Below are 57,671 nucleotides of genomic sequence, written 5' to 3' on the forward strand. Positions count from 1 at the left end.
AGACAAGCATTGCGAGAATGCCTTAAAGCTTGCCCAATTTCTGGAAGAACATCCCAAAGTGAATTGGGTGAAGTATCCCTTTTTAAAATCGCACCCCCAATACGAAATTGCCAAAAAGCAAATGAAGGCCGGAGGGTGTGTGGTTGCCTTTGAGGTGGATGGTGGGGTAGAAGCCGGACGTAAGTTTTTTGACGCTATTAAAGTGCTTTCCCTTTCTGCTAATTTAGGGGATGCCAGAAGTATTGTTACTCACCCTGCCTCTACCACCCACAGTAAACTGTCTACGGAAGGTAGATTGGCTACTGGGATTACAGACGGAATGGTGAGGGTTTCGGTTGGTTTGGAGCATATAGATGATATTATTGCCGATATAGCGCAGGCCTTAGAAAGCTAATTGGTTCCCTAAAAATTGGGGAATGCAGTAGGGTGATAACCTAAGTATTTGGTTGTTTGTCGCTCCCATGCAAGGTCTAGGATAGCGATTAGGTGGTTCCTTATTTTGTGGGAGTTCTGGGAGTGGATAACAAAAAGCCATAACTTGCCTAAGCCAGAGGTGTTAGCGTATTTGGCAGTTGTAGTCTTAAAAATAGGTGGTTTCCTCAATTTTTAATTTTGTGTATCTTCGCTGCATGCTATCCAAAAAAACTAAATACGGTCTAAAGGCCTTAACCTTTCTAGCGGCTCAGGAGGGGCGACAGCCAGTACAAATATCAGAGATTGCGAAACAAGAGAATATTTCGCGTAAATTTCTGGAGAGTATTCTGCTCACCTTAAGGAAGTCTGGTGTGCTTGGTTCTAAAAAAGGAAAGGGTGGTGGATATTATCTAATTAAAGATCCCAAGGATATTCCTATGACCCTTGTAATGCGGGTATTGGAGGGGCCTATTGCCATGGTGCCTTGTGTTAGCCTTAATTTTTATGAGAAATGTGCCGACTGCCCAGATGAGGCAAGTTGTTCCGTGCATATGCTAATGCTACAGGTGAGGGATAGTGCCCTGGAAGTATATAAGAATAATACCTTGGCCGATCTTGTGCCGTAAAAATAAATCCCCTATACGTTAATTTGTTGTGCTTCAATTGATTTAATCCCTTTCTAAAGGTGTCAAATCCACAATTTGCCTAGCTTATTTTTATTAATCTACTAAAACTATAGGGTAATTAGAAATCTTTTTTTGTAATTAGTATGTGCATTTGCAAAATAATTTTACTTTTGCTTACTCTATTAAGTCGATAGGATAATAAGAAGTAATTGAATTTTCACATGATTGTTGATCAACTAGTAACCAATAATAAGTCCGATTCCCCAAGTTATAAGGAAGATAGGAAATCGGAAAACCCAAAGCGAAGCGTTGTGAAATCCATCAGCTGGAGGTTTATAGGGACCTTGGATACGGTATTGATATCATGGGTTGTAACTGGCACGCTTACAGTTGCATTTTCCATTGGGGTAGTAGAATTGTTTACGAAGATGATATTGTACTTTTTTCACGAAAGAATTTGGGATAGGATTCAATGGGGAAAGTAACAGAGTGAAAAAAATAAGGATTAAAAACTAGAGGGTATGGCATTTACAGAGGAGCAACTATACAATTTAAATCAGCAATTTAAAGGAATACCGCCGGCTGAGATTATTTCATGGGCTATACAATATGCAGAAAGGCCTGTGGTAACCACCAATTTTAGACCTTATGAGGTGGCTATTCTCAATGCAATTACGGAGGTAGACGCTAGTATCCCGGTTATCTGGTGCGATACAGGTTATAACACGCCACAAACCTATAAGCATGCGGAGGAATTGATAGAGCGATTGGATTTGAATATTAAATTATATGTTCCTCGGCAAACATCGGCGCATAGAGATGCCGTAATGGGGATTCCGGGTATAGATGATCCTAGGCATGCGCTTTTTACAGAGCAAGTAAAGCTAGAGCCTTTTAAAAGAGCTATGAAAGAGCATAAGGCCGATGTATGGTTTACTAACCTAAGAAAAGGGCAGACCGCGCATAGAGATTCTTTGGATATTCTTAGTCTAAGCAAGGACGGGGTCTTAAAAGTAAGTCCCTTCTATCACTATAGCGATAGTCAGCTAGATACTTATTTGCAATCCAAGAATCTTCCCAATGAGCATAAATACTTCGATCCTACTAAGGTTTTGGAGCATAGGGAATGCGGATTGCATACATAAAAAACAAATTATTAACGATTGATGAATCCTTTGTTTTTAGGGTAAAATATCAAACAAACAATAGTATTTTGAGCACAATAGAATCGGAAATAGACACAGTATTAAGCGTAGAGCACTCTGAGGTGCTAGGCGCTCTTAGAAACAACGACTTGGAAAATGAGGCAATCTACATTTTTAGGGAAGTGGCGGCACAGTTTGAAAGGCCGGTACTTCTTTTCTCCGGGGGGAAAGACTCCATCACGCTAGTAAGATTAGCGCAAAAGGCCTTTTTTCCTGCTAAGATCCCCTTTCCACTTTTGCATATAGATACCGGGCACAATTTTCCCGAAACTATTGCTTTTAGGGATAAGCTGGTAAAGGAACTTGGTGTGGAGTTAATTGTTAGGAATGTTCAAGATTCCATAGATCAAGGAAAAGTGGTGGAAGAGTCTGGTAAGTATGCCAGTAGAAATACCTTGCAGACTACTACCTTATTGGATGCCATCGAGGAATTCAAATTTGATGCCTGTATTGGCGGGGCCAGAAGGGACGAGGAAAAAGCACGAGCCAAAGAACGTGTGTTTTCGGTTCGTGACGATTTTGGCCAATGGGACGAAAAGAACCAACGCCCAGAAGTTTTCGATATGCTGAACGGTCAAATAGAACTGGGCCAGAATGTTAGGGTATTCCCTATTAGTAACTGGACGGAGTTGGATGTGTGGAGCTATATCCAAAAGGAGAACATTGAAATTCCTTCCATCTACTTTGCCCATAAGCGAAAAATATTTCTGCGCGATGGCTTTATCTGGTCTGCCGAAGACGATGTAGTCTTTAGGGCCGAAGATGAGGTGGTAGAAGAAAGGATGGTCCGTTTTAGAACGGTGGGGGATATGAGCTGTACTGCAGCTGTACTCTCGGAGGCCGATACCATCGAAAAAGTGGTGGGCGAAATAAGGGAATCTAAGATTTCTGAAAGAGGAGCCCGTATAGATGATAAGCGTTCCGAGGCAGCCATGGAAAAGCGAAAACAGCAGGGATACTTTTAAAACCTCATTACTCACTACTTATACTCAATACTCACTACTTAATACTCACTACTATATAATGGAAGTACTAAAAATAGCAACAGCAGGAAGCGTAGATGATGGGAAAAGCACCCTCATTGGTCGCTTGTTGTACGATACAAAATCCCTTACCGATGACAAGTTGGAAGCCATCGAAAAAACTAGTAAACAAAAAGGATACGATTACTTGGATTTCTCTTTGGTAACCGATGGTTTGGTTGCGGAAAGGGAGCAGGGAATTACCATAGATGTAGCACATATCTACTTTTCTACCCCTAATAAAAGTTATATCATCGCAGATACCCCTGGGCACGTGGAATATACCAGGAACATGGTTACTGGTGCTTCTACCTCACAGGCAGCCATTATTTTGATCGATGCCAGAAAAGGAGTGATAGAGCAAACCAATAGACACTTCTTTATCAATAACCTACTTAGGATTAAAGATGTGATCGTGGCAGTGAATAAAATGGATTTGGTCGATTTTTCGGAGGCGCGTTACCAAGAGATCAAATCGGATTTTGAAGAACTGATGGGAAAACGTGATTACCAGGATCAGAAGATTACCTTCATTCCAGTTAGCGCCCTAAAAGGGGATAATGTGGTAAATCGTTCCGAAAATATGACTTGGTATAAAGGACAGACCTTGTTAGAGCATTTTGAAGCCTTGGACAAAGAGGATGTCTACAATGTGGGAACGCCTAGATTTCCTGTGCAATACGTAATTAGACCAAAGACAGAGGAGTTCCACGATTTTAGAGGGTTTGCAGGAAAGGTCTATGGAGGGGAATTGAGCGTAGGCGACGAAGTAGTAGTGCTGCCGTCTATGACCAAATCTAGAATTAAGGAGATTTATTTCTATGACAAGAAATATCAAACGGCCACTAGAAGGTCTTCCGTAACCATCACCTTAGAGGATGAGGTGAATGTAAGTAGAGGGGATATGTTGGTGAAGGTAGGCGATTTGCCTACGGTGAATAAAGAGTTTACCGCTACTATTTCTTGGATGGATTCCCAAAATTTGAACTTGGGTAATAAATATGTGCTTCAACACGGCGTTAACAAGGTATTGGCCAAAGTGGAAAACATCCATCACAAAATAGAACCAGATTATTCTGGCGTGGATGAGAGTGTTAATAGTTTAGCAATGAACGATATTGCTTTGGTAACCTTTAGGTTGAACAAGCCTATTTTTTACGATACGTTTAAGGAGCATCGGACCAATGGTTCCTTTATCCTGATAGACAATCAGACCAATAATACGGCCGGAGTAGGATTTATTGAGTAAAACTCCTTCCTAACTCCCCAACAACCAAGTTGTTGTCGCAATAATCTATTAAGACTATAGGACAACTGTATTAATAAGAGTGAAGTTATTTTTTTTGAATAGATAAATTAAGGATCATGCAAAGTTTTAGGACAGAATTGGAAAATCCGGTAGTTGAAAAGGACATTATAGACTTAGCCGATAAAATCCATGAATTTAATGGAGGTAAGCTAGACGAGGAGAAGTTCCGCAGTCTGCGTTTGGCTAGGGGGATTTATGGACAGCGACAGCCAGGGGTCCAAATGATAAGGATCAAATTACCCTATGGAAAAGTCACGTCCCAGCAGCTTAGGAGGATCTGTGAGGTTTCTGAGGAATATTCCACTGGCCGATTGCATATCACCACCCGTCAGGATATTCAAATTCACTATGTAGATATTAATCGGACCCCGGAATTATGGGCCCAGTTAGAAAGAGATGCCATTACAATCCGTGAAGCCTGTGGTAATACGGTACGTAATATTACCGCGAGTGAGACAGCGGGCATAGATGTAAACGAACCTTTTGATGTTTCTCCTTATGCCCATGCTTTATTCCAATATTTTTTAAGGAACCCTATTAGTCAGGAAATGGGGAGGAAGTTTAAGGTTTCTTTTTCAGCTTCGGATACAGACACCGGGCTCTCCTATATGCACGATCTTGGCTTCATTGCCAAAGTGAAGGATGGGGTAAAAGGATTTAAAGTGATGTTGGGGGGAGGATTGGGCTCCCAGCCTAGACTTGCCGATGAAATGTATTCCTTTTTGCCAGCTAACCAGATTGTTCCTCTAATGGAAGGAGTGGTGCGGGTTTTTGATCGCTATGGAGAACGAAAGAGTAGGGCCAAGGCCAGAATGAAATTCCTTATAAAGGATCTTGGTTTGGATGGGTTTAGGGAATTATTGGAGGAAGAGCAATTGGCAATTCCTTTTCAGACCTATGAAATTGATGCCGATTCCTATCCTGAAGTTACTGTTTCCCAATTGGAACCTCCTACGGTAGTTCTTGAAGACCAGCGCAATTTTGAACTTTGGAAGTCCACCAATTTGGTGCCTCAAAAGCAAGAGGGCTACGTGGCAATCGGGGTAAAGGTATTGTTGGGCGACTTTTATATTGATAAGGCAAGGCAGTTGGCAGATTTGGTAGAGAAGTACGCGGCAGGGGAAATTAGATTAACCCTGCGCCAAAACATCCTGATTCCCTATGTGCGAGAATCCCTAGTTCCCTTTTTCTATCAAGAATTGAAAAAACTTGGTTTTGCAGAGATTGGATACAATACGGCAGTAGATATCACAGCTTGTCCAGGAACAGATACCTGTAACCTTGGAATTGCAAGTAGTACGGGAATAGCCGATAAATTGGAAGAGGTAATAAAGGCAGAATACCCGCATTACGTCAATAACCCAGATGTGGTTATAAAAATAAGTGGATGTATGAACGCTTGTGGACAGCACAATATGGCCAATATCGGTTTCCAAGGGATGTCCGTTAGAACCAAGGATAAATTAGTGGCCCCAGCCCTACAGGTGTTGTTAGGTGGAGGAAACTTAGGCAATGGAAATGGGCGTTATGCAGATAAAGTGATAAAGATTCCAAGTAAACGCGGACCCGAGGCCCTGCGATCCATTTTGGACGATTATGATAAAAACGGGAATGGAAAGTCCTTTGTAGATTACTATGAGGAAAAGGGTCAAATGTATTTTTATGACTACTTAAAGCCCTTATCCGATGTGACAAACTTGGTTCCTTCAGATTTTATTGATTGGGGGAATTCCGAAAAATATGAGAAGGCCATTGGAGTGGGGGAATGTGCAGGAGTGGTTATCGATTTGGTGGCGACCCTTTTATTTGACAGTGAGGAGAAATTGGAAACCTCTAAACTAACCCTGGAAGAAGGAAAGTGGGCAGCTAGTATCTATCATTCCTATTCGTCCATGGTAAATACCGCAAAAGCGCTTTTAACCGCTGAAAAAACCAAAGTAAATACCCATATCGGTATTATCAGGGATTTTGACAAGCTTTTTGTGGAGACAGGGAAGTTTAAACTGGAAGAAGGATTTGAGAAATCTGTTCTTCAATTGAAAGAAAATGCGCCCACAGAGGCTTTTGCTAAATCGTATTTGAAAAAAGCTGAAGATTTTCTGAGCGCAGTAGAAACGTATAGACAATTGGAACTGGCAACAACCTAAGAGCATGAGAAGTAACAATAAAAAATTGGAAGCGGTAAACGCCCCATTCCACCCCAAAACCAAGGTGGTTGGAAAGCTAACGGTAATTGGGGCAGGTCCTGGAGATGTAGAGCTCATTACGCTTAAGGCCGTCAATGTGCTTAAGACCGCCAATGTGGTGCTCTATGACGCCCTAGTGGATACTTCCTTATTGGAATACGCCCCTCATGCCGAACATATTTTTGTGGGTAAGAGAAAGGGATGCTATGCCTACCAACAAGATCAAATTAACGACCTTATTGTAAGTAGGGGCTTAACACACGGCCATGTAGTGCGACTAAAAGGGGGAGATCCCTTTGTTTTTGGAAGAGGTGCCGAAGAAATGGAATACGCGGCAAGTAAAGGTTTAAAGGTTGCTATGGTTCCAGGAATCTCTTCCTCCTTGGCCGTACCGGCTTCCCAACACATTCCAGTGACCAAGAGAGGGGTCTCGGAAAGTTTCTGGGTTATCACCGGAACCACTAAGGATCATAAACTATCTTCCGATGTAGCCCTGGCTGCTAAGTCGAGCGCCACCGTGGTAATCCTGATGGGGATGAGCAAACTTTCGGAAATAGTGGAATTGTTTTCCAAAGAAGGTAAAGGAGAGCTCCCCATCGCCATCATCCAAAATGGAACCTGTAAAAATGAAAAGATAGGGATTGGAACTATAGGCACTATCCAAGAGGTAGTGGCAGAAAAGGAATTGAGCAATCCCGCGATCATTCTTATAGGCGAGGTGGTAAACCATCGTTCTCAGGTGAAGGAGCATATCCAAAATATTATAAGCAATTCCCAACATCAACAGGCCTTTTCGCAAGAAGAGGTGATTATATAACCAGATATAAAAGAAGGAGCATGATTAAAACAGATATTCTAATAATAGGAGCCGGACCAACAGGACTATTCACCGTTTTTGAAGCGGGATTGTTAAAACTAAAAACGCATCTTATAGACGCATTGCCCCAACCAGGAGGACAGTGTTCAGAAATATACCCGAAGAAACCAATTTATGATATCCCTGCATTTCCCGAAATCTTGGCAGGTGATCTGGTTAAAAATCTAATGCAGCAAATTGAGCCTTTTGAGCCAGGGTTTACCCTTGCAGAACGGGCAGAGACCTTGGAGAAATTAGAAGATGGTAGCTTTATTGTTACCACCAATAAAGGGACCAAGCACCATGCACCGGTAGTGGTTATTGCCGGAGGATTGGGATCCTTTGAGCCTAGAAAGCCCTTGATTCCCAATTTGGTGGACTTTGAAGATAAAGGGGTAGCATATATGATTAAGGACCCAGAAGTATATCGGGATAAGAAAGTAGTGATTTCCGGAGGGGGGGATTCTGCCTTGGATTGGGCTATTTTCTTAGCGGATGTTGCTTCGGAAGTTTCCTTGGTGCATAGGCGAAACGAATTTAGGGGAGCATTGGATTCGGTACAAAAAGCCTCCGAGTTGGCCGCAGCAGGCAAAATAAAATTGTTTACGGAAGCTGAGGTGGCCCGCCTTTACGGGGACGAGCATTTAGAGGCAGTAGTGATAAAACACAACAAGGAGGGGAAGGGTGAAACCTATGTGGAGACCGATTTCTTTATTCCCTTGTTCGGATTATCCCCTAAACTAGGACCTATTGGCAATTGGGGATTAGAGATAGAAAAGAATGCCATTAAGGTGAATAATGCCTATGACTATCAGACCAATATTCCAGGGGTATATGCCATTGGGGATGTAAATACCTACCCTGGTAAACTTAAGTTGATTCTATCTGGATTTCACGAAGCGGCCGTAATGTGCCAAAGTGCCTATCAACTAATTAACCCTGGAAAGCGTTATGTGATGAAATATACTACCGTAGGGGGAGTAACAGGCTTTGACGGAAGTAAGAAGGAAGCCAAAAAAGAAGTGGTGCAGAGTATCATGGCCTAGGGGTAGATCGCCCAAAGCGCAGTCAGGCCTTAAAATGTTCCCTATTCTGAAGGAATGTTTATGGATGGCTGCTATTATAATTATGAATTTGAATTGGCTGAAAAATACCTGTTGGAGTAAAGAAATCCAACAGGTATTTGTGCTTTTGGAGAACGCCCGTCAGGTCAAAAAAAACAGGGCATTCCTTGCTTTTGCAGTTAGTGTTGCGTTACTTTGCACTTTGTTCATTATCAATTTGAATACGTTATCAAGAAAGGCGGAGGGACTAGACCCAATGAAGCCTTAGCAACCCTTTGTCTCTTTCCCAATCTTATAGGAAGTATAAAGAAGGTGCTACGTTCTAATCCGTACGTAAAACAGCAGTATTGTTTTAAAATTCGGAATAGATAACAGAAAGAAAGGCCCTAGCCCCAATCGCTCCCTCACTTGATTACGAAATACTTAAATGCAATGGTTAAACACGGTATAATCCGGGTGTGTAGACCGTTGAAGAAGAATTGATTATTTCTGGTACAACCAGAACTAGTATTTATTTAAAGGTGAAAGCCATTTGGGCTGATTTTATTTATAAAGGAGATGAAGAATATTCAGGAGATATTAAAAGAACGGATTATGGTGTTGGATGGTGCTATGGGTACCATGATACAGCGCCATAAGTTTACGGAGGAGGATTTTAGAGGAGAGCGTTTTAAGGATTGGCCCAGCCCATTGCAGGGGAACAATGACCTTTTATCTCTTACCCAGCCCGATACCATAGCGGATATTCACCGCCAGTATTTTGCGGCCGGGGCCGATATTGTGGAAACCAATACCTTTTCTAGTACCACTATCGGAATGGCAGATTATGGGATGCAAGAGTTGGTGTACGACCTTAATTATGAATCGGCCAAACTGGCCAAGGAGGTAGCTGCCGAGTTTAATGCGAAAGAACCGCATAAGCCAAGATTTGTGGCAGGGAGTATTGGACCTACTACCAAAACCGCAAGTATGTCTCCAGATGTAAATGACCCTGGCTTTAGGGCAATTTCCTTCGATCAGTTGCGAGCGGCCTATAAACAACAGGTGGAAGCCTTGTTAGACGGTGGCTGCGATATTTTATTGGTGGAAACTGTTTTTGATACCTTAAATGCCAAAGCAGCCTTGTTTGCCATAGAAGAAGTTAAGGAAGAACGGAATTTGGGCGTCCCCATTATGGTCAGCGGTACCATTACCGATGCTTCTGGACGCACGCTCTCCGGACAAACGGCAGAAGCGTTTTTAATTTCTATAAGTCATATTCCCATGTTATCGGTGGGACTCAATTGTGCCTTGGGAGCCAGTCAGTTGGTGCCACACTTGGAAGTGCTATGCGCCAAATCCGAGCATGCCGTATCTGCCCACCCCAACGCAGGATTGCCTAATGCGTTTGGAGAATACGATGAAACCCCAGAACAGATGGCTTCCCAGATAAAAGAATACGCCGAGAAGAAATTAGTGAATATTGTTGGTGGATGTTGTGGAACTACCCCAGAGCATATTAAGGCCATGGTAGACATAGTAAAGGATTACAGTCCTAGGCAAATACAAACGTTGATACCAATAAGTTAATGATACCCACCAAAGAGACTCTTCTTGAGGCTGGGCGGCGCATCGCCCCTTTTGTCCATAGAACACCGGTGTTCACCTCCCGATTGTTAAATGATATTTCCGGGACGCAGCTGTTTTTTAAAAGCGAGAACCTGCAGAAAATGGGAGCCTTTAAAATGAGGGGTGCCATTAATGCCATTCAGCAATTAACGGAGCAGGAGAGGAAAGCAGGGGTAGTGACCCATTCTTCCGGGAATTTCGGTCAGGCACTGGCCTTGGCAGCCAAGAACTTAGGGGTAACTGCCTATATAGTAATGCCAAGTAGTACCCCGGCAGTAAAAATTGAGGCCGTAAAATCCTATGGGGGGAAGGTGGTAATTTCCGAACCCACCTTGGCAGCCAGGGAACGGGAGGCTCAGAAAATAGTAGCTGAAAAAAAAGCGGTATTTATACACCCTTCTAACAACTTGAATGTGTTAGTAGGACAGGGTACCGCAGCCATGGAATTATTGGAAGATTATCCAGATCTAGAGTATATAATAACCCCAGTAGGGGGTGGCGGACTTATTGCTGGGACTGCGCTTGTTGCCCATTATTTTGGTAAGGAGTGTAGGGTAATTGGCGGGGAGCCCTTTGCGGTAGATGATGCCTATCGCTCCCTAAAAAGCGGGAAGATAGAGGTGAATACCACCACCAATACCATTGCAGACGGATTAAAAACGCATTTGGGAGATATTAACTTTCCCATTATCAAAGCCTTGGTTTCAGAGATTATACGGGTGGAGGAGCAAGAGATAAAACAGGCGATGAAATTAATCTGGGAACGGATGAAAATTGTCATAGAACCTTCCAGTGCTGTTCCCTTTGCCGCATTGCTGCGGGAAAAGGAAGAGTTTAAAAATAAACGAATTGGCATTATCCTCTCTGGGGGAAATGTGGATTTATCAAATATATCATTTTAAGATCGGTAAAAACGATCTATAAAAATCATTATAAAAATATACATGGGCTATACTGAGCAGAAAAATGGGGATAGGTATTTAAAGCTCTCTGGATTGGAGCCGTTGGTGGTTACTCCAGAAAGTAATTTTGTGAACGTAGGCGAACGTACCAATGTGGCTGGTTCCAAAAGATTTCTCAGGTTAATTAAGGAAGAGAAATTTGAGGAGGCCTTGGATATTGCCCGAGAACAGGTAGAGGCAGGAGCGCAGATCTTGGACGTAAATATGGACGATGGTCTCTTGGATGGAGTAAAGGCCATGGTGCAGTTTTTAAACTTGATTGTTTCCGAACCTGATATTGCTAGGGTCCCTATTATGATTGATAGTTCTAAATGGGAGATTATAGAAGCTGGACTCCAAGTGGTACAAGGGAAATGTGTGGTGAACTCCATCAGTCTTAAAGAAGGCGAGGAAGAGTTTATTGAACACGCTAAATTAATTAGACGCTATGGAGCCGCCGTTATTGTGATGGCTTTTGATGAGGTGGGGCAGGCCGATACGTATGAGCGACGTATAGAAATATCTAAACGATCCTATGATATACTGGTAGACCAGGTAGGGTTTCCGCCAGAGGATATTATTTTTGACCTGAACGTTTTTCCCGTAGCTACGGGGATGGATGAGCATAAGTTGAATGCCTTAGATTTTATTCGGGCTACCGCCTGGGTGAAGGAGAATTTGCCTTATTGTAGCGTAAGTGGTGGAGTAAGTAACGTTTCCTTTAGTTTTAGGGGGAATAATCCCGTGCGGGAGGCCATGCACTCGGTCTTTCTATACCACGCCATAAAAGCGGGTATGAATATGGGTATCGTTAACCCCAGTATGTTGGAGGTATATGACGATATCCCCAAAGACCTTTTAGAGCATGTAGAAGATGTAATTCTCAATAGACGTGAGGATGCTACAGAGCGCTTGTTAGATTTTGCTGAATCTGTAGTAGGGAAAGCGAAAGAAAATAAAGTAGATCTGTCTTGGAGGGAAGAACCCCTGCAAAACCGTATCACCAGAGCCCTAGTAAAAGGGATAGATCAATATGTTGTAGAAGATGTAGAAGAGGCCAGGCTTAGTGTAGCGGCACCCATTCAAGTGATTGAAGGTCATTTAATGACGGGAATGAACGTGGTGGGAGATCTTTTTCAAAGCGGGAAGATGTTTTTGCCACAGGTGGTAAAATCGGCCCGAGTTATGAAGAAAGCAGTTGCCTACCTATTGCCGTTTATTGAAGAGGAAAAATTGAAGAACCCCTTGCCCGAAGGGGAAGAATCCGCTGCCGGAAAAATATTGATGGCTACGGTGAAAGGCGATGTGCACGATATTGGAAAAAATATTGTGAGTGTGGTCTTGGCCTGTAACAACTATGAGATTGTAGACTTGGGGGTAATGGTACCACCAGAGAAGATAATTAATGTTGCCAAGGAAGAAAAAGTAGATATCATTGGCTTAAGTGGCCTTATTACGCCTTCCTTGGACGAAATGGTGTTCCTTGCCAAGGAGATGGAGCGACAAAACTTTACGGTTCCCTTGTTAATTGGGGGGGCAACTACTAGTAAGGCCCATACGGCGGTGAAGATAGATCCCCAGTACAAGAATGCGGTGGTGCACGTAAACGATGCCTCGCGAGCCGTGACCGTAGTGGGGGATTTGTTGCAGAAAGAAAGTGCTTCCAACTACAAGGAGAGTATAAAAATGGATTATGCCGAATTTAGGGAGAGTTTCCTGAAAAGGGGCCGACGCAGGGAGTATATAAAACTGGAAGATGCCCGGGCAAATAAATATCAGGTAGATTGGGAAAAATCCCAAATTATAAAGCCTAATAAGTTAGGCATACAACTTATAGAGAATATGGACCTAAGGGAATTGGTGCCTTTTATAGATTGGTCCCCTTTCTTTAGAAGTTGGGAGTTGCACGGAAGGTATCCCAATATTTTGGAGGATGAGGTGGTTGGCCAACAGGCCAAGGAGCTGTTTGCCGATGCCAAGGTAATGTTGAAAAAGATCCTGGACGAAAACCTGTTTCAGGCTAAGGGTATTTTTGGACTCTTCCCTGCAAATACCGTGAACGATGACGATATAGAACTTACCCATAATGGGGAGAAGACCTATTTTAGGACTCTTAGGCAACAGTCTAAAAAATATAAGGATAGACCTAATTTGGCCCTTGCCGATTTTATAGCGCCCAAAGATAGTGGGATAACAGATTACGTAGGCTGCTTTTGTGTCTCCGCTGGTTTTGGTTCCGATGAACTGGCTAATAGTTATCGGGATAATTTGGACGATTACAACAGTATATTGGTAAAGGCGCTGGCCGACCGATTTGCGGAGGCGTTTGCCGAATATTTACACTTGGAAGTGAGAAAGGTGCATTGGGGCTATGCTTCCGAAGAAGCCTTGGATAATGAAGAATTAATTAAAGAAGAGTACAAGGGAATTAGACCGGCACCCGGTTATCCTGCCTGTCCAGATCATTTGGAGAAACTTACCATTTGGGAACTGTTGCAGGTGGAAGAAAAAATTGGGGTGCAATTAACGGATAGTTTGGCTATGTGGCCGGCAGCCAGTGTTAGTGGCTATTATTTCGGGAATGAAGAGGCCCGATATTTTGGACTCGGAAAAATCAAGGAAGATCAGGTAGCCGATTTTGCAGCGCGGAAAGATATTCCTCTGGAAGAGGCTAGTAAATGGTTAGCGCCCAATATCGCAGATGATTAATTGGTTGATTTGGAGATGTGTTGATTTGGAAATTTGCTAATGCATTGATAATGTAACAATGTAGCAATTGGTTAATGTAACAATGGGTTGTTAATTTCGAAATGTATTGATTTGGAAATGTATTGATTTGGAGATTTGCCGATTTGGAGATTTGCTAATGCATTGATAATGTAAAAATGTAGCAATTGGTTAGTGTGTCAATGTACCATTGTAGCGATGTACTAATGTAACAATGTGCCAATGTACCAAAGTAGCAATGAACCAAAGTAGCAATGAACCAATGTAGCAATGAACCAATGTAGCGATGGGTTGATTTGGAGATTTGTTGATTTGGAAATGTGTCAATGTATTGATAATGTGAAAATGTAGCAATTGGTTAGTGTGTCAATGTACCATTGTAGCGATGTACTAATGTAACAATGTGCCAAAGTAGCAATGAACCAATGTAGCGATGGGCTAATAATATGCTATAGATTTCATTAGATGATTTATTACCGCGTTAGGGATAGGAACGATATCTTTTTTAGGGCTTGTTCCTAAAAAAATTTAGTGGATAGCCCGGCCCTTTAGGGAAACGCCATAATCCATCATCGGACTGCAAGCATAGTAAGCAAGACTACTTGTGGGATAATGGGAATAAGGGAATGTTGAATTTTTAAAATAAGGGCCCTCTGTTGGGAGGGCAATGGGAAAGACCATGAAAGTAACAGAGCATTTGGAAAACGCAAAGGGGAAAACTTTGTTTTCGTTTGAGATTGTCCCGCCAGTGAAAGGGAAGAATATTCAGGAGTTGTACAACAACGTGGATCCGTTGATGGAATTTAATCCGCCTTTTATAGATGTTACCACCTCAAGGGAAGAGTTTGTGTACATAGAAAAAGACGGGTTGTACGATAAAAAATTGACGCGTATGCGGCCTGGGACGGTAGGGATATGCGCTGCGCTACAACATAAATACGGGGTAGATACAGTTCCCCATGTGCTATGTGGCGGCTTTACCAAGGAGGAAACGGAGTATTTACTGGTAGATTGCCATTATTTGGGTATACACAATGTGATGGCTTTAAGGGGTGATGCCCGAAAAGGGGAACAATATTTTACGCCTACGCCAGGCGGACATTCTTATGCCACGGAATTGGTAGCGCAGATTCAAAACCTTAATTCCGGAAAATATTTACACGATACCGCAGAAAGTGAAAATTGTGGCGATTTCTGTATTGGGGTGGCGGGTTATCCAGAGAAACACATGGAAGCTCCTTCCTTGGAATCGGACCTTAGAAGGTTAAAGGAAAAGGTAGATGCCGGTGCCGATTATGTGGTAACCCAAATGTTTTTCGACAATAGTCGCTACTTCCAGTTTGTAGAGGCCGCAAGGGAAATGGGTATAGAAGTGCCCATTATTCCAGGGATAAAGCCCATAGCGGTAAAGCGTCATATGCATATACTACCCCAGGTATTTAAAATAGACCTACCGCAAGATTTGGTAGATGCTGTAGACGGTTGTACTAATAATGCGGCGGTAAGACAGGTGGGGATAGAATGGGCTATTCAACAATCTAAGGAGCTAAAAGAGGCCGGGGTGCCCGTATTACACTATTACTCCATGGGGAAATCGGATAATATAAAAGCCATTGCCGAAGCCTTGTTCTAGGCGTATAGCAACCTTTAAAATCCACCAGCTAATCGTTGCTGGATCTTGATAAAACTATTGCTAATAGCCCCCGGGATGGTCCTGGGGGTTTTTGTAGCAACACTTAAACCCCTCTTCCGTAATTGGGTCTTTTGGAAGAGGGAGGCTTCTACTTATAGAAGCTGTTTTTAGATCTAAGGATTCCCAAATTTGTCCTTTTTAAATTTTCCCTACATTTGCTCTTAATGAAACGATGTCTATTTCTATTATGCTGTCTATGGACGGCATTTTGTTTTTCACAGGACGGGAAACAGAGTGCGAGTTATACCTTGGACATCAACCAGTTTTATGGTTCGGTGCTCTTGCACAATAATTATATTTCTCACCTAATAAGTTCACACCCGGGCGGACTAATAGCGAGTTTTAACCGCAAGACCTATGGGGAAAAGGAATGGCATCAACGCTTTAATTATCCGGATACTGGCCTCTCCTTTGTTTATCAGAACATGAACAACAGCACCCTAGGGGAGAATTTTGGACTGTATGCGCATTATAATTTTTATTTCTTAAATAGAAATCTCCAATTTAGGCTGGGGCAGGGGGTAGCTTACAATACCCATCCGTTTAATAAGCACAACAACTTTAGGAATAATGCCTATGGCACCCATTTGTTGAGCTCTACCTATATAATGCTGAACTATCACAAAGAGGAAATCATTGATGGATTGGGCTTTAAGGCGGGACTCTCCGTTATTCATTACTCCAATGCCAATGTGAAGGCGCCCAATACCTCAACCAATACCTTGGCGTTTAACCTAGGGCTTACCTATGATCTGCAGCGAGGATTGGAGAAGGAGTATGTTAGAACCGAGGATACAACATCCTACGCCGAGCCGGTGCGATATAATCTGGCTTTTAGATCTGGAATCAATGAGAGTGATGTTGTAGGTTCTGGGCAGTTTCCATTTTATATTTTTTCGGCTTATGCCGATAAGCGGTTAGGAAGAATCAGCGCTTTGCAACTGGGAACAGATCTATATTTCTCCAATTTTTTAAAGGAATTGATACGCTACCAGTCCATTGCCTTCCCCGAATATGGAGTACAGCCTACGGACGATTATAAGCGGGTAGGGCTGTTTGTAGGGCATGAGTTATTTATAAATAAAATGTCTATTATTTCCCAATTGGGGTATTACGTTTACTACCCCTTCGATTTTGAGGGAAGGGTATACAACAGAATGGGCTTAAAGCGGTATTTTACGGATAAGATCTTTGGCGCCATCACCTTAAAGTCGCACGGCGCCAAGGCCGAAGCGGTAGAATTTGGGGTGGGGATAAGGCTATAATAAAAGAGGTGATATGAGGAGCTTATTTTTTAGGAAATTACATAAATGGAGCCTATTGTTGGTACTGCCCTTATTTTTCTGGAACTGCAACAGTGAAAATGCACCCGATTGCTTCCAGAACGCCGGGCCTATAACCAAGGAGGTGGTGGCCGTGCCTAATTTTACAAAAATCACCGCCTATGAAAACGTAAGGGTAACCATTGTGCAGGGAGCAGAAATAAAGGTAGAAGTAGAGACCGGGAAGTACTTGCGCAATGATGTATCCGTTACCGTAGAGGAGGGGAGACTATTGCTTAGGGATACCAATTCGTGCAATTTCACCCGGAAGTATGGCCTAACTCATGTATATGTAACCGTGCCTAATCTTACGGAAATTAGAAGTGGTACCGGACTGGCTATTAAAAGTGAAGGGGTGTTGTCCTTTCCTAACTTAGCGCTTATCTCGGAGAGCTTTAACAATCCGGAAGCCAAATTCACCAGTGGGGAATTTAACCTGAATCTAGACGCTGAGTCGGTACGAATCGTTTCCAACGGGCCTTCTTACTTCCAATTGCGTGGCCAAACCAAAGATTTTAATGTCCTATTTGCAGCAGGGGATACGCGCTTGGAGGCCGCTTCCTTAAAGGCAAATGCCATAACTGTTAGTCATAGGGGGTCTAATGACATGCTTGTTAATCCGCAAACCTCCTTAACCGGTGTATTGCGCGGTACCGGGGACGTGATTAGTTTTAATAGACCGCCCGAAGTAGCAGTGGAGGAATTGTATAAGGGAAAACTTATCTTTATAGAGTAAGGCTGGTTTTGTGGGAAACTATGCCTAGTAACTCTCAAGGGGATTTTTTAGTGAAAATTAATAGTGGATCAGTAGCGTTGTTCAATGAGACCCATTCAAAAATATGTAAGTGATTTTTTGGCCTCCCGTAGGCTAATGGGGGAAGATGTGCAGCTAGCAGGGATGTTGGAAGCAGATCGGTTACTTCAACAGCTGGTCCATGATAATACAATTCCAGGGCTTGCTATCAGCGTGCGTAAAAATAACCAGCCCTATTTTCAAAAAGGATATGGATATGCTAATTTAGAGGGGCAGGTGCTGGTAGACCCCCAGCGTACCATCTTCAGAATAGCCAGTATCTCCAAACCAATAGCAGCAACCGCCTTGGCGGTTATGGTGAGGGAAGGGCTGCTAGATCTGGATGCTTCCATTTATAAATACCTGCCTTATTTTCCCAGGAAAGAATACGATTTTACCCTTCGGCATCTGGCGAGTCATACCGCTGGAATTAGAGGGTATAGGGGGAGGGAATACGGCCTGGACCTTCCTATGGATAGTAGGGAAAGTCTAAGGATTTTTCAAGACGATCCCCTGCTTTTTAAACCGGGAAGCAATTATAGCTATACCAGCTTTGGCTGGGTGCTAATATCCTTGGCGATGGAAGAGGTGAGCGGTGTGTCTTTTGCGGACTATGTGAAGAAAAAGGTGTTGGAGCCCTTTCAGATGAAGGACACATTTCCAGAAATTCCAGGGGAACAACCTCCCCAAATGGCCCATTTTTATACGAGGTATAGGGCCGGATTTAAGAAGGCCATTCCCGTGGATAATCGCTATAAACTTGCTGGGGGCGGTTATGTGTCCACCGCGGTGGATGTAGCTAAATTTGGGCAGCAGTTTTTAGACACTTCCCTTATAGAGGCGCTTAATATGCAGCAGTTCCTTACCGCAGAGGTGATAGGTAGTAGGGAAACCCATTACGGATTAGGGTGGGAAATTAATCAAGATGCCTGGGGGAGGCCAACTTTTGGGCATATAGGTAAAGGGGTAGGTGGCTATGCCGTTCTGTACGTTTACCCCGAAGAGGAGATGGTTTTTTCCCTCCTTGTTAATTGTACCAATCCAGGAATACAGGAAACCCTAGACATGGTAGTGGCCCTGCTGATTGGTGGTTTAGAGAAATGATTTTTTTCCCAGTTGTTGCCAAGGAGAATTTCACCAAGTGATGGTGTAGTGGTTTGCTAGTCCTAGCTCTTCCTTCCTCCATATTTTCTAGATCCAAAGTAGGTGAGGTTGCTGGCTACTGAATTGATGAAAAAGCTAGGTGTTTTTTTAAATTCCATGGCGTTAAGTTGTGGCCATTTCTTGTCTACCATGCTTCTCAAAAAAATCGAGGGTCGGTTTAACTCCAAATCGCAAAGAAAATGTGGGTTTTCCTAATTTTTCCAAGGGAGGTAGTGGGATTCTTGGCTAAATTATTTATCTTCATGGTTTGCTTAAAATTTAACAGATAAAAATGAAGAAAACTATTGCTCTTTTTGTCTTCGCACTTGCGATGACCTCATGTAAAATGAATCAAAAGTCGAAACCTGAAAGTGTGGAAGCTACAGCCGAAACCGAGGATTGGATCTATCTTTTTGACGGTACCTCTACCGAGGGATGGCGTGCCTATAACGGGGATAGCCTTCCTCCAGGATGGACTATTAAGGATAGTACGCTGACCTTTGATACTGAACTGGGAATGGAACAGGATTATACAGGGGGCACGGATATTATTTATGGTGCCGAAGAATTTGACAATTTTGAGTTATACGTAGAATGGAAGCTGCCGAAAGGCGGAAATAGTGGTATTTTTTATCACCTAAAGGAGAACATACCCAATGAGGGTCCGGCTACCATTTCTCCGGAATACCAATTGATCGATGATGAGAACTATGCCGCTATACACGATCTTACCGAATACAATTTAAGCTTGGGGAATACAGAGAATCCGGCTGAACTTCAGCCCTTGCAGCAGACTGCATCGGATTATGCCATGTACCCTGCAGATCCGGACAAGAAAGTATTGAATCCTGTCGGGGAGTGGAATACCACCAAAATAGTATTCACCCCTGAAAAGGTAGAGCACTGGCTAAATGGACAGAAGGTATTGTCCTTTGTGCCTTGGTCCGAGGACTGGTACGAAAGGAAAAATACCGGAAAGTGGAAAGACGCCGAAAACTACGGTCGCTTTAAATCCGGATATATCGGATTCCAAGATCACTCTAGCCCTATCTGGTTTAGGAATGTAAAGATTAGAAAACTATAAATACCCTGTGGCGGTAATCCGGTTTTGTCGGATGCCGCCACATTCTTTAAAAGGAGATCTTTCTTTTAAAGGAAGCTGGGACGCCATGCTGATCCCACTAATGAATAACCGCCACTAAAAAAACTAAGAATTAAATGAAAAAAAGAGACTTTCTAAAGGGAACCGCAGCACTAGGTTTAACCGCCCTTTTACCCGCTTCTATCTGGGCTATGTCTAAAAATGGCCGTTTGCGTACCGCCCATATTGGGGTTAGTAATATGGGGGGAGCCGATTTGGCTTCCATTTCATCCCATCCGTTGGTAGATGTAGTAGCCTTGTGCGATGTGGATGCCAACGCCTTGGCAGAGGCCAAAAAACTACATCCCAATGCAGCTACCTATAAAGATTATAGGGTGATGTTGAAGGAATTGAAAAATGGGATCGATGCCGTTATTGTATCTACGCCAGACCATACCCATGCACCGGCTTCTATGATGGCCATGGACTTGGGTAAACCAGTCTATTGTCAAAAACCCCTTACCCACCATGTGGCGGAGGCAAGGGCAATGCGTAAAAAGGCCAAGGAGAAGAATTTGGTGACCCAAATGGGAATCCAGGTACATTCTTTTTACGATTATAAATTGGCTACCATCCTGATTCAATCTGGGATTATTGGAAAAGTAAAGACCGTACGGGCCTGGTCTCCTAAAAACTGGGGCTATGACGGTCCAGAACCTACAGGCTCTGATCCTGTGCCAGAGAATTTAGATTGGAATCTTTGGTTGGGAACGTCTGCGGAAAGGCCTTATAAGGTAGGGTATTACCATCCGGGAAACTGGAGAAAGTTAATGGATTATGGTTGTGGTACCTTAGGGGATATGGGAGTTCATATTTTTGATACCCCCTACAACGCCTTGGAGTTGGATGTGCCCATGACTATTAAAAACGATTGTAGGGAGCCCAATGGATTTGGATTCCCCGAGAAGAATATAGTAACCTATACGTTTCCACAAACCCCCTACACGGCAAAAACCCTGAAATGGGTATGGTACGATGGACCAGGAGCTCCAGAAAAGCATAAAGATCTGGAATTGCCAAATAACGATAAGCTACCGGAGCAGGGAGCTATGTTCATTGGTGAAAAAGGGAGGTTGCTCTTGCCACACTTTATGGAGCTTCCAAGGCATATTGTAGATGGGAAATATAAGGAATTGGATCTCTCTGTGGTAAAGGATTCCGATAATTTGGGCGAGCCGGTTAAGAGTTATGATGAAGAAGAGAAAAAGCATTATCACGAGTTTGTAGATGCTTGTTTGGGTAAGGCGGAATGCAGTGCACCTTTTGATTATTCGGCCCGACTCACAGAAACTATCCTGCTAGGCGTTATCGCTGGTCGTTTCCCAAATAAAACATTGCATTGGGATAGCAAAGCAGCAAAGTTTGCAGAAGAGGAGGCTAATCAATATTTGGATGCCCCCTATAGAGATTTCTAAAAGCAGCGAACAATAAAAAGGATATTCGCCTCATTAAAAGCTTGGTATAATTCCTTATTTAGGAATGTACCAAGCTTTTGTTTTACCATGCTTGGATGGAGATAAGGCAGGTTGAGCCGTAATAATTTAAGTTGATCTAGCTGCTCAATTCCGTGGGATTCTGGTTGTAATAGCGCCCATTTAGGAGCATTTAATTTTGTAATTTGCATCAAATTAATCCTATGTTTCAGCTTACTTACAAATCCAAGGCTTCGGAATTTATGAGCACGGACGATGTTGCGGCGATTTTGAAAACCGCTAGGGACCGTAATAAGGAAAAGGGAATCACCGGGTGTTTGGTATTTCACAATAACTGCTTTGTTCAGATTATTGAGGGAAAAAAGAAGCAGGTAAAATCCTTGTATCAGGAGATTGTTAAGGATAAACGGCATGGAGATATCCAACTGATATGGGAAGGGGAGATAGAAGAACGGTCTTTTTCCGATTGGAGTATGGGATATTTCGATCCCGCTGAAGCTGGGGTCCACCATTCGGATGCAAAAGAATTTGAACAGAATTTATTGTTGCTTTCCGAACTCTCCGATTCTCACTCGGCAACCTTAAGGATGTTTTGGCTGGGCGTGAAAAAGCTTCTCATCGGGGAAGGTTGTTAAGGGAAATTCTTCTGGGATTTAGGGATATGGAAAATTCTAATGCAATCTTATATTCGACATGATTAATCGGTTGGGAATCTTGGTTTTGTTGTTGTCGCTCCTCCTTTTAGGGGTAGCTTGTCAAGAGAGCGATGCAAATAAAATACGGGTGGCGGTGGCCGCCAATATGCAGTTGCCCATGGAGGCAATTGTAGCGCGGTATACCGAAAAATATGGGGTGGTTTGTGAAATGATGATTGGGTCTTCCGGGAAGTTAACAGCACAGATTGTAGAAGGGGCTCCTTACGATGTTTTCGTGGCGGCCAATATGAAATATCCAGAAGCAGTCTATATGGCCGGGAAAGGGATGGAGGCTCCCCGTAGGTACGCCAACGGGAAATTAATTCTATGGTCCGTAGCGCTGTCCAAGCCCATTTCCGTGAACACTCTTAACGATCCCGAAATAAACCATATTGCTATGGCGAATCCCATGACCGCACCTTACGGGGTGGCGGCTATGGAGGTGATTGAGCACTACGGTCTTTATGATCAACTAAAACATAAATTGGTGTATGGGGAGAGCATAGCGCAAACCAACCAATTTATAGCCTCTAAGGCAGCGGACATTGGTTTTACAGCCTTATCCACGGTGAAGGCACCTAGGATGAAGGACAAAGGAAGGTGGTTAGAGGTAGATGCTAAACAGTATTCCCCCATCACCCAGGGCATAGTGCTAATAAAAAGGGAACGGGAGAATGAACAGCAGCTTCAGCATTTTTACGATTTTCTTTTTTCCGAGGAAGTCGCGCTCCTATTGAAAGAATTTGGATATTTGATGGATGAATAGTTTTAATGGACATATTTTAGAGGTGGAGACCGTAGGCAATTTGTCTTTGGTAAGGGTAGCTCTTGGTAAGAACACCCAATGGGTATCCGTGGTTTTGGATACGCCACAAACGGCTCCGTATTTGGTTCCCGGGGAGGATATTAGGGTATTGTTTAAAGAAACCGAAGTAATCCTCAACCTTCAGGACCCCAATTTGCTCAGTGTGGATAATTACCTAAAGGGAACGGTGAAAGAGGTAGAAGCAGGAGAAATTTTGAGCCGATTGGTGCTAGATACGGAAATAGGTGAGCTGGTGGCAGTAGTGGGTTCCAAAAGTTTAAAAAGACTGGGGCTAGCCCGCAATATGTCGGTTTTGGCCATGGTAAAGATGAACGAATTAATACTGGCGCCCTAATGGATTGGCAACCTCTTGTACTAACTTTTAAACTGGCCTTTGTTACCACTATTATTCTTTTGGTGATTGCGGTACCTATAGCCAACTGGTTATCTAGCACTCATTCTAAAATGAAACCCGTGGTAGAAACCCTGGTGAGTATGCCCCTGGTATTGCCACCTACTGTTCTGGGCTTTTATATGCTAGTAGCCTTTAGTCCGGCCAATTTTTTTGGTAATTGGTTAAACGAATGGTTGGGAATACGGCTGATATTTTCTTTTGAGGGACTTGTGGTGGCTTCCATCATCTATAGTTTGCCCTTTATGGTACAGCCGCTTCAGGCGGGACTGGCCTCCATTTCCCCTACCTTGAAGGAGGCGGCCTATACCATGGGAAAGTCTAAACGCACCACCTTGTTCAGAATACTGTTGCCTAATATTAAATCTTCTATACTCACGGGGATAGTGCTAACTTTTGCCCATACCGTGGGCGAGTTTGGCGTGGTGTTGATGATTGGGGGCAATATGCCTGGGAAGACCAAAGTGGCCTCTATTGCTATTTATGATGAGGTGGAAGCGCTAAATTATGCTGCAGCCAATAATTACTCCATGATTTTGTTTGCCATTACCTTTGCTATTTTACTATTGGTGTACCTCATTAACGGAGGGTATTTAAAACGCTATTCGCGATGATCGAAATTAACCTGACCAAAAAATTGCGGTCCACGGGAGGGAGTATGCTCTTAGACTTGGAACTTAAGATTAAGAAGGGGGAGTTTGTGAGCTTGTACGGAGTGTCCGGAGCAGGTAAAACTTGCACCCTAAGAGTATTGAGTGGCTTGCTTACCCCAGATAAGGGGAGGATTGTGGTAAACGGAACTACCTGGTTCGATGCAGGGAAGAAAATAAATCTATCACCCCAACAACGAAAGATAGGGTATGTTTTTCAGGACTATGCCCTTTTTCCCAATATGACGGTCCGGCAGAATCTGGAATTCGCACTTCAAAAAGGCCAGTCTAAATCTATAGTGGATAATTTGGTGGCTATTGTGGAGCTGGGCGATTTTCTAAATAGAAAACCCAGTACCTTGTCTGGCGGACAACAGCAGCGGGTAGCTCTAGCGAGGGCATTGGTACAACGTCCCGAAATATTGATTCTGGACGAGCCCCTATCTGCACTGGATCATAAGATGAGGTCTAAACTTCAGGAGTATATTTTAAAAGTACACAATGCTTTTAATTTAACCACCATTCTAGTAAGTCATAACATTGGGGAAATCGTAAAACTTTCCAATCATATTTATGAATTACACAACGGTCGCGTAGTCCGTGAAGGAAAGGCCTTGGATTTTTTTAATGCCGAAAGAAACAGTGCTAAATTTAGGTTTACGGGAGAGGTGATCCATATAGAGAAGGAGGAGGTAATCTATGTGGTCTCTGTGTTGGTGGGCAATTCGGTAGTGAAAGTAGTGACAGACCGTGAAGAAGCCCTTGCTTTGACCCTTGGAGACCAGGTATTTGTGGCTTCTAAAGCCTTTAATCCTATTTTAGAGCGCATTTAAAGGTGGGTAATAGTATACTGCCTTTAGCTGCTAATCGCGTGGTAGCGGCTATGCTAGGGGCAGGGAAGTTTTAATTATAGGACCGTAAACTATTGGGTTAATTCGGTAAAAAGGCTTTCTAGGTTCTTGTTTTTTCTACTTAGTTGCAGGGTTTTTAGTTGATTGTCATAGGCGAAATCGAACACCGCAGGTCGCATATCCTTATCCGTGTCAAAGGTAATTTCGTAGCTAAACCCCCCTGTGTTTTTTACGGTAATGGCGTGGTCCAGTTTTTTAAGAAAGGCTTCTTCCACCCTAAAATCGAACTCTACTACCAAAACTTGCTTTTCCTCTTTACGCAATTCGGAAAGTGTTTGATTGGCCACGATGTTCCCCTTTTTAATAATGATGACCCTATCACATACAGCTTCTACCTCCTTTAGGATGTGGGTAGATAATAAGATAGTTTTCTCCTTGCCAATTTCCCTGATCAAATTTCTGATTTCCAATAATTGATTAGGGTCTAGTCCGGTAGTAGGCTCGTCCAAGATCAACACCTCTGGGTTGTGCAATAAGGCAGCAGCCAATCCTACTCTTTGTCGGTACCCCTTGGAGAGTTGTCCAATCTTTTTATGCGCCTCGGGCAATAATCCCGTTTGTTCCAAGACCACGGGGATTCTTTTTTTGTCTACTTGGTAAACATTGGCATTAAACTCCAAGTATTCCCTTACATACATATCTAAGTAAAGAGGGTTATGCTCTGGAAGGTATCCAATGCTTTTTTGGACCTTTTTAGGCTCTTTGCCTACATCAAAAGAGTTTACCTCCGCACTACCTTGGTCTGGACTGTAATAAGTGGTTAAAATCTTCATCATGGTAGATTTGCCAGCCCCGTTAGGACCTAGGAATCCAACTACCTCCCCTTTGTTTATGGTGAATGAAACATCGTTTAGCGCTATTTGATCGCCAAAAGATTTCGTTATGTTTTTTGCTACTATGGACATAGGGTTCGTTTTCACCAAAAATAAGGGTTTTTCCATAACCTTTGTTTGTCGTTATATTTCCTTTCTCAATTTTAGTTTAATGGGGTGGTAATCAGGGGGGATCCGTCGGTGTTTAAAAAGGGAGATGCGAGATTCTTAAGATGCCAGGTGTTTTGAGGTCGATTTCCTAAGTTGTTGTGTATGAAACTGCGAAATGTGAAAAAAGAATAAATTTAAGCAGAAGTTTTGAAATTAATTATTACTTTAGCCCAAGTTTTAAAAGAAAATGACAAAGCAATATTTCGGGAACGGTTTTTATTTTTACTTCTTTTTTCAAAGAGGCATGGGGCTGTTCTAACATATTTTAAATGTATATATAGATGAAAGTCCCGTGTAAAGCGGGACTTTTTTTTTGGGGTAAACTAGGATAAACTCCGTTTGGAAGAAAATAACAATGGCATTGAAAATAGCAATACAAGGAATAAAAGGTTCTAATCACCACCAAGTGGCCAAGAACTATTTTGGGGATAAGGTAGACTTCGTGGAATGTCCCTCTTTTGATAATTTAGTAGATCAGTTGCTGCTAAAAAAGGCAGACACTGGCGTATTGGCTATAGAGAATTCCATAGCGGGGTCTATTATTCCAAATTATGCACTGGTCTTTAGTAAGAACTTACATATCATAGGGGAGCAATATTTGAATATCCACCATCATTTAATGGTCCTTAAAGGACAGACGATGGAGGATGTAAAAGAGGTGCATTCGCATCCGATGGCCCTGTTGCAGTGTAAGGAGTTCTTTAAAGATTATGGCCATATAAAATTGGTAGAAGATGTAGATACGGCAGAGACCGCCAAAAGAATTCAAGAGAACCAGTTAAAGGGAATTGCAGCCATTGCGCCAAAGGTGGCTTCGGAACTTTACGATCTAGAGGTTATTCAGACCAACATACAGACGATAAAGGAAAACTCTACCCGATTCATTATCGTAAAGACCCAAAATAAGGTGTGGCCAAAGGAAGAGATCAACAAAGCTTCCGTGCGTTTTTTAACGGATCATAAAAGGGGGAGTTTGGCAACCATTTTAAATGTGATGAGCGATTGTAACCTAAACCTAACTAAGATCCAATCTTTACCAGTGATAGAAATGCCTTGGAAATACTCCTTCTTTGTGGACGTTACCTTTGAAGCGTATGAGCATTTTGAAAAAGCCAAATCGCTGTTGGGAATTATGGCAGAAGAATTTAAAGTATTGGGTGAATATAAAAAAGCCAAAAGAATATGAAAATCGCAGATAGATTAAGTACGGTGGAAGAATACTACTTCTCTAAAAAATTGAGGGAAGTAAGGGGATTGGTGGCAGAAGGGCGACCCGTGATAAACATGGGGATTGGGAGTCCGGATATGGCGCCTTCCCAAGCAGTATTAAACGCGGTTACAGAGGCCATTGTCCATGACGGGGCACACCAGTACCAAAGTTATCAGGGATTGCCCGAATTAAGGGAGGCCTTTACGCAGTTTTATAAGAAGCGCTTTAAGGTGGTGTTAGACCCCCAAAACGAGGTATTGCCCTTAATGGGTTCTAAGGAGGGGATAATGCACATTAGTATGGCTTTTTTAAATAAAGGCGATGAAGCATTGATCCCAAATCCAGGCTACCCCACCTATACATCCGTAACCAAGTTGGTGGAGGCAGTACCTCGCTATTACGATCTTACGGAAGAAGGAGGCTGGTTTCCAGACCTGGAGGCGTTGGAAAAACAAGACCTTTCCAGGGTAAAGATCATGTGGACTAGTTACCCTCACATGCCAACGGGAGCAACTGCAACCGTAGCTCAATTGGAAGAGCTTGTGGCCTTTGCAAAGCGAAACGCGATTTTATTGGTGAATGATAACCCATATAGTTTTGTGTTAAACGAACACCCCATCAGTATTTTGGGTGTAGAAGGTGCTAAGGAGGTGGCCTTGGAATTGAATTCCCTTAGCAAAACTTTTAATATGGCTGGTTGGAGAGTAGGTATGGTCCTGGGAAATGCAAGGCATATTGAGGCTATTTTAAAGGTAAAGAGCAATATGGACTCTGGGATGTTCTACGGCATTCAAAAGGGAGCCATAGCAGCCTTAAATAGCGATGACGCCTGGTTTCAAGAGCTAAGTAAGGTGTACGATAACCGCAGGGAGTTAATCTATCAATTGGCAGATAAGCTTAACTGCGTGTACGATAAAAAGGCCGTAGGAATGTTTGTTTGGGCCAAACTGCCCGAAGGAATCTCCTCTGCCGAAAATTTTATTGATGAGGTGCTTTATGATAAAAATATATTTATCACCCCTGGCACCATATTTGGGAGTAATGGAGAGGGGTATATAAGGTTTTCTCTCTGTGTAAAAGCCGATCAAATAAAAGAGGCGATTGAACGATTTTAAAAATAATAATTTGGATAGGATAAGGCTGTTGTACAAGGAGTTAAATGCAGATCTCCAGTTTTGTTCTTTTAGGATATAAGTAGCGTAACAATGAATGTATTTGTAATAGGAGTAGGATTAATAGGAGGTTCTTTTGCGAGGGATTTAAGGAAGGTAGAACCCAATGCCCGAATCTATGGGATTGATGCCAATATTAGTCATTTGGAGGAGGCCTTGTCCCTTTCCATAATTGATGAAAAAGCAGACTATAGCCTACTTCCACAGGCAGATCTTGTGATGGTGAGCATCCCTGTGGATCAAATGGTGCGGGAATTGCCTATTATCTTGGATGCCGTACACGATGAGGCTATTGTAATGGATGCAGGCTCTACAAAATCCTTGATCTGTAAAACTTTGGAGAACCATGTTAACAGGCGTAATTTTTTAGCATGCCATCCTATTGCGGGTACGGAATTTTCTGGACCGTCCGCGGCAATTGAAGGCCTGTTCGATGGTAAGACAAATATTATTTGCGAAATAGAGAAAACGGCATTCAAGCTTCAGGAGCGCGCCCTAAAGTTGCTTCAGGAAATGGGGATGAGAATCCGATATATGAATCCCGTGGCACATGATAAGCATATTGCCTATGTTTCGCATTTATCACATATCAGCTCTTTTATGTTAGGAAAGACGGTTATAGACAAAGAGCGAAATGAACGTGATATTTTTGACATGGCGGGAAGTGGATTTGAAAGCACTGTACGCTTGGCAAAAAGCTCGCCTGCAATGTGGACGCCTATCTTTAGACAGAATAGGGATAATGTGATTGAAACCTTGGACGAGTACATAGCCAACTTGCAGTCTTTTAAGCAAATGCTAGTGGAAGACGATTATGATGGCATTTATGATGAGATGAACAATACCAATAAAATAAAGGGAATATTAAACGGAATACCACTTAATAAATAAAGAGTAGAGAAATGGAAAATTCAAAACAAATGAGAGCATGGTTGGACGATATGAAATTGGACCACCCATTAGTGATTGCCGGACCATGTAGTGCGGAGACGGAAGAGCAGGTAATGCGAATTGCAAATGAGTTAAAGGATACCGATGTAAATTACTTTAGAGCCGGAATCTGGAAGCCAAGAACCAGACCTGGTATGTTTGAAGGGGTTGGGGCATTAGGTCTAAAATGGTTGCAGAAGGTAAAGGCAGAAACCGGATTGAAAACGGCTACCGAAGTGGCTAATAAAGCACATGTAGAGTTGGCTTTAGAGCACGATATAGATATGCTATGGGTAGGAGCCAGATCAACCGTAAGTCCATTTATCGTTCAGGAAATTGCAGATGCATTGGAAGGCACGGATAAGGTGGTATTGATTAAAAACCCAGTAAACCCGGATTTAGCCTTGTGGTTGGGGGCTGTAGAGAGATTGCATTCTGCCAATATTAAGAATTTAGGGGTAATCCACAGAGGGTTCTCTACCTATGAGAAAACCAAGTACAGAAATATCCCAGAGTGGCAAATGGCGATTGAACTGCAGACTAGGTTCCCAGACCTTCCTATAATTAATGATCCTTCCCATATTACTGGGAAAAGAGATATGGTTTTTGATGTTTCTCAAACAGCCTTGGACCTTAACTTTGATGGATTGATGATAGAAACCCACTACGATCCGGATAATGCTTGGAGTGATGCTGCTCAGCAAGTGACACCAGCTACCTTGGTTCAAATGATGAGGGATCTTAAGATGAGAAAGGAAACCAACGAGGAGATGGAATACAAAAACAGTTTAAGCAACCTAAGGGCCCAGATAGATGTTATTGATAATCAGGTAATCGATATTCTTGGAAAGAGAATGAAGATTTCGGATAGCATCGGGGAATTGAAGAAGCAAAAGAACGTGGCTGTATTACAAAGCAACCGATGGAATGCCATTTTGGGGAATATGATCTTGGAAGGGGAAGCTAGAGGATTGAGCGAAGAATTTATTCTTAAAATGTTCAAGGCCATCCACCAGGAGTCTATTAATCACCAGGAGCGAATTATTAATTCATAAGGCGATAAAAGCAGTTTTATTCAAAAAAAACCCGCCTTACGCGGGTTTTTTTGTGAATTGTTTTGCGCTGTGAAAGGGTGATAAGTGAGGGGTGTCTGGTGAAATTATACATAACAAAAGAACCACATCGTAGGGATTAAAAGCTTCGGTGGATAAATAAAAACAATATGAAAACGAAAATTATAGTAGCAATCTGCACCTTGTTGGGTTCCTATTCCATGCTGGCCCAGCAGAAAGTAGAAAGGGCGGTGGGCGACTTCAATGAGGTGAAGGTGTACGACTTAATTGAGGTGAGCCTACTCAAGGCTGAGGAAAGCAAGGTGGTAATAAAGGGAGAACACGCAGAGGAGGTTCAGATTATTAATAAAAACGGAACGCTAAGGTTGAAAATGGCCTTCAATAAAAAATTCCGTGGAGAAAATACCTTTGTAGAGGTGTATTATAAGGAGCTTGATTTGATAGATGCAAACCAAGGGGCCAAGATACGGGTAGTGGAGCCCTTGTCGCAAGAGGCAGTCCGACTTAATGCTCAGGAAGGTGCCACAATCCATGTGGAATTGGCCGTGCAGGAGGTCCGCTCTAGGTCCATTACAGGAGGAATTGTAGAGGCTTCTGGAGCCACAGAAAAACTGGAGGTAGTACTGGGCACAGGGGGTGTTTTTGAAGGTAAGTCCTTGAAAAGTGAAGAGGCAACCGTAAGAATTACTGTTGCTGGGGAAGCCGAAGTATATGCCTCGGAGAAGGCGGATATCAATATGAGGATTGGGGGGAATGTAGTGCTCTACGGTAATCCCAAGGAAATAAACCAGAATAGTTTTGCCGGAGGGAGAGTGAAGGTCATCGGTAGGGACTAGTTATTATCTAATGGCTAATTGCCAGTCCGTGATAGCAATGAAGTAGAGGCCGAAAAATTCCAATTTTTTGGAATTTTTCGACCTTCGTATTTTTAAGGGGAGGGTTGGAAATTTAGTGGTGAGCGGTACATGTTTTCTGCTAGTCTTGTCCTATGTAAGCTCCTTGGATACTAGGAGGGTAGCTAGTAAAGTAGTAGAAATTGAATAAAGTGTGAGGGTGTAGGGTTTAAGAGGTTGATCGTTACACTGTAACAGCTGGTTTTGTGAAACTAAAGTTGTTTCTTTGTAAAATAAAAGACGAATGAATACATGAAGGGAACCGTTTATAAATCTACTGGAAGTTGGTACACCGTTAAATCGGAGGAAGGCGTATTTTATAACTGTAGGATCAAGGGAAGATTCCGTTTAAAGGGAATAAAGAGTACTAATCCTATAGCTGTAGGCGATAAAGTAACTTTTGACGAAGACCCTTCTTCCGAGGAGGCACAGGGCGTTATTACGGAAATACAGGACCGGAAGAATTATATTATTAGGAAATCGGTCAATCTATCCAAGCAGACCCATATCATTGCCTCTAACCTGGATCAAGTATTTTTGATCGTGACCCTAAACAACCCTACTACTTTCACCAATTTTATTGATCGCTTTTTAGTAACGGCAGAGGCCTATAACATTCCCACAATATTACTATTCAATAAAATTGACACTTACAGTTCGGAAGAACTGGATGAGATTAGGTACTTGGCTGCCCTTTACAGGGAAATAGGCTATACCTGTATTGGGATTTCGGCAGCAAGCGGGAAAAATGTAGACAAAGTAAAAGAATTGATGCTGGGCAAAACCAGCATGTTCTCTGGTCATTCTGGCGTGGGAAAATCTACTTTGGTCAATGCTATTGAACCAGAGCTGAATTTAAAGACCAAGGATATTTCCAGTCAGCATTTGCAAGGGCAGCACACTACTACCTTTGCAGAAATGTTTGACCTTAATATTGGGGCTAGAATAATTGATACCCCAGGTATTAAAGGATTTGGGATCGTAGATATGGAGCCAGAGGAAATTGGGGATTATTTTCCCGAATTCTTTGAGTTGAAGAGTGAATGTAGGTTTAATAATTGCCTGCACATAGATGAGCCACAATGCGCTGTAAAAGAGGCGCTGGATCAGGATAAGGTGGCGTGGAGTAGGTATAAGAGTTATGTGCAGATGATAGATGGGGAAGAGGAGAATTACAGAACGGATATTTACGGAGAAAAATAATGAGAGCAGTAATACAGAGAGTTTCCCAGGCGAGTGTAACTGTGGAAGGTGAGGTAATTTCAGAGATTTCTAAGGGGGTTTTGGTGCTTTTGGGGATAGAGGAAGCAGATGGGGAAGAAGATATCGCATGGCTTTGCAGAAAGATAGCCAACCTTCGGATATTTAACGATAGTGAAGGAGTAATGAACGAATCCTTACTACAGCAAGAGGGCAATGTAATTGTGGTGAGTCAGTTTACCCTTCATGCCGCTACTAAAAAAGGAAATAGGCCCAGTTATCTCAAGGCGGCCAAACCCGATACTGCCATCCCATTATACGAGCAATTTGTAGCCCAAATGGAAAAGGAAATTGGGAAAAAAGTAGGAACAGGCGTTTTTGGTGCAGACATGCAAGTGGCCATGATCAATGATGGACCCGTTACTATACAAATTGATACAAAGAACAGAGAATAGGTTATTACTCCGGTTGTAATAGATGTGAAGGAGTAACGGAATTACAGTTTTGTCAAAAAAATCGAAATAATGAACATAAAAGACGCGCAGTTAGCGGTAGATGAATGGATAAAAGCCCACGGGGTACGATACTTTAATGAGCTTACCAATATGGCTCAACTTACCGAGGAGGTAGGGGAGGTGGCACGTATTATTGCTAGGCGCTATGGAGAGCAAAGTGAAAAGGAATCGGATAAAGATAAAGATCTAGGGGAGGAATTGGCAGATGTGCTTTTTGTGGTGCTATGCTTGGCCAACCAAACCGGCATCAACCTACAGGAGTCTTTTGATAAAAAACTGGACTTAAAAGCAACTAGGGATCACGATCGTCATCACAGCAATAAAAAGCTGAAATAATAGTATATTTGTAGCTTGCGTTTTTTGGGCATCACCAAAAAATAAAGAAAATCAATACTATTATTATAAATCCCGAATATTTTGAAAGTATATCTATCTGCCCCGCCCAGCTCTTTGTTAAAAGCTAAAATAAAAATAACCGGATCTAAGAGTGAATCCAACAGGCTCTTGCTTCTGCAGGCACTTTATCCCACTATTGCTATAGAGAACCTTTCCAACTCGGACGATGCCGAGGTAATGCAGAAAGGTCTTGCTATAGCTAATGGCACTGTAGACATCCATCATGCCGGTACGGCAATGCGCTTTTTAACAGCTTATTTTGCCACTCAGGAAAACAAGGAGGTGGTGCTCACAGGTTCTAAACGGATGACGGAACGACCTATAAAAATTCTGGTGGACGCCCTAAAGGAATTGGGAGCAACTATCCATTATGAAAATAATGAGGGGTATCCCCCTATTAAAATTAAAGGGCAGAAGCTGACCAAAAGCAAGGTGAGCTTGCCTGCCAATGTGAGTAGTCAGTATATCTCTGCGTTGTTATTGGTAGCACCTAGCCTGGAAAATGGGTTAGAATTAGAACTGGTAGGGAAAATTACTTCAGTGCCCTACATTAAAATGACTTTAGGACTACTTGCCCAGATAGGCGTGGAAAGTTCTTTTGAAGGCAATACCATTAAGGTGCTGCCCCAAAAATCGGTTGAAGCCGCTACGCAAGTAGTGGAGTCCGATTGGAGTTCTGCCTCCTATTTTTATAGTATTGTGTCGCTTTCAGACGTGGGGTCGGAAATTACCCTATCCTCTTATCGCAAAGACAGCCTGCAGGGAGATAGTGTCCTCGCCGAAATTTATAAGGATTTTGGTGTGGTAACCGTTTTCGGGGAGCACGAAGTTGTATTGCGTAAAACCGCAGCAGTAAGCGATAAGAAGATTGAGATAGATCTTGTGAATGCGCCAGATATTGCACAAACCATTGTTGTGAGCTGCTTTGGCCTCGGAATTGGATGTCACTTAACGGGCTTGCATACGCTTAAAATAAAAGAAACGGATAGGCTAGAGGCCTTAAAGACGGAATTGGGAAAATTGGGTGCCCCTATCTCGGTAACGGACAAGACGTTAACCTTGGAGCCTTCTAGTCAGATAAATAAAGATATCGCGATAGATACCTATAATGACCATAGAATGGCAATGGCTTTTGCCCCCTTGGCACTAAAAACCGACCTGTTTATCAATGATGCGGGGGTAGTTTCTAAATCGTATCCAGATTTTTGGAAGGATATGGAAAGTTTAAATTTTCCAGTAGAAATTAGCTAATTATGATTTAAATGCCAATTTACTTGACAACCCCTATGTCAACATCGTATATTTGCAGCCGCAAAAGTTTAACTTTAAATAAGGTAAATACTAAATGAAATTATCGCACTTCAATTTTGAGCTTCCACCGGAATTATTGGCGGAGTACCCTGCAGAGAACCGGGACGAGTCCAAATTAATGGTAGTACACAGGGAAACTGGTAAAATAGAACACAAACTATTTAAAGACCTAATTGATTATTTTGATGAGGGCGATGTTATGGTGCTCAACAACACCAAGGTATTTCCAGCAAGGTTGTACGGGAATAAGGAAAAGACCGGAGCTAGAATAGAAGTATTTCTATTGCGCGAATTAAATGAGGAGCAAAGACTATGGGATGTTTTGGTAGATCCTGCCCGTAAAATACGAATTGGTAATAAATTGTATTTTGGAGAGGATGAATCTTTGGTAGCAGAGGTAATCGATAATACCACCTCTAGAGGTAGAACATTGAGATTCCTTTACGATGGCTCTTATTACGATTTTAGAAGAAAATTAAAGGAATTGGGGGAAACTCCTTTGCCAAAATATATTAAAAGAGTGGTAGAGCCTGAGGATGCTAAGCGCTACCAAACTATTTATGCCAAGCATGAAGGAGCCGTTGCGGCACCTACTGCAGGGCTGCATTTTTCCAAGCACTTATTAAAAAGATTGGAAATTAAAGGGATAGATTTTGCTGAGCTTACCCTTCACGTAGGACTGGGAACTTTTAACCCTGTGGAGGTAGAAGACCTTTCCAAGCATAAGATGGATAGCGAAGAGCTGGTAATAGACGAGAAGGCTACGGAGATAGTAAACAACGCCAAGCGAGAAAAACGTAGGGTGTGTGCCGTAGGTACCACAGCCATGCGTGGCTTGGAAAGTGCGGTTTCTACACAGCAAACGCTGAATACGTTTAATGGGTGGACCAATAAATTTGTTTTCCCTCCTTACGAATTTAGTATCGCAAATGCTATGGTGACCAATTTTCACTTACCAAAATCAACCCTATTGATGATGGTATCGGCCTTTATGGGGCACGATCTAATGAAGAAGGCCTATAAGGAGGCGATCATGGAAGGCTATAAGTTTTATTCTTATGGAGATGCCATGCTGATCATATAAGTAGGAAAAAATAATTTGAAAATCCCGTACAAATGCAGATTATTCTGGATTGGCGGGATTTTTTTGTTTAATCAATTACCTTTGTGCCGTGGAATTAGCTAAGAAGAAAAAGGACATAAGAGCGTTTACCAAAGATCAACTCAGGGAATTTTTTATTTCCCAAGGGGATCAACCCTTTAGAGGCAATCAGGTTTATGAATGGCTCTGGCAGAAATCGGCCCATAGTTTTGAGGATATGACCAACCTCTCCAAAGAAACTAGGCAGATGTTGAAGGATAATTTTGTGATCAACCACATCAAGGTAGATCAGATGCAGCGCAGTAGTGATGGCACTATAAAGAATGCCGTTCGCCTGCACGATGACCTGGTGGTAGAATCGGTCCTTATTCCCACCAAAACAAGAACTACCGCCTGTGTATCTAGTCAGGTTGGTTGCAGCTTGGATTGTAAATTCTGTGCTACTGCGCGACTTAAGCGGATGCGAAATCTAAATCCGGATGAAATTTACGATCAGGTAGTGGCTATTGATAATGAGAGTAGGTTGTATTTTGATAGGCCTTTGACCAATATTGTTTTTATGGGGATGGGAGAGCCTTTAATGAACTATAATAACGTTCTAAAGGCCATAGATAAGATTACTTCCCCCGAAGGCTTAGGGATGTCGCCCAAGAGGATTACGGTCTCTACCTCCGGGGTTCCCAAAATGATCCGTAAAATGGCCGATGAGGGAGTGAAGTTTAACCTTGCCGTATCCCTGCATTCGGCAATAGATGAGGTTAGGACCTCTATTATGCCCTTTAATGCCACCTTTACCCTAGCCGATCTTAGAGAGGCCCTGGAGTACTGGTATCAGAAAACCAAGAGTAGAATCACCTATGAGTATGTGGTTTGGGAAGGGATTAACGATAAGCAAAAGGATGTGAATGCCTTGGTGGAATTCTGCGGATTTGCACCTTCCAAGGTAAACCTAATAGAATACAACCCTATTGACGATGGTCAATTTAAACAGGCCAGTAACGACGCCATTGATAGGTACGTGAATACCTTGGAAAGAAATGGAATTACCGTAACGGTTCGTAGGTCGCGAGGGAAGGATATTGATGCCGCCTGTGGGCAATTGGCCAATAAATCATAAAGGGGGTTTCTTCTTGTTCTGTATTTTATAAGGTTTGTTTTTCTGCGAAGCCTTAAATTCAAAAGATTGATCTTATATTAAAAAAGGACTATCTTTTACTATTTTTTTTGCCTAATTTTGCGCCACAGAATCACCAATCAAAATATAGTCCTATCTACCCGTTAAAAATTGTATCCCAGATAAAGGAGCCGATAAATATGGAAATGGAGCTTTTTGAAAAAAAGTTCTACGAATCCATGTCCTCTAATGTGGCGTTGCTAAATAGGATTACCTATTATATCGTTAACCGTAAGGGTAAGCAAATGCGGCCTATGTTCGTGTTTCTAACTGCCAAAATGCTTAACCAGGGACAGGTGAATGATAGGACCTATAGAGGGGCGGCAGTCATAGAATTAATCCATACCGCTACTTTGGTTCACGACGATGTGGTGGACGATAGTAACAAGCGAAGGGGCTTTTTCTCCATAAATGCCCTTTGGAAGAACAAAATTGCCGTACTAGTGGGAGATTACCTCCTTTCCAAAGGATTGTTGCTTTCTATAGATAATGGGGATTTCGACTTGCTGCGGATTATTTCCGTTGCCGTTCGCGAAATGAGCGAAGGGGAGTTGTTGCAGATAGAAAAGGCAAGACGCCTAGATATTACCGAAGAAGTTTATTACGAGATTATCAGGCAAAAGACAGCTACCTTGATTGCTGCTTGTTGTAGCTTGGGGGCCTGCTCCGTAAAGCCCGATTCTGAGGATGTAGAAATCTTTAGGAAATTTGGAGAGCTTATTGGTATGGCCTTTCAGATTAAGGACGACTTGTTTGATTACGGGGACGAGCGCATAGGGAAACCTACCGGGATCGATATTAAAGAGCAGAAAATGACGCTTCCTTTAATTTATGTGCTTAACAACTGTAGCAAGGAAGATAGGAAGTGGTTAATCAACTCCGTTAAGAATCACAATAAGAACAAAAAGCGGGTGAAACAGGTAATCGCTTTTGTAAAGGAAAACGGGGGCTTGGAATATGCCGTTAAGAAAATGCTGGCATATAAGGAAGAAGCACTTGCCCTTTTGGAGCCTTATCCCGATTCGGACTATAAAAATTCACTGATCATGATGGTGAATTATGTGGTAGATCGAAAAAAATAATACAAAATATCTTTCGACCTTCTTTTTGACGGGGTATAAAAATCATCTTTCCTCTTAAAGCAAATAAAGGCAGGGCATCATTTCCAGGGAACTATTCCTAGATCTGGATCAATGGATTATTGTGTCTCTATTGTAGGATGTAATTTATGTACTTAGGATTCGTTTTTAAGAGCCAAACGGATAGTGTCCTGGCTAACCCCTTGTTGCTGTAGTACCTCGGTAAATTCGTCCTCATAATAGGTTTTCTTGCAATGGGAACAGCTAATAATTGTGGAGGTGCTGATCTTAAAGAGCGAGATCCAAAAAAGGTGGAAATAGATGCTGCTGGTCACCGCAGTGAGCGTATTCTTTTGTTCGCAATAAGGGCAAGCAATGTGCGGAACCGTTTTAGTGAATGTTTTTCCCGGCTTGGTACCCAAAAATAAAATCATTGACTATTTCTTATTAGTTTTAAATAGGTGGATAAAGTTACGCATTTTGGGAAGGAAATGAATGGTTTTCCTCTTTTTGAAATAGTATCTTTAGCCATTGTAAAAAACACGGTAAATTGATTTCAAAAGCTACTATAGATCAAGTATATGAGGCCTCCAGGGTAGAGGAGGTGATAGGTGAGTTTGTGCAACTAAAAAAATCGGGCACCAACTTTAAAGGGCTCAGTCCGTTTAGTGATGAGCGTACCCCTAGTTTTATGGTTTCTCCCGTAAAACAGATCTGGAAAGATTTTAGTAGTGGCAAAGGGGGGAATGTAGTGGCATTCTTAATGGAGCACGAACATTTTACCTATCCGGAAGCCATTAAATACCTTGCCAAAAAGTACAATATAGAAGTAGAGGAAACCCTACAGACCGATGAGGACAAGGAGAAGTTAAATGAGCGGGAAAGCATGTATCTCGTTTCGGAATATGCCAAGGATTATTTTTCTGAAATTTTGTGGGAGAGGGAGCAGGGCAAGGCTATTGGATTAAGCTATTTTAAAGAAAGGGGCTTTACGGACGAGACCATCAAAAAGTTTGAGTTGGGCTACTGCCTAGATCAGTGGGATGGCTTTACTAAAGCTGCATTGGACAAGGGGTATCAGTTAGAGTACCTAGAGAAAACGGGACTCACCATAGTGAAGGAAGATCCTGCGAACCCCAATAATAAAAGAACTTTTGACCGCTTTAAAGGAAGGGTGCTCTTTCCAATCCATAGTATGAGTGGACGGGTCTTGGGGTTTGGTGGACGTATATTGACCAACGAAAAGAGAGCGGCTAAATATTTAAACTCCCCAGAAAGTGATATCTACCATAAGAGTAGGGTGCTATACGGTATTTATTATGCTAAGCAGGCAATAGCCAAAGAAGACAATTGCTATTTGGTAGAAGGATATACGGATGTAATACAGATGCACCAACGCGGAGTGCACAATGTAGTGGCATCTAGTGGAACTGCCCTAACTCCAGATCAAATTAGACTGATTAACAGGTTAACCAAGAATATTACGGTGTTGTTTGATGGGGATGCAGCAGGGCAAAGGGCGTCCCTTAAGGGGATAGACCTTATTTTGGAGCAGGGTATGAACGTAAAAGTATGTTCATTTCCGGCGGGAGAAGATCCGGATAGTTTCTCCAAAAACAATGAGTATGAAGCGGTAGTGGCGTATCTCCAAAAACATTCCAAAGATTTTATACAGTACAAGGCTTCCCTTTTAGTAAACGAGGCAGCCAATGACCCTATTAAAAGGGCAGATACGGTACGGGATATCGTAAATAGTATTTCTAAAATCCCAGATAGGATTAAAAAGGAAATCTATATCCAGGAGTGCTCCCAGATTATGAAGGTTTCCGAAGCGGTACTTTTTAATACACTGGCGCAAATTGGGAAAAAAGATTCGGCAGATGCACAGAGAAAAGTGAAGCAACAGCCACCTACCTTTGATGTGGTTAAAGCCGAGCCGCAAAAGAAATTGGATGTTCAGTACGAGTTGGAGCGAAAGATTATAGAAATCTTGCTGCTTTATGGAACTATGGAGGCCGAGTTTGAAGATCTGGTCTTAAAGGAAAATGAGCAGGGAGATTTGGAATTGGAGCCCGAATCGATTGATGCAAAAGTGTTCGAGAAAATATACCTGGACTTACAGGATGATGAGGTGGAATTGGCGAATGAGCAATTTCGTAATATTTATTACAAGCTCATAGAGGAAATGAATGAAAAGGAAGATTTTTCCATTACATCGTTTATGGCTAACTTAAATCAGGAGTTGGCATCGGAAATTTCCTCCATATTAATGGAAGAGGAGAAGTATTCTTTACATCAATGGGATCGCAAGGAGATTTATCCGAAGGAAAAGGAAGTTGGAGTGGCGCAATTGGTGAGTGAAACCATATTAACCTTAAGGTGTTATCTGATTAAAAAACGTATAGCTTCCCTACAAGAGAGTACAGAGGAAAACCCCTCTGAAACAGTGGAGACATTAGAGGAAATAATGAATTATATTCAGTTGAATGTGCTCCTCAATAAAAAATTGAACAGGGTTTTTTCATAAAGATATACACTATTCCCAGAGGTTTGTATAATACGATAGTAGTGGGTTTAACTTTTTGTGAGTTGAACCCCTTCTTCAATTGAACCCTGCCCTTAGGTGTTAGTACAGTTCCAAGGCCTTTGCCTGCTGTAATAAATCTACAAGATTGTCTACGTTTAGTTTACGCATCAATCGTGCTTTGTAGGTGCTTACAGTTTTCTCGTTCAAGCTAAGGTCTTGTGCAACCTCTTTGTTGCGTTTTCCGCTAGCCAATAGCTTAAGAACCTCTACCTCTCTTGAGGATAGTTTTCTAAAGAATCTCCTTGGCTTTTGGGTGCCCTCATCAAATGCGAGGCGCTGGGCTAGTTCGTTGGTGATGAACATGTTACCCTCACTTACCTTTCTAATGGCGCTTACCAAGTACTCTAGGTCAGAGGATTTGGAAAGGTAACCAAAGGCGCCTGCACGGATAGTACTTAGGGCGTAAACGTCTTCAGACTGGCCGCTGTAAATCAAAACCCTTATGCCAGGGTATTCCTTTTTTATTTTTCTTAGCGTTGCAATACCATTAATGGTAGGGATGTCCATCTCCAAAAGTATAATGTCTGGGGAACTGTTTTCTAAATAGTTGAAAAGTTCCGAGGTGGTTGCAACATCGCCTATCACTTGAATATCGGAAGTGGGCTCTAAAACCTGTTTAATACCCACTCTTACAACGGGATGATTGTCTGCAATTAAAATTTTAATCATTTTAGATGGTTTTGTAGATGCCAATTTTCACAACTGCGTCTTTGATTGCTGACACGTATTGTAAGATTAAACAATCCTAGTTCTTACACAAAGCTCTTGCTTTTAAATAGAAATCAAAAGTTTTACTCTGTATATTCGATTTAATTACTTGGTTCTTAGGTGAGATGCCGTTTTTAGCTCATTTGGAATTTCACAAACGGGGATTGGAACCATTTTATGCCTGTTCGCCTTATTTAGGCTATTAAAGATACGGAAAATTTCCTTTTCTCTGTCAATAAAATCGGATTCAGTCTTTCCATTTTCAAACATCTCCATGGCCCACTCCAATTCAGGGTAGGTAGCTCCCAGTTGATCTTCGTCTGTTCTATCGTCGCCCCAAAGTCCGTCCGTAGGTGCCGCCTGTATAATTTCTGGGATTATGCCCAGTACATTCGCTATTTCGTAGACCTCAGATTTTAAGAGATCCGCAATAGGACTTAGGTCTACCCCGCCATCACCGTATTTGGTGTAAAACCCTACACCAAAATCTTCTATTTTGTTACCGGTACCTGCAACCAGGAGTTTGTCTAAGGCCGCAAAATAGTACAGGGTGGTCATTCGTAAACGCGCCCGGGTATTGGCTAAGGACATAAATCTATCTTCCTCCTTGTCTACGCTGGGGACACTTTCTACAAAGCTGTCAAAAACCGGTGTGAGGTTAATAGTATTGCTTCTAACATTTTGGAAGTTGTCTTTTAGCCAATTAATATGGTTAGTTGCGCGCTCTTCCTGATTTGCCATTTGATGAATAGGCATCTCCAAGCAAAGTAGTTCCAATCCGGTCTTAGCACATAAGGTGCTCGTTACGGCAGAATCTATGCCGCCGGATATACCGATGGTAAATCCCTTCATCTGTGCCTTTTCGGCGTAATCTTTTAACCAGTCAACAATATGGTCTATAACTTTTTCGGTTTGCATCTAAAGGGTTTATATGATTTTAAAAACTTAACTTTGCACAGTAAAAATAATACCTAAGGACTAGAATATAAAACATTATCATATTTTGTTGAGAATGCACAGCGCTAAATGGCTCTTAAGTCTGTTAATGATAGCTTTCTACGGTTGTGGGGAGATTGATAAAACGGCTGAGGAAATTTCAAAAATAACGGTGGAAATGGAGGTTTCCAGATTTGATAAGGAGTTTGCTCAGGTAACGCCAAGCGGTATTCCTCAATTGAAGGAAAAATACCCCTATCTATTCCCGGAAAAATATCCAGACAGTGTTTGGGTGGCTAAAGTTCAGGATAGCCTTCAGTTGGCACTATTGGAGGAGGTTCAGTTGACTTTTCCTGATTTTGATAAGGAAAAGGAGAGGTTGGAAAACCTATTTAAGCATATAAAATACTATTATCCCAAAAGTCCATTGCCTAAGGTGGTTACGGTAACTTCGGATGTGGATTACAATAACAGGGTGATTTTAACAGATAGCCTATTGTTAATTGGTCTGGATAATTATCTAGGGCCCTCCCACGAATTCTATAGCGTAATCCCAAAATATATAGCTCAAGGCCTGGATAAAAAATACTTGGAGGCCAATGTGGCAAGTGCCTTCGCTAAAAAAGTGATTCCCACCCCTACGGAAAGGTCATTGCTTTCTTGGATGGTCTACTACGGAAAGGAGCTTTATTTAAAGAGTACGTTGTTGCCGTTGGCCTCAGAGGAGGTGGTGCTGGGATACCGTGCGGAGCAATTGGAGTGGGCAGCTGCAAATGAAGAGCAGATTTGGAGGTACTTTATAGAGCGAGAACTTTTGTATAGTACAGATAATAAATTGGGACCCAGATTTCTGGATCCAGCTCCTTTTTCCAAATTTCAATTGGAATTGGATAACGAGTCGCCTGGTAGGATAGGTCGGTATATTGGCTGGCAGATTGTAAAGGCGTTTATGGATAATAATGAGGTTGGGCTGCAGGAGATGTTAGTCTTGCCAGGGGAGGAATTATTTAGAAAGTCTAGATATAAGCCCAGGAAATTGAATTAGGTTTTATTATTGAAATTATATTAACATACAAGCATGTCAAAATTACATACATCGGAAATTAATTTAGAAATTACTTTAGATGAAAACCGGGTTCCGGAAAAGCTAATGTGGTCCGCAGAGGATGGAGGCGTCTCCAAGGAGGAGGCAAAAGCAATCTTATTGTCTGTATGGGATAGTAAGAATCAAGAGTCCTTAAAGATTGATTTATGGACCAAAGATATGCCGGTAGACGAGATGCGCGTTTTCTTTCATCAAACCTTAGTGTCCTTGTCTAATACCTTTTACAGGGCAACGCAGGATGAAAAAATGACGGCAACTATGAAAGATTTCTGCGATTATTTTGCGGAGAAATTGGAGTTGAAGAAATAACCAGATATTATAAGGGGCTTAAAGTAGGCCCCTTATTTTTTTTGTATAAATGAAAGTTCTATTCACCTGTCCCGACTAATTATTCTATAGGTTTAACAAGGGCGCTATGGCTGCAACAACAAGTAAACACTTAGTGTTTGTGTACAATGCCAAATCTGGACTGGGAAATTCGTTAATGGATGGGGCCCATAAGATTCTTGATCCGAAGACGTATGCTTGTTCCCTTTGTGCCATAACGCACGGTGCCTTTACGGAGAAAAAGCGTTGGAAAAAGTTTAGGGAGGAATCTGGTTTAACAATGCAATTCCTGTATAAGGACCAGTTTCTTAAAAAGTATGGAAATACCCAAGAAGGGGAGGTAAAGTTCCCTGTTATCTTTGAGTTGGTCCATGGAAAACTCCAAATGTTTTTAAATGCAGCGGCTATAAACGCCCTAAAAGATCAGGAGGGGCTTATTCAAGCAATCCAGGAGCTTGGGGTTTGAAGCAAGGAAGCCTTAGGCTTTAGGTTTCATTTATAATGGCTAGCCCTTGTTGATTTGAGAGGTAATGTTAGGATTGAAAAAAAAGTATCTCCTAAAGTGTGGCTTTAAAAAAGCTTTCGTTTAACGAGTCTATGTAGTCTAGGAGCTCTTCTTGGCCTAGTCCACTGGCGGAGGAGGTTACAAAGTATTGTGGCGCTTCTTCCCAGATTCCTTCTAGTAATTTGTGGATGTAGTTGTTTACGTGATTCTCAATGGCTTTGGGGCGTAGCTTATCGGCCTTGGTGAAAATTATGCAAAACGGGATCTGATTTTCGCCCATCCATTCCATAAACTCAAGGTCTACTTTTTGGGGTTCGTGTCTAATGTCGATCAAAACAAAGGCGCAAACCAATTGTATGCGCTCCAAAAAGTAGTCGGTAATGTATTTCTGAAAGGTTTTTTTGTCCTTTTTGGAGACACGTGCGTAGCCATATCCAGGTAAATCTACTAAGAACCAATTCTCATTGATTTTAAAATGATTGATCAATTGGGTCTTACCGGGCCTGCCCGAAGTTTTGGCCAATCCCTTTCGCTGCGTAAGCATATTGATAAGGGACGATTTGCCAACGTTGGAACGTCCTATAAAAGCGTATTCAGGTATCGGGTCCTTTGGACAATTGGATACATTGGAATTGCTCATAACAAAGTCGGCCGACTTTATTTTCATAGGTGTTCAGTTTTTAGGTTATATCTTCCGCAAATCAACGGTGGGGCCTGAAAAATTATTTGCGAAACTTATTTTATTAGAGTTGCCTTTCTTTTAGCCAGGCTTCCAAAATCCTATTAAATTCTTCCGGATGCTCCATCATTGGGGCATGCCCACATTTTTCTATCCAGAAAAGATCGGATTCGGGGAGGAGAGTGTCAAACTCCTCTGCAACATTAGGTGGGGTAACCTGATCGTTCCTTCCCCAAATTATACAGGTTGGGGTAAGCATATGAGGGAGGTCCTTAGACATATTGTGCCTAATAGCGCTCTTGGCAATAGCTAGCGTCTTTACCAATTTCACACGGTCGTTGACCGTTGCATATACTTCATCAACAATCTCCTTGGTAGCTACTGCGGGATCGTAAAAGACATCCTCTGCCTTTTTCTTTATAAATTCGTAATCCCCCCTTTTTGGATACCCATCACCCATGGCACTTTCATAGAGTCCGGAGCTACCGGTAAGGACTAAGGCCTTTACCTTTTTCGGGTATAGTTTGGTGTATAATAGACCGATATGTCCACCCAAGGAATTCCCTAAAAGAATAACGTTTTCTAATTCTTTGTGGGTAATAAAACCATCTAAAAACTTTGCGAAGCTCTTGACGTTAGTCTTGAGCATGGGCATGTCATATATGGGGAGTTCGGGAACAAGTACTTTGTAGCCCATAGCTGGAAAGTGATCCATTACCCCATTAAAATTGCTTAGTCCGCCCATAAGTCCGTGAAGAATTATGATTGGTGTTCCTTCGCCCACTTCCATGTAACGGTACTTCCCTTCTTTATTTATTTTGTTTTCCATGCACGAATGCTTGTAATCTTATGATGGCAAATATAGACAATTCATCATTACGCAAAGGTGACCAAATTTTTATAAAAGCCAAATTATTATTTTTTTTCCTACTTTTTTAGTGATTTCAACAAAAATCCAATCGGGGGAAACACCCTGTTTCACCTCCGAAATGAGGTGCTATATCGGATTTTATCAACAAAGTGGTATTTTGTGGTAAAATGTGGTAATAAATTCTATATATTTGAGTTGTCAATATATAACCCAGCTACTTCGTGATAAATTTCATCGGAACATTTGATTGTAAGGCAGATACCAAGGGTAGGGTGATGCTTCCGGTGGCGCTAAAAAATCAAATGTCCCCAGTGCTTAAGGATGGATTTGTCCTTAAGCGATCCGTTTTTCAGCCATGTCTGGAATTATACCCTATGGCGGAGTGGAATATTTTGATGCAGAAAATGAAAAAAATGAATCGGTTTTCGAAAAAAAACAACGATTTCATTCGACTGTTTTCAGCTGGGGTAAAGGTAGTGGAAATTGATACAACCGGAAGGTTGCTGATCCCAAAAGATTTGGTGAAGGTGGCCGGGATTAAGAAAGAGGTGGTGTTGAGTTCTGCTATCGATATTATTGAGATTTGGGATAAAGAGAGTTATGAAAAATCGCTGGGAGATACAGTGGAAGATTTTGCGAGTTTGGCAGAAGAAGTAATGGGAGGAGATGACTATGAGCTATCATAATGCAGTATTGTTAAAGGAGTCCGTTGATGGACTGGCTATTAAGCCGGATGGGGTGTATGTAGACGTCACCTTTGGTGGAGGTGGGCATTCCAGGGAAATCCTTAGTCGCTTAGGGGAAAAAGGTCGTTTATTGGCTTTTGATCAGGATGAGGATGCTCTGCAGAATACAATTGAAGATGAGCGTTTTCTCTTGATAAATCAGAATTTTAGATACCTAAGACAATATCTAAAATTTTACGGCGTGACCAAAGTGGATGGGGTGTTGGCAGATTTTGGGGTTTCTTCCCATCAGTTCGACAAGGCAGAGAGGGGGTTTTCTACGCGCTTTGATGCGGATCTGGATATGAGGATGAGCAAAACCAATAAGCTGTCGGCCAATGAGGTGGTGAATAACTATGATTACGACGAGTTAAGGAGAGTGTTGTTCGATTATGGGGACTTGCGAAACGCTAATGCAATGGCGAAGGCCATATTGGCACATAGGGAAACAGAGCCCATAAAGACCACTGCGCAGTTGAAAGAAGTGTTGGCTGCATTTTTACCCAAGCATAGGGAGCATAAGATATTGGCGCAGATATATCAAGCCATTAGGATAGAGGTGAATCAAGAGATCCAAGTGATAAAGGAATTCTTAGAGCAGGTTCCCGAAGTGATGGATGCAGGTGGAAGGCTTAGTGTAATTAGCTATCATTCCTTAGAAGATAGACTGGTGAAGCGATTTGTGAGAGCGGGTAGTTTTGAAGGGGAGCCAGAAAAGGATTTCTATGGGAATATAGACGTGCCGTTTAAGAAGGTGGGTAAATTGATTGTTCCCTCTAAGGCAGAGATAAAGGAAAATAATAGGGCACGAAGTGCCAAGCTAAGGATAGCGGAGCGGATTTAGTTGGGTTTGTCCAGTCTAAAACTGATTGTGGATTCTATTTGGTTTTTGAAGTATATAATATATAAGGTATAAGAACAGTGAAAAAAGGATTGTTGGATTTGTTAAAAGGTAAGTTTTTGGTGAGCGGAGGTGCGCCCAAGAATTGGCTGTTTATCATATTTATTTCTTTTTTGGCCACCATCATGATTACGAGTTCCCATAATGCCGATAGTAAGGTGCATAAAATTGCAGCCTTAAATGAGGAAGTGAAGGAGTTGCGAAGCGAGTTTGTGGAGGTGCGTTCGGATATGCAAGAGTTGAAGCTAGAGTCTACTATCTTAAAAATTGTAGAAGGGAAGGGGTTGTTTCCATCGGAGACGCCTCCAAAAAAAATAAAAGTTAAAACCGTAAAGGATAATTAGTGGCGGTAACGGAGAAAAACATATTGGTCCGATTGTATATAGTGGCAGGATGCCTTTTCCTGTTCGCTGCGGCTGTGTTGGTGAAACTGGTCAGTATACAAATGGTAGATGGTGATAAGTATAAGCAGCTTGCCATGGCCCGTACAGAGAAGGTGTTTACCATTGCTCCGAAGAGAGGTAATCTCTATTCCGATGACGGGAGTCTGTTGGCTACATCCGTTTCTAGGTATACCATCCGATTTGATGCCGTTACGGTTAGAGATAAGGATTTTGAGGAGCATATAAAACCCTTGTCAGATTCCTTGGCAAAGTTGTTGGGGAAACCCACTGCCCATTACCAGCGGTTGCTGCGTAAGGCGAAGGTAAATAATGATAGGTATGCGCTGGTGGCCCGTAACTTGGATTATTCCGACTATGTGGCCATTAAGAAATTTCCCTTGTTTAATAAGGGGCCTTATAAGGGCGGGTTAATTATAGAGCAAAAAATTGTTCGGGAGCATCCCTTAGGGAAGATTGCCGAGCGTAGCGTAGGTTATGAACGTGTAGACGAGAACGGTTACTATACCAGAGTGGGCTTGGAAGGTGCTTTTGGGGAGTATCTAAGAGGGGAAGAGGGAAAGCGTCTAAAACAAAGGATAGCCAAGGGGCAATGGAAACCCATTGGGTTAGACAATATTAAGGAGCCCAAGGACGGGTATGACGTGGTTTCTACGATAGATATCAATATACAGGACATTGCACATCACGCTCTTTTAAGGCAGTTAGAGAAATACGAGGCAGCACACGGAAGTGTTATTGTTATGGAAACCGAGACCGGAGAAGTAAAGGCTATTTCTAATTTGGGGAGGACTTCCGATGGGAAGTATTATGAGCGGTTAAACTATGCTATAGGGGAATCGCACGAACCAGGATCTACCTTTAAATTAATGTCCATGGTGGTGGCCCTAGAAGACAAGGTGATTGATACTAGTACCGTAATAGATACAGAAAAGGGATTGTACCGCGTCTATAATCGTACCGTAAGGGATTCCAAGTGGGGAGGGTATGGAAAGATTTCTATGGGTAGAGCATTTGAGGTGTCTTCCAATACCGCCTTTGCCAAGGTTATTAATAACTACTATAAAGACAATCCAGAAAAATTTGTAAACCGTTTAATGAACATGAACCTTCACAGGGAATTGGGAATGCCTATTAAAGGGGAAGGAAAGCCAGTAATTCGTTATCCTGGGGATAAGGGTTGGTCCGGGGTTTCCCTAGCGTGGATGTCATATGGGTATGAGGTGTCTCTTACTCCCTTGCAGACACTTGCCTTTTACAATGCTATTGCTAATGACGGGGAATTGGTAAAGCCAAGGTTAATCAAAGAAGTTAGGGAGTGGGATAAGACCATTATCAAATTTGATAAAGAAGTGATTAACCCATCTATCTGTTCTAAAGAGACCGCCGCCAAGGTGAGGCAGTTGCTTAAAAATGTGGTAGAGAAAAAGCATGGTACGGGGCATAGGTTATACTCTCCCAATTTCTCCATGGCGGGGAAGACGGGAACCACTCAAAAGAACTATTCCTCCAAAGATCCAGATAAGCTTGGGTACATATCCACCTTTGCGGGATATTTCCCGGCAGATGAACCAAAATACTCCTGTATTGTGGTGATTCACGAGCCTGATAAAAGCGTTGGTTATTACGGGGGCGATGTAGCGGGACCGGTTTTTAAATCGGTAGCGCAAAAGATATATGCCAGTTCCCCAATCATAGATGAGGTGGATTTAAATGAAGCGGGAGGGGAAAATTTAAACGAGGCCTATCAGGACTTTTTCGCCGCCGCAAATAAGAAATACAGTCAGTTGCCCAACGTGGAGGGCATGAGTGGTATGGATGCCATTTCCCTTTTAGAAAATTTGGGAATCACCGTAGAGGTTAAAGGCAACGGAAAGGTGAAAAAGCAATCCGTTTTAAAAGGAACCGATCTAAAAAAGGTCGATAAAATTATATTGGAACTATCATGAGATCCCTAAAAGACATATTATATGGAGTGGGACTTTCTGCAGTGAGTGGATCTACCTCGCAGCTAGTCAATGCCATTTCCTTTGATTCCAGGAAAGTGGAGGCAGGCAATGTCTTTGTAGCCATTAAGGGGGTGTTGGTAGATGGGCATCAGTATATCGATAAGGCTATCGAAGCTGGTGCAAATTCCATTGTTTGTGAGACGCTCCCAGCCAATATGGTTGGTGGTATAACCTATGTGGAAGTGGATGATGCCAATAGGGCCTTGTCCATTATGGCGTCCAATTATTATGGAAACCCCTCCAAGAGTTTAAAGTTAGTAGGGGTTACGGGTACCAATGGAAAAACAACCGTAAGCAGCCTGCTGTATCGTTTGTTTAAAAAAGCTGGGTATAAAGTAGGGCTTATATCTACCATAAAAATTATGGTCGATGAAAAAGAATATCCAACCTCCCTTACCACACCGGATGCACTCACCATAAACAAACACCTGCAGCTGATGACCGAAGAAGGGGTAGAGTTTTGTTTTATGGAAGTGAGTTCGCACGGATTACATCAAAAACGAACCGAAGGGCTAGTGTTCCAAGGAGCTGTTTTTACAAACCTCTCCCATGACCACTTGGATTACCACGCTACTTTTTCGGCCTATAGGGATACAAAGAAGTTGTTGTTTGACAACCTTCCCAAAAAGGCCTTTGCCCTTACCAATATAGACGATAAGAACGGTCTTGTAATGTTGCAGAACACCAAGGCTAGAAAGGTGACTTATGCCTTAAAATCCTATGCGGATTATAGGGCGCAAATATTGGAAAATCAGTTTGATGGACAGTTGTTGAAAATAGGTGACCATGAGCTTTGGTCTAAATTGATAGGATCCTTTAACGCCTATAACCTCCTCGCCATCTATGCCACCGCAGAGTTATTGGGGTTGGAGCAGTTGGAGATACTGAGGTTAATGAGCGAATTGGGGAGCGTAGATGGAAGGTTTCAAAATATGCGATCTAAGGAGGGAATTACTGCATTTGTAGATTATGCCCATACTCCGGATGCATTAAAAAATGTCTTGGAAACCATCAACGCACTGCGTACCGGGAATGAGAATGTGATTACCGTTGTAGGTTGTGGTGGGGATAGGGATAAAACCAAGCGCCCCGTGATGGGGAATATTGCTAGTACCCTTAGTAATACGGTAATATTTACCTCGGATAACCCTAGAACGGAATTGCCATCAAAAATTATTAGTGAGATGGAAGCAGGGGTAGAAGCGCAAAACTTTAAAAAAGTATTGTCTATAGAGAATAGGAGGCAGGCTATTAAAACTGCATGTCAGTTAGCCAAGGCCAATGATATTATTCTGATTGCGGGCAAGGGACACGAGACCTATCAGGAAACCAATGGAGTTCGGGTGGAATTTGATGATTTTAAAATAGTAAAGGAGTTTTTAATCGAAATGGGAAAATAACCCTGTAAATGGGTTGGAGAAAGAGCATGGGAAGAGGAAGAAGTATAATAGAAGGTAATATGGGAAGCCATACGAACATAACCGTAAATCAGTAAAACACAGACTAAAGAATGTTGTATTATTTGTTCGATTATTTAGATAAGGAATATGACCTGATTGGGGCAGGACTCTTTCAGTACCTCTCCTTTCGTGCTTCACTGGCGGTATTGTTGTCCTTACTGATCGCAACGGTGTATGGAAAAAAGATTATTGTATTTCTTCAAAAGAAACAAATTGGGGAAACAATTCGTGACCTAGGATTGGAAGGACAGCAAAAAAAGGCGGGAACTCCAACTATGGGAGGGCTCATCATTATTTTGGCAACCTTAATCCCTATCCTCCTTTTTGCTAAACTAGGAAATGTTTACGTGCAATTACTGGTAGTTACCATGCTATGGATGGGAGCTATAGGTTTCTTGGACGATTATATAAAAATTTTTAAGCGAGATAAGGAAGGATTAAAGGGAAGATTTAAGGTCTTGGGCCAGGTAGTCTTGGGACTTATCGTGGGGGTTACCCTGTATTTTCATCCCGAAGTCACCATGAAGGAAAGGGCGCAAGTAGCCGTCGTAGAGAATATGCAGGTAGTGCCTAAGTTGGGGGATGAGATTAAATCCATTAAAACAACAGTTCCTTTTTTCAAGAACAACGAATTGGACTATGCTAGCTTTATCTCCTGGATGGGTGAGGGCGCTAAGGATTATGCGTGGTTAATATTCATCCCGATCATTATCATTATTGTGACCGCCGTTTCTAACGGGGCAAATCTTACCGATGGGATAGATGGTTTGGCAGCAGGAACATCGGCTATAATAGTGGTGACGCTTATGTTGTTCACCTGGATTTCGGGCAATATAATTTTCTCCAATTACTTGGATATAATGTTTATTCCCAGGGTGGGGGAGCTGGTAGTATTTACTGCTGCCTTTGCTGGTGCCTTGGTAGGGTTTTTATGGTATAATGCATATCCGGCCACAGTATTTATGGGAGATACGGGTAGCCTTACCATTGGGGGGGTAATAGCGGTAATCGCTATAATCATTAGAAAGGAGCTGCTTATCCCAGTGCTGTGCGGAATTTTCTTTGCAGAGTCCATTTCGGTTATGTTGCAGGTAGGATATTTTAAGTATACCAAGAAAAAACTGGGAGAAGGGAAGCGTATTTTCCTTATGGCCCCGCTACACCACCATTACCAGAAAAAGGGATACCACGAGAGTAAGATCGTTACCCGGTTTTGGGTAGTAGGTATTCTTTTGGCAGTAGTGACTATTGTTACCCTAAAACTGAGATAAGATGGAGCGGTTGGTGATATTAGGCGGAGGTGAGAGCGGTGTAGGTACCGCTATATTGGCTAAGAAAGAAGGCTTTGATGTCTTTGTGTCCGACAAGGGAAGCATCAAAGAAAAGTATAAAAACGTTCTTAATCATTTTGAGATCGATTGGGAAGAGGGGAAGCATACGGAATCTAAGATTTTCAATGCTGATCTGATTATGAAGAGTCCCGGTATCCCAGATACCGTTCCCATGGTGATGGCAGTAAGGAAGGCGGGGATATCCGTGGTATCCGAAATAGAATTTGCCTCTAGATATTCCAACGCAAAAATTGTAGGAATAACAGGAAGTAATGGCAAAACAACTACTACCATGCTCGCCTATCATATTTTAAAGGAAGCGGGACTGGAAGTGGGAATGGCCGGTAATGTGGGGGATAGTTATGCTAAAATGGTGGCAATAAACAATTTTGACCACTATGTGTTGGAGATAAGCAGTTTTCAGTTGGACGATATTGTCCACTTTAAGCCCCATATAGCAATTATCACCAATATTACCCCAGATCATTTGGATAGGTATAACTATCAATTTGAAAATTATGTAGCGTCTAAGTTTAAAATAGCGCAGTATCAGACAAAAGAAGATTATTTAATATACAATGCAGATGATGAAGTTATAGTATCGTGGTTGAAACAACACCCAGTTCGATCCAAATTGGTTCCTTTTTCCTTGGAAAATACACTGAGGGAAGGGGCGTATATGGAGAACGAAAAGATTATTATTAAAATAGAAAATAACACTGTAGAAATGAGTACAAAATCGTTAGCCTTGGAAGGAAAGCACAATGTTAAGAATACCATGGCGGCTACCTCGGCGGCTACCTTAATTGGTATTAGGAAAGAGTCCATACGTCGCAGTATCGAGACTTTTCAGGGGGTAGAGCACCGATTGGAAAAAGTGCTTAAAATACATTACGTGCAATATATAAATGACTCTAAAGCCACCAATGTAAATGCTACCTATTATGCATTAGACAGTATGAGGACCCCCACGGTGTGGATCGTTGGCGGAGTGGATAAGGGCAATGATTATAAGCAATTAATGCCCTTAGTGAGAGAAAAGGTAAAGGCCATTATTTGTCTTGGTGAGGATAATGCCAAGATTAAGGATGCCTTTAGCAATGTGGTAGATCTAATGGTAGAGACCTTTAGTATGGAGCAGGCAGTAAAAGCGGCCTATAAGATTGCAGAGCGGGGAGATACGGTATTGTTGTCCCCAGCTTGTGCCAGTTTTGACCTGTTTGAGAATTATGAGGATAGAGGAAATCAATTTAAAGCAGCAATAAAGAAATTATAACCTGTGGTAGGATTCTTAAATAAAATAAATGGAGATAAGGCTATTTGGGCTGTGGTAGCCCTCTTGTCTATATTTTCATTTTTGCCCGTCTACAGTGCCAGTAGTAATTTGGTGTATGTGGTTGGTACTGGGACGGCAATGGGTTATTTGGTGAAACATGCCATCCTGATTCTAATGGGGTTTGGTATCATCTACGGTGTGCATCGCATACCTCCCCATTTTTTTAAGGGACTATCCATTATTGCGATGCCTATAGTGGTGGTGTTATTACTTTACACTATGGCCCAGGGGACGGTGATAGATGGGGCCAATGCTAGTAGATGGATCCTTATTCCCATAGTGGGAATTACCTTCCAGACCTCTAGCCTGGCGTCGGTAGTTTTAATGATTTATGTGGCACGCTACCTCACAAAGATTAAAGATAGGACCATTACGTTTAAGGAAAGCATTTTACCGCTCTGGCTACCTGTCTTTTTGGTGGTTATGTTGATTTTGCCAGCCAACTTTTCAACGGCAGCGATTATTTTTTCCATGGTGCTGTTATTGTGTTTTCTGGGAGGATATCCCTTTAAGTATTTGGTGGGAATGGTGGTTGTTGGACTTTTAGGGTTAACGCTATTTATCCTTACTGCCAAGGCGGTGCCAGACCTGTTTCCCAACAGGGTGGACACTTGGATCAGTAGAATAGAGAACTTTACAGATCCCGCTGATACCGAGGCCGATTATCAGATTGAAAGGGCAAAAATTGCCATAGCCACTGGAGGTATTATGGGGAATGGAGCAGGTAAGAGTGTAATGAAGAATTTCTTACCCCAGAGTTCCTCAGATTTTATATATGCCATAATAGTAGAGGAGTATGGATTGGTAGGTGGCTTTGTGGTGATGTTCTTTTATATGTTGTTATTATTTAGGATTGTGGTGGTTTCCAATAGTGCCTCCACAGTTTTTGGAAAGTTATTGGTTTTGGGGGTGGGGCTCCCTATTGTTTTTCAAGCCTTGATAAATATGGCGGTGGCAGTAGAGCTTTTTCCGGTTACGGGGCAAACGTTGCCATTGATTAGTAGTGGTGGGACCTCCAGTTGGATGACCTGTTTGGCAATTGGGATAATTCTTAGTGTAAGCAACAAAAGAACCCCCAAGGAGCCCGAAGAAATAGATGAGAATAACCCTTTGGATGTATTAAGTGGGCAGTTATAGATTTATATTATCCGGAGGAGGTACGGGCGGGCATATTTACCCGGCAATTGCTATTGCTAATGAGTTAAAGGCTCGTTATCCCGATGCAGAGTTTTTGTTCGTAGGAGCAGAAGATAGGATGGAAATGGAAAAGGTTCCACAGGCTGGGTATAAAATAGAAGGCTTGTGGATAAGTGGGTTACAGCGGAAACTAACCCTGAAAAATTTAATGTTTCCGTTTAAAGTAGTAAGTAGTTTGGTAAAAGCGGCTAAAATAGTAAACAGGTTTAAACCCGATGTAGTAGTGGGAACTGGCGGATTCGCTAGTGGTCCTCTGTTGAGGGTGGCTGCTGGTAAAGGAATACCATGCCTTTTACAGGAGCAGAATTCCTATGCGGGGATTACCAATAAGCTATTGGCCGGAAAGGTCCGTAAAATATGTGTGGCCTATGAAGGGATGGAAGCATTTTTTCCAGCTTCAAAAATTGTGAATACAGGGAATCCTGTAAGGAGTGACCTTGTTTCGGTGGCCGATATTGCGGAGGCAATGCCATTTTTTAAGCTAGAGACTGGTAAAAGGACCCTATTAGTATTGGGAGGAAGCTTAGGTGCCCGGAGGATAAATGAATTGATAGCCGAAAAGTTGCCCTTGTTCAGTAGTTTGGGAATTCAACTTATTTGGCAATGCGGTAAACTGTATTATGAGGAGTATAAAAAACATGAAAGTGACGCAGTAAGGGTGTTGCCCTTTATAAATAGGATGGATTTTGCTTATAGCGCAGCGGATATAATTATATCCAGAGCGGGAGCAGGTGCCGTATCCGAGTTGAGTATTGTGGGGAAACCGGTATTGTTTATCCCTTCGCCCAATGTAGCGGAGGACCATCAGACGAAAAATGCAAAGGCTATAGCAGATAAAGATGCGGCCATTTTAATTAAGGAAAAGGATTTGGAGTCAGACTTTGATGCTGCGTTTACCCAGTTGGTAGACTCTAAGGAGTATAGGGAGACCCTTGGTCGGAATATTGTAAGGCTGGCCAAGCCCCATGCTACAAAGGAAATTGTAAACGAAATTGAAAAATTATTAGAATAAACGGAATTCATAGGTGGAATTCACTTGGAGATAACATGAATATAAAAGATATACATAACGTCTATTTTATAGGGATTGGAGGTATTGGTATGTCTGCCCTTGCCAGATATTTCAATTTTATTGGGAAGTCGGTTTCTGGGTACGATAAAACAAGTACTCCCTTAACCCAAGACCTTATGTCTCATGGTATCCAAGTACATTATGAGGATAACCTAAGTCTTATTCCAAGTGGTTATAGGGACCCGGAGAAAACCTTGGTGGTGTATACCCCAGCGGTTCCAGGAACCCATAAAGAGTACACCTACTTTAAAGCCAATGGTTTCCAAGTAAAGAAACGCTCGGAGGTGTTGGGGATGATTACCAAGGATAGCTTCTGCTTTGCGGTGGCTGGTACACATGGGAAAACCACCGTGTCCTGCATTTTGGCCCATATCTTAAAAGAAACCGGAATGCCATTGACCGCTTTCTTAGGGGGGATCTCCGAGGATTTTAATAGTAATTTTTTATTGGAGGGAACGGAGTATTCCGTAGTGGAAGCGGATGAGTTTGATCGTTCCTTTCTTCAGTTGTCGCCCAATATAGCCTGTATCACTTCTATGGATGCAGATCATTTGGATATATATGGTAATAAGGATGAGTTGGTAAAATCTTTTAAGGATTTTACAGCAAGATTGAAGCCTAATGGTAAACTGTTTGTGCGCAACGGACTGCCCATAGAAGGCATTACCTATGGTTTGGAAGACGATTCGGATTATAGTATTGTGAACCTCGCTATAGAAGATGGAGCCTATGTATTTGATATCCGTACGCCGGAAACAACTGTGGAGCGCGTCCGATTCCATAAGCCAGGACATCATAATTTGCTGAATGGATTGGTAGCTTTTGCCATGGCCTCCCAATCTGGTGCCTCCTTAAGATCCCTTGCTGATGCTTTGGGAACCTTTAAAGGGGTGCAAAGAAGATTTTCATATCAAATAAGAACGGAAAAATTTGTTTTTATAGATGATTATGCCCATCATCCCACGGAAATAGATGCCGTACACCAGGCAGTTTCAGAAATGCATGCTGGGAAAAAAGTGTTGGCGGTGTTTCAGCCCCACCTCTTTAGCAGGACGCGAGATTTTATAGATGATTTTGCTCGTAGTCTTTCTAAGTTTTACAGTGTATTACTGCTGGATATTTATCCGGCAAGAGAGGAGCCCATAGCCGGAGTAAATTCTCAATGGCTGTTGGATAAGATGGAGGGGACAAATAAAAAATTAATAGATAAGGAAGGCCTTATAGCGGAAATAAAAAGTCAGGCTCCCGATGTCTTATTAACTATTGGGGCAGGTGATATTGGATTGGAAGTTCAAAAAATTAAAAAGGAGTTACAATGAGGTTAAATTGGAGTTTCATAAAAATGGGAGTCTTGTTGCTGATTGTAATGGGACTATTTGCCTTTTCCAATGTAAGGAACAGTAACAGGCAGATTGGAAAGGTAGAAGTGAAATTTGTGGGAGATCAAAATTTATATATGACCCATGAGACGGTTAATAAAATGTTGATACAAAACTATGGTGATCTAGCTAATTTGGCTAAAGAAAA

The 57,671-nt window shown here is 42.2% G+C and carries 56 protein-coding genes and 1 riboswitch (2 of these 57 cut by a window edge); of the genes, 50 read left to right on the plus strand and 6 right to left on the minus strand.

Annotation, left to right across the window (positions count from 1 at the left end; translation table 11 throughout):
• From BV214_RS00340 to BV214_RS00455, 23 genes are all read left to right on the plus strand, one after another.
• Positions 1-394 carry the end of a trans-sulfuration enzyme family protein gene (locus BV214_RS00340; RefSeq protein ID WP_086475488.1) on the plus strand. 779 nt of this gene lie to the left of the window's left edge, so 394 of the gene's 1,173 nt are visible here — the last part of the coding sequence; the start codon falls outside the window, past its left edge; the stop codon is at positions 392-394.
• 235 nt (positions 395-629) lie between these two features.
• Positions 630-1,040: an RrF2 family transcriptional regulator gene (locus tag BV214_RS00345; RefSeq protein ID WP_086475489.1), complete on the plus strand. Its 411-nt coding sequence runs from the start codon at positions 630-632 to the stop codon at positions 1,038-1,040.
• A 221-nt stretch (positions 1,041-1,261) separates the two neighbouring features.
• Positions 1,262-1,525: a DUF2061 domain-containing protein gene (locus BV214_RS00350; RefSeq protein ID WP_086475490.1), complete on the plus strand. Its 264-nt coding sequence runs from the start codon at positions 1,262-1,264 to the stop codon at positions 1,523-1,525.
• A gap of 36 nt (positions 1,526-1,561) precedes the next feature.
• Positions 1,562-2,185 (plus strand): phosphoadenosine phosphosulfate reductase domain-containing protein, encoded by a 624-nt coding sequence (locus BV214_RS00355; protein WP_086475491.1) that lies wholly within the window; start codon positions 1,562-1,564, stop codon positions 2,183-2,185.
• A 122-nt stretch (positions 2,186-2,307) separates the two neighbouring features.
• Positions 2,308-3,210 (plus strand): sulfate adenylyltransferase subunit CysD, encoded by a 903-nt coding sequence (gene cysD / locus BV214_RS00360; protein WP_086475547.1) that lies wholly within the window; start codon positions 2,308-2,310, stop codon positions 3,208-3,210.
• A gap of 58 nt (positions 3,211-3,268) precedes the next feature.
• Positions 3,269-4,516 carry a sulfate adenylyltransferase subunit 1 gene (locus BV214_RS00365; RefSeq protein ID WP_086475492.1) on the plus strand — a complete coding sequence of 416 codons (1,248 nt, stop codon included), beginning with the start codon at positions 3,269-3,271 and terminating at the stop codon, positions 4,514-4,516.
• 116 nt (positions 4,517-4,632) lie between these two features.
• Positions 4,633-6,723 (plus strand): HEPN domain-containing protein, encoded by a 2,091-nt coding sequence (locus tag BV214_RS00370; RefSeq protein ID WP_086475493.1) that lies wholly within the window; start codon positions 4,633-4,635, stop codon positions 6,721-6,723.
• Between the two features lie 4 nt (positions 6,724-6,727).
• On the plus strand, positions 6,728-7,579 hold the full coding sequence (cobA, locus tag BV214_RS00375; protein WP_086475494.1) for a uroporphyrinogen-III C-methyltransferase: 852 nt from the start codon (positions 6,728-6,730) through the stop codon (positions 7,577-7,579).
• Between the two features lie 20 nt (positions 7,580-7,599).
• Positions 7,600-8,664 carry an NAD(P)/FAD-dependent oxidoreductase gene (locus BV214_RS00380; RefSeq protein ID WP_086475495.1) on the plus strand — a complete coding sequence of 355 codons (1,065 nt, stop codon included), beginning with the start codon at positions 7,600-7,602 and terminating at the stop codon, positions 8,662-8,664.
• 241 nt (positions 8,665-8,905) lie between these two features.
• Positions 8,906-9,057: riboswitch (SAM riboswitch) on the plus strand.
• A 183-nt stretch (positions 9,058-9,240) separates the two neighbouring features.
• Positions 9,241-10,251, plus strand: coding sequence for a homocysteine S-methyltransferase family protein (locus BV214_RS00385; protein ID WP_086475496.1), 1,011 nt, complete (start codon positions 9,241-9,243; stop codon positions 10,249-10,251).
• Positions 10,251-11,192, plus strand: a complete 942-nt coding sequence (locus tag BV214_RS00390) for a threonine ammonia-lyase (RefSeq protein ID WP_086475497.1) — start codon at positions 10,251-10,253, stop codon at positions 11,190-11,192. The genes BV214_RS00385 and BV214_RS00390 overlap by 1 nt, the downstream gene beginning before the upstream one ends.
• Before the next feature lie 42 nt (positions 11,193-11,234).
• Entirely contained in the window at positions 11,235-13,940 is a 2,706-nt protein-coding gene (gene metH / locus BV214_RS00395; RefSeq protein ID WP_086475498.1) for a methionine synthase, read from the plus strand.
• 697 nt (positions 13,941-14,637) lie between these two features.
• Positions 14,638-15,591, plus strand: a complete 954-nt coding sequence (gene metF / locus BV214_RS00400) for a methylenetetrahydrofolate reductase [NAD(P)H] (RefSeq protein ID WP_086475548.1) — start codon at positions 14,638-14,640, stop codon at positions 15,589-15,591.
• 224 nt (positions 15,592-15,815) lie between these two features.
• Positions 15,816-16,916 carry an acyloxyacyl hydrolase gene (locus BV214_RS00405; RefSeq protein ID WP_086475499.1) on the plus strand — a complete coding sequence of 367 codons (1,101 nt, stop codon included), beginning with the start codon at positions 15,816-15,818 and terminating at the stop codon, positions 16,914-16,916.
• Between the two features lie 13 nt (positions 16,917-16,929).
• Positions 16,930-17,709 (plus strand): head GIN domain-containing protein, encoded by a 780-nt coding sequence (locus BV214_RS00410; protein WP_086475500.1) that lies wholly within the window; start codon positions 16,930-16,932, stop codon positions 17,707-17,709.
• A gap of 84 nt (positions 17,710-17,793) precedes the next feature.
• Entirely contained in the window at positions 17,794-18,870 is a 1,077-nt protein-coding gene (locus BV214_RS00415; RefSeq protein ID WP_086475501.1) for a serine hydrolase domain-containing protein, read from the plus strand.
• Positions 18,871-19,201: 331 nt separating this feature from the next.
• Positions 19,202-19,993 carry a 3-keto-disaccharide hydrolase gene (locus tag BV214_RS00420; RefSeq protein WP_086475502.1) on the plus strand — a complete coding sequence of 264 codons (792 nt, stop codon included), beginning with the start codon at positions 19,202-19,204 and terminating at the stop codon, positions 19,991-19,993.
• 134 nt (positions 19,994-20,127) lie between these two features.
• Positions 20,128-21,465 (plus strand): Gfo/Idh/MocA family oxidoreductase, encoded by a 1,338-nt coding sequence (locus BV214_RS00425; RefSeq protein WP_086475503.1) that lies wholly within the window; start codon positions 20,128-20,130, stop codon positions 21,463-21,465.
• 221 nt (positions 21,466-21,686) lie between these two features.
• Entirely contained in the window at positions 21,687-22,118 is a 432-nt protein-coding gene (locus BV214_RS00435; protein WP_086475505.1) for a BLUF domain-containing protein, read from the plus strand.
• Positions 22,119-22,176: 58 nt separating this feature from the next.
• A complete protein-coding gene (gene modA, locus BV214_RS00440) occupies positions 22,177-22,944 on the plus strand; it encodes a molybdate ABC transporter substrate-binding protein (RefSeq protein ID WP_086475506.1) in 768 nt (255 codons plus the stop codon).
• Positions 22,937-23,338, plus strand: coding sequence for a TOBE domain-containing protein (locus BV214_RS00445; protein ID WP_086475507.1), 402 nt, complete (start codon positions 22,937-22,939; stop codon positions 23,336-23,338). The genes modA and BV214_RS00445 overlap by 8 nt, the downstream gene beginning before the upstream one ends.
• Positions 23,338-24,009: a molybdate ABC transporter permease subunit gene (modB, locus tag BV214_RS00450; RefSeq protein ID WP_086475508.1), complete on the plus strand. Its 672-nt coding sequence runs from the start codon at positions 23,338-23,340 to the stop codon at positions 24,007-24,009. The genes BV214_RS00445 and modB overlap by 1 nt, the downstream gene beginning before the upstream one ends.
• Positions 24,006-24,878: a sulfate/molybdate ABC transporter ATP-binding protein gene (locus BV214_RS00455; protein ID WP_086475509.1), complete on the plus strand. Its 873-nt coding sequence runs from the start codon at positions 24,006-24,008 to the stop codon at positions 24,876-24,878. The genes modB and BV214_RS00455 overlap by 4 nt, the downstream gene beginning before the upstream one ends.
• Positions 24,879-24,967: 89 nt before the next feature.
• Here the strand turns inward: BV214_RS00455 and gldA are convergent, their stop codons facing one another.
• Complete coding sequence (gene gldA, locus BV214_RS00460) at positions 24,968-25,861, minus strand: gliding motility-associated ABC transporter ATP-binding subunit GldA (RefSeq protein WP_086475549.1); 894 nt, start codon at positions 25,859-25,861, stop codon at positions 24,968-24,970.
• A gap of 433 nt (positions 25,862-26,294) precedes the next feature.
• Between gldA and BV214_RS00465 the strand changes: the two genes are divergently transcribed.
• The 12 genes from BV214_RS00465 to BV214_RS00520 all read left to right on the plus strand — a co-directional run bounded on the left by BV214_RS00465 (position 26,295) and on the right by BV214_RS00520 (position 37,997).
• Entirely contained in the window at positions 26,295-27,125 is an 831-nt protein-coding gene (locus BV214_RS00465; RefSeq protein ID WP_086475510.1) for a prephenate dehydratase, read from the plus strand.
• Positions 27,122-28,264, plus strand: coding sequence for a pyridoxal phosphate-dependent aminotransferase (locus tag BV214_RS00470; protein ID WP_086475511.1), 1,143 nt, complete (start codon positions 27,122-27,124; stop codon positions 28,262-28,264). Before BV214_RS00465 ends, BV214_RS00470 begins: the two co-directional genes overlap by 4 nt.
• 90 nt (positions 28,265-28,354) lie before the next feature.
• Positions 28,355-29,212: a prephenate dehydrogenase gene (locus tag BV214_RS00475; protein ID WP_086475512.1), complete on the plus strand. Its 858-nt coding sequence runs from the start codon at positions 28,355-28,357 to the stop codon at positions 29,210-29,212.
• Positions 29,213-29,223: 11 nt separating this feature from the next.
• Entirely contained in the window at positions 29,224-30,306 is a 1,083-nt protein-coding gene (locus BV214_RS00480) for a bifunctional 3-deoxy-7-phosphoheptulonate synthase/chorismate mutase type II (RefSeq protein WP_086475513.1), read from the plus strand.
• Between the two features lie 167 nt (positions 30,307-30,473).
• Entirely contained in the window at positions 30,474-31,160 is a 687-nt protein-coding gene (locus BV214_RS00485; RefSeq protein WP_086475514.1) for a head GIN domain-containing protein, read from the plus strand.
• Positions 31,161-31,469: 309 nt separating this feature from the next.
• A complete protein-coding gene (gene rsgA / locus BV214_RS00490; protein WP_086475515.1) occupies positions 31,470-32,420 on the plus strand; it encodes a ribosome small subunit-dependent GTPase A in 951 nt (316 codons plus the stop codon).
• The gene (gene dtd, locus BV214_RS00495; RefSeq protein WP_086475516.1) at positions 32,420-32,872 is read left to right on the plus strand and encodes a D-aminoacyl-tRNA deacylase; all 453 of its coding nucleotides are present in this window, start codon (positions 32,420-32,422) and stop codon (positions 32,870-32,872) included. Before rsgA ends, dtd begins: the two co-directional genes overlap by 1 nt.
• A gap of 69 nt (positions 32,873-32,941) precedes the next feature.
• The gene (locus BV214_RS00500; RefSeq protein ID WP_086475517.1) at positions 32,942-33,268 is read left to right on the plus strand and encodes a nucleotide pyrophosphohydrolase; all 327 of its coding nucleotides are present in this window, start codon (positions 32,942-32,944) and stop codon (positions 33,266-33,268) included.
• 81 nt (positions 33,269-33,349) lie between these two features.
• Positions 33,350-34,579 carry a 3-phosphoshikimate 1-carboxyvinyltransferase gene (locus BV214_RS00505; protein ID WP_086475518.1) on the plus strand — a complete coding sequence of 410 codons (1,230 nt, stop codon included), beginning with the start codon at positions 33,350-33,352 and terminating at the stop codon, positions 34,577-34,579.
• A gap of 94 nt (positions 34,580-34,673) precedes the next feature.
• Entirely contained in the window at positions 34,674-35,723 is a 1,050-nt protein-coding gene (gene queA / locus BV214_RS00510) for a tRNA preQ1(34) S-adenosylmethionine ribosyltransferase-isomerase QueA (protein WP_086475519.1), read from the plus strand.
• An 88-nt stretch (positions 35,724-35,811) separates the two neighbouring features.
• Positions 35,812-36,858, plus strand: a complete 1,047-nt coding sequence (gene rlmN, locus BV214_RS00515; protein ID WP_086475550.1) for a 23S rRNA (adenine(2503)-C(2))-methyltransferase RlmN — start codon at positions 35,812-35,814, stop codon at positions 36,856-36,858.
• Between the two features lie 203 nt (positions 36,859-37,061).
• Positions 37,062-37,997, plus strand: coding sequence for a polyprenyl synthetase family protein (locus BV214_RS00520; RefSeq protein WP_223883401.1), 936 nt, complete (start codon positions 37,062-37,064; stop codon positions 37,995-37,997).
• 152 nt (positions 37,998-38,149) lie between these two features.
• Here BV214_RS00520 and BV214_RS00525 read toward each other — a convergent pair whose 3' ends face one another.
• The gene (locus BV214_RS00525; protein ID WP_086475521.1) at positions 38,150-38,428 is read right to left on the minus strand and encodes a zinc-ribbon domain-containing protein; all 279 of its coding nucleotides are present in this window, start codon (positions 38,426-38,428) and stop codon (positions 38,150-38,152) included.
• A gap of 116 nt (positions 38,429-38,544) precedes the next feature.
• On the opposite strand from BV214_RS00525, the gene dnaG reads away from it, so the two are divergent.
• The gene (dnaG, locus tag BV214_RS00530) at positions 38,545-40,521 is read left to right on the plus strand and encodes a DNA primase (RefSeq protein ID WP_086475522.1); all 1,977 of its coding nucleotides are present in this window, start codon (positions 38,545-38,547) and stop codon (positions 40,519-40,521) included.
• A 99-nt stretch (positions 40,522-40,620) separates the two neighbouring features.
• On the opposite strand, the gene BV214_RS00535 is transcribed toward dnaG, so the two are convergent.
• Positions 40,621-41,250: a response regulator gene (locus tag BV214_RS00535; RefSeq protein WP_086475523.1), complete on the minus strand. Its 630-nt coding sequence runs from the start codon at positions 41,248-41,250 to the stop codon at positions 40,621-40,623.
• Positions 41,251-41,394: 144 nt separating this feature from the next.
• Positions 41,395-42,207 (minus strand): NAD(+) synthase, encoded by an 813-nt coding sequence (nadE, locus tag BV214_RS00540; protein WP_086475524.1) that lies wholly within the window; start codon positions 42,205-42,207, stop codon positions 41,395-41,397.
• A 94-nt stretch (positions 42,208-42,301) separates the two neighbouring features.
• Here nadE and gldB point away from each other — a divergent pair, with 94 nt between their 5' ends.
• From gldB to BV214_RS00555, 3 genes are all read left to right on the plus strand, one after another.
• A complete protein-coding gene (gene gldB / locus BV214_RS00545) occupies positions 42,302-43,270 on the plus strand; it encodes a gliding motility lipoprotein GldB (protein WP_449371713.1) in 969 nt (322 codons plus the stop codon).
• Between the two features lie 33 nt (positions 43,271-43,303).
• The gene (gldC, locus tag BV214_RS00550; protein WP_086475526.1) at positions 43,304-43,639 is read left to right on the plus strand and encodes a gliding motility protein GldC; all 336 of its coding nucleotides are present in this window, start codon (positions 43,304-43,306) and stop codon (positions 43,637-43,639) included.
• 106 nt (positions 43,640-43,745) lie between these two features.
• Positions 43,746-44,123 (plus strand): hypothetical protein, encoded by a 378-nt coding sequence (locus BV214_RS00555; RefSeq protein ID WP_086475527.1) that lies wholly within the window; start codon positions 43,746-43,748, stop codon positions 44,121-44,123.
• Positions 44,124-44,214: 91 nt separating this feature from the next.
• Here the strand turns inward: BV214_RS00555 and yihA are convergent, their stop codons facing one another.
• Positions 44,215-44,829: a ribosome biogenesis GTP-binding protein YihA/YsxC gene (yihA, locus tag BV214_RS00560; RefSeq protein ID WP_086475528.1), complete on the minus strand. Its 615-nt coding sequence runs from the start codon at positions 44,827-44,829 to the stop codon at positions 44,215-44,217.
• 76 nt (positions 44,830-44,905) lie between these two features.
• Complete coding sequence (locus BV214_RS00565) at positions 44,906-45,670, minus strand: alpha/beta fold hydrolase (RefSeq protein ID WP_086475529.1); 765 nt, start codon at positions 45,668-45,670, stop codon at positions 44,906-44,908.
• A 263-nt stretch (positions 45,671-45,933) separates the two neighbouring features.
• Between BV214_RS00565 and mraZ the strand changes: the two genes are divergently transcribed.
• The 11 genes from mraZ to BV214_RS00620 form a co-directional block, all read left to right on the plus strand.
• Positions 45,934-46,398, plus strand: a complete 465-nt coding sequence (mraZ, locus tag BV214_RS00570; protein WP_086475530.1) for a division/cell wall cluster transcriptional repressor MraZ — start codon at positions 45,934-45,936, stop codon at positions 46,396-46,398.
• Positions 46,385-47,281: a 16S rRNA (cytosine(1402)-N(4))-methyltransferase RsmH gene (gene rsmH / locus BV214_RS00575; RefSeq protein ID WP_086475551.1), complete on the plus strand. Its 897-nt coding sequence runs from the start codon at positions 46,385-46,387 to the stop codon at positions 47,279-47,281. Before mraZ ends, rsmH begins: the two co-directional genes overlap by 14 nt.
• Before the next feature lie 77 nt (positions 47,282-47,358).
• A complete protein-coding gene (locus BV214_RS00580; protein ID WP_086475531.1) occupies positions 47,359-47,682 on the plus strand; it encodes an FtsL-like putative cell division protein in 324 nt (107 codons plus the stop codon).
• The gene (locus tag BV214_RS00585) at positions 47,682-49,688 is read left to right on the plus strand and encodes a penicillin-binding protein (protein WP_086475532.1); all 2,007 of its coding nucleotides are present in this window, start codon (positions 47,682-47,684) and stop codon (positions 49,686-49,688) included. Before BV214_RS00580 ends, BV214_RS00585 begins: the two co-directional genes overlap by 1 nt.
• On the plus strand, positions 49,685-51,148 hold the full coding sequence (locus BV214_RS00590; RefSeq protein WP_086475533.1) for a UDP-N-acetylmuramoyl-L-alanyl-D-glutamate--2,6-diaminopimelate ligase: 1,464 nt from the start codon (positions 49,685-49,687) through the stop codon (positions 51,146-51,148). Before BV214_RS00585 ends, BV214_RS00590 begins: the two co-directional genes overlap by 4 nt.
• A 110-nt stretch (positions 51,149-51,258) precedes the next feature.
• Positions 51,259-52,479 (plus strand): phospho-N-acetylmuramoyl-pentapeptide-transferase, encoded by a 1,221-nt coding sequence (gene mraY, locus BV214_RS00595; RefSeq protein WP_086475534.1) that lies wholly within the window; start codon positions 51,259-51,261, stop codon positions 52,477-52,479.
• A 1-nt stretch (position 52,480) separates the two neighbouring features.
• The gene (gene murD / locus BV214_RS00600; RefSeq protein WP_086475535.1) at positions 52,481-53,815 is read left to right on the plus strand and encodes a UDP-N-acetylmuramoyl-L-alanine--D-glutamate ligase; all 1,335 of its coding nucleotides are present in this window, start codon (positions 52,481-52,483) and stop codon (positions 53,813-53,815) included.
• Between the two features lie 3 nt (positions 53,816-53,818).
• A complete protein-coding gene (locus BV214_RS00605) occupies positions 53,819-55,012 on the plus strand; it encodes an FtsW/RodA/SpoVE family cell cycle protein (protein WP_086475536.1) in 1,194 nt (397 codons plus the stop codon).
• Positions 54,999-56,084 carry an undecaprenyldiphospho-muramoylpentapeptide beta-N-acetylglucosaminyltransferase gene (gene murG / locus BV214_RS00610; RefSeq protein ID WP_086475537.1) on the plus strand — a complete coding sequence of 362 codons (1,086 nt, stop codon included), beginning with the start codon at positions 54,999-55,001 and terminating at the stop codon, positions 56,082-56,084. The genes BV214_RS00605 and murG overlap by 14 nt, the downstream gene beginning before the upstream one ends.
• A 35-nt stretch (positions 56,085-56,119) precedes the next feature.
• A complete protein-coding gene (gene murC, locus BV214_RS00615; RefSeq protein WP_086475538.1) occupies positions 56,120-57,463 on the plus strand; it encodes a UDP-N-acetylmuramate--L-alanine ligase in 1,344 nt (447 codons plus the stop codon).
• A protein-coding gene (locus BV214_RS00620; RefSeq protein WP_086475539.1) for a cell division protein FtsQ/DivIB crosses the window boundary here: on the plus strand, positions 57,460-57,671 show its start. The gene runs 508 nt beyond the window's last position; only the first 212 of its 720 coding nucleotides appear in the window; it begins with the start codon at positions 57,460-57,462; the stop codon falls past the right edge of the window. The genes murC and BV214_RS00620 overlap by 4 nt, the downstream gene beginning before the upstream one ends.

The organism is Arenibacter amylolyticus (assembly GCF_002150785.1).
Lineage (GTDB): Bacteria > Bacteroidota > Bacteroidia > Flavobacteriales > Flavobacteriaceae > Arenibacter > Arenibacter amylolyticus.

Excerpts from the sequence above, each read along its gene's own strand:
- BV214_RS00345 (WP_086475489.1), top strand. The coding sequence starts at position 630 with ATGCTATCCAAAAAAACTAAATACGGTCTAAAGGCCTTAACCTTTCTA.
- BV214_RS00350 (WP_086475490.1), top strand. The coding sequence starts at position 1,262 with ATGATTGTTGATCAACTAGTAACCAATAATAAGTCCGATTCCCCAAGT.
- BV214_RS00355 (WP_086475491.1), top strand. The coding sequence starts at position 1,562 with ATGGCATTTACAGAGGAGCAACTATACAATTTAAATCAGCAATTTAAA.
- BV214_RS00365 (WP_086475492.1), top strand. The coding sequence starts at position 3,269 with ATGGAAGTACTAAAAATAGCAACAGCAGGAAGCGTAGATGATGGGAAA.
- BV214_RS00370 (WP_086475493.1), top strand. The coding sequence starts at position 4,633 with ATGCAAAGTTTTAGGACAGAATTGGAAAATCCGGTAGTTGAAAAGGAC.
- cobA (WP_086475494.1), top strand. The coding sequence starts at position 6,728 with ATGAGAAGTAACAATAAAAAATTGGAAGCGGTAAACGCCCCATTCCAC.
- BV214_RS00380 (WP_086475495.1), top strand. The coding sequence starts at position 7,600 with ATGATTAAAACAGATATTCTAATAATAGGAGCCGGACCAACAGGACTA.
- BV214_RS00385 (WP_086475496.1), top strand. The coding sequence starts at position 9,241 with ATGAAGAATATTCAGGAGATATTAAAAGAACGGATTATGGTGTTGGAT.
- BV214_RS00390 (WP_086475497.1), top strand. The coding sequence starts at position 10,251 with ATGATACCCACCAAAGAGACTCTTCTTGAGGCTGGGCGGCGCATCGCC.
- metH (WP_086475498.1), top strand. The coding sequence starts at position 11,235 with ATGGGCTATACTGAGCAGAAAAATGGGGATAGGTATTTAAAGCTCTCT.
- metF (WP_086475548.1), top strand. The coding sequence starts at position 14,638 with ATGAAAGTAACAGAGCATTTGGAAAACGCAAAGGGGAAAACTTTGTTT.
- BV214_RS00405 (WP_086475499.1), top strand. The coding sequence starts at position 15,816 with ATGAAACGATGTCTATTTCTATTATGCTGTCTATGGACGGCATTTTGT.
- BV214_RS00410 (WP_086475500.1), top strand. The coding sequence starts at position 16,930 with ATGAGGAGCTTATTTTTTAGGAAATTACATAAATGGAGCCTATTGTTG.
- BV214_RS00415 (WP_086475501.1), top strand. The coding sequence starts at position 17,794 with ATGAGACCCATTCAAAAATATGTAAGTGATTTTTTGGCCTCCCGTAGG.
- BV214_RS00420 (WP_086475502.1), top strand. The coding sequence starts at position 19,202 with ATGAAGAAAACTATTGCTCTTTTTGTCTTCGCACTTGCGATGACCTCA.
- BV214_RS00425 (WP_086475503.1), top strand. The coding sequence starts at position 20,128 with ATGAAAAAAAGAGACTTTCTAAAGGGAACCGCAGCACTAGGTTTAACC.
- BV214_RS00435 (WP_086475505.1), top strand. The coding sequence starts at position 21,687 with ATGTTTCAGCTTACTTACAAATCCAAGGCTTCGGAATTTATGAGCACG.
- modA (WP_086475506.1), top strand. The coding sequence starts at position 22,177 with ATGATTAATCGGTTGGGAATCTTGGTTTTGTTGTTGTCGCTCCTCCTT.
- BV214_RS00445 (WP_086475507.1), top strand. The coding sequence starts at position 22,937 with ATGAATAGTTTTAATGGACATATTTTAGAGGTGGAGACCGTAGGCAAT.
- modB (WP_086475508.1), top strand. The coding sequence starts at position 23,338 with ATGGATTGGCAACCTCTTGTACTAACTTTTAAACTGGCCTTTGTTACC.
- BV214_RS00455 (WP_086475509.1), top strand. The coding sequence starts at position 24,006 with ATGATCGAAATTAACCTGACCAAAAAATTGCGGTCCACGGGAGGGAGT.
- gldA (WP_086475549.1), bottom strand. The coding sequence starts at position 25,861 with ATGTCCATAGTAGCAAAAAACATAACGAAATCTTTTGGCGATCAAATA.
- BV214_RS00465 (WP_086475510.1), top strand. The coding sequence starts at position 26,295 with ATGGCATTGAAAATAGCAATACAAGGAATAAAAGGTTCTAATCACCAC.
- BV214_RS00470 (WP_086475511.1), top strand. The coding sequence starts at position 27,122 with ATGAAAATCGCAGATAGATTAAGTACGGTGGAAGAATACTACTTCTCT.
- BV214_RS00475 (WP_086475512.1), top strand. The coding sequence starts at position 28,355 with ATGAATGTATTTGTAATAGGAGTAGGATTAATAGGAGGTTCTTTTGCG.
- BV214_RS00480 (WP_086475513.1), top strand. The coding sequence starts at position 29,224 with ATGGAAAATTCAAAACAAATGAGAGCATGGTTGGACGATATGAAATTG.
- BV214_RS00485 (WP_086475514.1), top strand. The coding sequence starts at position 30,474 with ATGAAAACGAAAATTATAGTAGCAATCTGCACCTTGTTGGGTTCCTAT.
- rsgA (WP_086475515.1), top strand. The coding sequence starts at position 31,470 with ATGAAGGGAACCGTTTATAAATCTACTGGAAGTTGGTACACCGTTAAA.
- dtd (WP_086475516.1), top strand. The coding sequence starts at position 32,420 with ATGAGAGCAGTAATACAGAGAGTTTCCCAGGCGAGTGTAACTGTGGAA.
- BV214_RS00500 (WP_086475517.1), top strand. The coding sequence starts at position 32,942 with ATGAACATAAAAGACGCGCAGTTAGCGGTAGATGAATGGATAAAAGCC.
- queA (WP_086475519.1), top strand. The coding sequence starts at position 34,674 with ATGAAATTATCGCACTTCAATTTTGAGCTTCCACCGGAATTATTGGCG.
- BV214_RS00520 (WP_223883401.1), top strand. The coding sequence starts at position 37,062 with ATGGAGCTTTTTGAAAAAAAGTTCTACGAATCCATGTCCTCTAATGTG.
- BV214_RS00525 (WP_086475521.1), bottom strand. The coding sequence starts at position 38,428 with ATGATTTTATTTTTGGGTACCAAGCCGGGAAAAACATTCACTAAAACG.
- BV214_RS00535 (WP_086475523.1), bottom strand. The coding sequence starts at position 41,250 with ATGATTAAAATTTTAATTGCAGACAATCATCCCGTTGTAAGAGTGGGT.
- nadE (WP_086475524.1), bottom strand. The coding sequence starts at position 42,207 with ATGCAAACCGAAAAAGTTATAGACCATATTGTTGACTGGTTAAAAGAT.
- gldB (WP_449371713.1), top strand. The coding sequence starts at position 42,302 with ATGCACAGCGCTAAATGGCTCTTAAGTCTGTTAATGATAGCTTTCTAC.
- gldC (WP_086475526.1), top strand. The coding sequence starts at position 43,304 with ATGTCAAAATTACATACATCGGAAATTAATTTAGAAATTACTTTAGAT.
- BV214_RS00555 (WP_086475527.1), top strand. The coding sequence starts at position 43,746 with ATGGCTGCAACAACAAGTAAACACTTAGTGTTTGTGTACAATGCCAAA.
- yihA (WP_086475528.1), bottom strand. The coding sequence starts at position 44,829 with ATGAAAATAAAGTCGGCCGACTTTGTTATGAGCAATTCCAATGTATCC.
- BV214_RS00565 (WP_086475529.1), bottom strand. The coding sequence starts at position 45,670 with ATGGAAAACAAAATAAATAAAGAAGGGAAGTACCGTTACATGGAAGTG.
- rsmH (WP_086475551.1), top strand. The coding sequence starts at position 46,385 with ATGAGCTATCATAATGCAGTATTGTTAAAGGAGTCCGTTGATGGACTG.
- BV214_RS00590 (WP_086475533.1), top strand. The coding sequence starts at position 49,685 with ATGAGATCCCTAAAAGACATATTATATGGAGTGGGACTTTCTGCAGTG.
- mraY (WP_086475534.1), top strand. The coding sequence starts at position 51,259 with ATGTTGTATTATTTGTTCGATTATTTAGATAAGGAATATGACCTGATT.
- murD (WP_086475535.1), top strand. The coding sequence starts at position 52,481 with ATGGAGCGGTTGGTGATATTAGGCGGAGGTGAGAGCGGTGTAGGTACC.
- murC (WP_086475538.1), top strand. The coding sequence starts at position 56,120 with ATGAATATAAAAGATATACATAACGTCTATTTTATAGGGATTGGAGGT.